Raw genomic sequence first — 44,061 nt, 5'->3', positions numbered from 1 at the left:
GGCGCCCCCCCCCTCCCCCCACCGCCCCCCCTCCCCCCCCCCCCCGCCGCTGCCCACCCCCCCCCCTTGGGGGGGCTGCGTGTGGTAGAACCGCCGGGGGCCGGGGGGGGGGGGGGGCGCCCGCCGGGGGCGCCCGGGTCCACACGGTCGCCGCGCCACCGACCGGCGTGCGTATGCCAACCAGAGGAGAAGGCGAACGCGCTCTGTCGCAGGACGCGAAGACGGGGCATCATCGGGATGCCGGCAGCGAACGGTCAGCAGCGTGGATTCGGGGCTGATCGACAAGGAACGGTCAGTGGCATTAGCCCGCCAACGAGGGTGGGGTTGCCGCCATCCACCGTTTCCGGGTCGTGAGGGCAGGACCAAGTCATCCCCGAAGCAGTGCTCCGTGATCCACCGGGGGGTCGTGATGGCATACGGTTGTTCACAGCTGTTTCATAAGCGAGGACCCATGAAACACAGCCCGCGGCCGACCCCGTCCAGGGCAAACGCCGTTTCATAGGTCGGTGCAAAAGGGTGGCCGTCTGAAACGCTCCCATGAAACGATCTCGGGGTGAGTGACGACGACTTTCTGCGCGTGGAGGCCTCCGACTGCCCGATGTCCTCCTGCGCCGCCCCGGCCGGGGCGCCCTGCCGCACCGGCAAGGGCAAGGTCGCTGTCCATTACCACACCGCCCGCTTCCGCCTCGTCCCCGCCTTGACCAAGGCGCTCAACGTCCCCACTCCGGCCATCCGTAAGCCGGGCACGCTCTGGGTCGAGCTGCCCCGCCCTGCCGAGGCCGGCGCGGAGCCGGCCGGGCATGTGCGGATCGGCTACGCCCGCGCCTCCACCGTCCGCCAATCCCTGGACACCCAGCTCGACGCGCTCCAGGCCGCCGGCGTCACCCGGATCTTCTCCGAGAAGATCTCTACCCGCGCCACCACCCGGCCCGAGCTCGACAAGGCCGTCGCCCTGGCCCGGGAACTTCGCTCGGCAGGGGTGGCGGTCACGCTCGCGGTGCACGAGCACAAGCGGCTCGGCCGCGGCCTCGACCTGGCCGCCCTGGCCGAGCGGCTGCGCGCCGCCGGCATCGGCCTGGAATTCCTCACCGGCGAGCTGCAGGGCTCCCACGACCCCGCAGGGGTGGTGTTCACCGTGCTCGCCGCCCTGTCGGGGATGGAACGCGAATACATCCGCGACCGCACCCTGGAAGGCCACGAATCCGCCCGCAGCCGAGGCAAGGCCATCGGCGGCGCCACCGTCACCGACGACGCCATGCTGTCCATGGCCCTGCACCTGCGCGAACAGAACCTCAGCCTGCGCGACATCGCCGCCCGCCTCGTGATCACCAAAGGCAAGAAGAGGGGCCAGCACCCCTCCCCTGCCACCGTCATGCGCATGTTCCGTGAGCACGACGAAGCTGTCCTCGTATCGATATCCGTCACAGGCTGACGCAGCATCAGTGGTCGCCAGAGCTGACCCAGATCCGCAAAGACACACAGTAGCCATAATCACGCAGAGCTATTTTGGGCTCATTGCACGAACCCGAGCGGAGGGCCTACACCGCGGGCTTCCAGTCCCCGGCCTCCGCCTACGGCCCGGAACTGACCCTGAGCGTGGCCGACACCCACATCACCGACCTGTGATGTACGACCCATGAAGGCCCGGGGCGCCCGCGGCAACCGGCAGACATCCTGCATGGCGCGCACCCCGGCCGAGCACGGACCGGCCGCCTCCACCAAGCGGGCCCGGCGATCGATGCCACTGTGGCGCCGGCGGCCCCGCCCGCGTTGCCGATCGCGACGCCGGCCATCACCAAAAAGTGTAACTACATGTGTTACATTAATGTCGATGGCCGGCCTCCCTGGAGGGGCTGCGGCCGGCCGGAGCCTGCGACCACAGTCGTAACAGCAACCGTTTGTGCAAGGAGGATGGGACATGGGACAGCTAGACGGGAAAATCGCCCTGGTCACGGGCGGTAGCGCCGGTATCGGCCTGGGGGTGGCCCAGCGCTTCGCGCGTGAAGGCGCCACCGTCTACATCACGGGGCGCCGCAAGTCGGAACTCGACGCCGCGGTGAAAACGATCGGCACAGGTGTCATCGGTGTGCAGAGTGACGTCTCCAGACTGGCGGATCTCGATGCGCTGTTCGCCACCATCAGGGAACGCAGCGGGCGACTCGACGTTCTGTTCGCCAACGCGGGCGTGGGCGCTCTCGTGGCGCTCGAGGAGGTCACCGAGGGGGAGTATGAGCGGACATTCGGCATCAACGTGAAGGGCATGCTCTTCACCATGCAGAAGGCCCTGCCGCTCCTGCCCGACGGCGCATCCGTCATCCTCGCGTCTTCTACCAACGCCTCCCAGGGAATTCCGGCGATGAGCGTCTACAGCGCCAGCAAGGCGGCTGCCCGCAACTTCGCCCGATCCTGGGCGGCAGAGTTGGCGGGCCGGCGAATCCGGGTCAACTCGATCAGCCCTGGCCCCATCGAGACTCCCGGACTCCTCGGCTTCGCCGGCGAAGACGCCGATGCCAGGCGTGAACTCAAGGACAACTTCTCCAGCTCCATCCCTCTGGGGCGCTTGGGGCACGTGGACGAAGTGGCTTCCGCCGCGGTCTTCCTCGCCTCCGACCAGAGCTCCTTCACTACGGGCGCCGAACTCTTCGTCGACGGCGGTCTCGCCCAGATCTGAGGGGTGTGCGACTCGACTGCCGAGTACGACCCCGTCCGTCGGTGGCGAGAGCTCGCAAGCTCCTGGCGGATACAAGAACGGTTACACTTCCAGGGTCAGTGGTGCGGGGGACGCCATCTGCCGCTGTGAAGCGAGGATCGGAGGAGGTGGACGGCTTGAGCGCGAACAGCCGCATGAGTCTGGCCGTGCATGTCCTGACCTGGCTGGCCTACGACCGCCGAGGGACCGATAAAGAGGTCGCGACGTCACAGCGCATCGCGAGCAGCGTGAATACGAATCCCGTCATCATCCGGCGCTGTCTCGGACAGCTGAAGGACGCCGGGCTGGTGACGGTCACCCATGGTAGAGGCGGCGGTTGGAACCTGGCTCGCGCCGCGGAGGACATCACTCTTCTGGACGTCTACCGCTCGCTTCCTGATGAGCCCGTTTTCGGCATGCACGCCTCGACTCCCGACGCGGAGTGTTACGTCGGTGCCGGTATCCAGTCCGCACTCTCCGACGTTTACCAGGAGGCGACCGAAGCCCTGTGCCGGTCCCTGCGCGAGACCACTCTCGCCGACGTGTTACGGATGACACTGGCATCGCAGGCCGTGACCGCTGGTACCCCGTGACCGGATCGTCGAATTCCCTTCGCGGGGCCGTAAGGCACCCCAGCCGATAAGTCGGAAGAGCGCACAGAACACGTCCATCAGCGCCCTGGCCGATCAGCCTGCCGCTCTGTAACCGATCCAAGCTCTCTGGCATCACCACCGGATTGGTGTTCACGCTGGTCGTGATCTCCCTGATGGTGTCGGGCTCGCGGGCCGGGCGAGGACGTGCACGGCCAGGCTCATGCGGCTGTTCGTGCTCGCACTGCCCGCGATCACGCCGGGTCCCTCCGTAGTGCGCTTCACCTCGCCTTGGGCTCAACAGAACCAGTCCTGCCATAACATGGTTTTGGCTGGCGTGAGGGAGGGTTTCAAGGTTCTGGCGAAGAGCTCGCCAAGGCCCTGGACCACCTACCGCTCACGGGTCAGCTTCTTCCACCCCCCGACCTGATCATCGGAACCGGCAAGCGCAAGGGACAGAACCCCGGCCTGGCCAGCATCTACCGGGCACTCACCGAGCACGAGAAGGCCCAGGCCTACCCCGAAGCCGTCGCCCAGGCCCGCGCAGACTTCGCCGACCTCCACAACGCCGGGTGACCTCGCGACGGACGCTACCACCGGACATCCTCGCCAACCTCGTGCGCACGGCGATCGAGGCCCACCGCGATCCCGTCATCCATCACCAAACACTCGCCCGCGAAGAAGCCAAGCGCCACGCGATCCGAGATCAGCTCAGCCAGCAGGCAATGCTCAATCGTCACCCAGAGTTACTTTGCCCCTGGTGACAGCGACCCGAGTGGGGCCCCTTCGAGGGTCGTGGTGGTCAGGCCGTAGCGGGCGGCGTGGTGGGGGCGTGCGGGGTAGCCGACGAGGTCGTTCCAGATATTTCCGTACGCCGAAGGTGCGCCGAGGCGCTGTTCCTGCTCCTGCGGGGTGATGTGGACGGCGGTGATCTCGCGGCCGAAGGCCTTGGAGAGGGTGTCGGCGATCTGGGTGTGGGTCAGCGCGTCGCCTGCGAGGTCGATCTCTGCCTGGTGGAACGTGGTGGGGTCGGCCACGGCGGCGGCGACGGCTGGTCCGAAGTCGTGCGCGCAGGTGAGCGCCAGCACGGTCTGCGGACTCGTGGCGGTGAACAGCTTGCCCTTAGCCAGGCCGGGGAACTGCGTGTCCCGCTTGGGCGGGAGGAAGTTGTCCATGTAGAACGCGGGCTTGAAGATCGTCCACCGGTCGATGCCCGACTGCCGGATCACCTCTTCTGCGGCCTCCTTCTCGTCCCAGTACGCCTTCATCACCGGGTCGGTCACCTCGACGTCCGGGTACCGGCTGCGCCACCCGGTCGCCGACACGGACGTGTGGATGATCTGGGCGACGCCGGCCCGCTCGGCCGCGCCGGCGATGTTGACCGCCTGGCGCCGCTCGGCGCCGGGATCGGCCGGGTCGACGCCCGCCATCTGCATGGAGAAGACCACGTCGTGCCCGGCGCTGGTGGCGTCCAGGGACGCGGTGTCGTCCATGTGCCCGGTCGCGAGGGCGACGCCCTGCCCGGCGAGCGCCCGGGCGGCGGCCGACGAGGGGTCGCGCACGAACGCGGTCACGGGGTGACCCGCGCGCAGGAGCGCCCGGACCGCGGCGCCGCCCTGCATCCCTCCTGCCCCGGTGACCAGTACTTTCGCCTTGTCATTAGGTGTCACAACACGTCCTGCTTTCGGTTGATCATGTTCTTCCGGCATGCGGGCACGAAAGCCCGCCAACTAGAGACTTGTCCGTATCGAGTCACGGCCGTACCTAGTTGACGATCTGCCAGAGCGCAGGCCGGTAGCCGGATGGGCAGACATGGCGCGATGGCGCGAAACCGAGTGGCTGGAAGGGCTTCAGACGGTGGCGGTGCCGCCGGCCAGGGGCAGCAGCACCTGGTCCACCAATCGGGCAATCCCCTCGACGCCGAGAAGCCCACCGAGCAGGTCCTCCTGCCAAGCCAGCACCCCGACGACTGCGGCGATCTCCAGCCTGCCCGGCGCCAGCAGGCGCTCCACCCTGTCCGCAGTGATCTCGCCGCGCTCTTGGGCGCGGTGCAGGCAGGCGGCGATTGCCTCGCGCTGCCCGGTGATGTACCGCTCACGCAGAGTTTCGGTGATCTGAGGGTGAGAGCCGGAGACGCCGGCCAGCACGGCCGAGAAGTGACGCCGCTGGGGCTGCAGGCACGCCGAACTGTGGGTCAGCGTGGCGATGAGGTCCTCGCGCAGCGTCCCGGCGGCTGTCACCCCGGCCGGGACAGCAGGGAGCATGAGGCTTTCCAGGGCGTCGGCGACCAGGTCCTCGCGCGAGGCCCAGCGACGGTAGACGGTGGCCTTGGCCACCCCCGCGCGCGCGGCCACCGCGCCCATGGTGAGATCCGCGTACCCGCTCTCGACGATCAGGTCCAAGACCGCTTCGATGATGCGGGCATTCCGCGTCTCATCGCGGGCAGGCCCGAAGGCCCCACTGGGACGCTGGCGCCCAGTAGGGCGGGTCTCGTCATATGCACGACGGTACTGCATCCACTTCCCCCGCCATCGGCCCCTTTCGCCCTGTCCACGGGAAGTCGCGGGACGGGCCACCAAGCAGTCGATGACCGAAGCCCTGCACGAGGGTTCGATCCCAGGTCCAGGGGTGGTGCAGCAGTAAATGATCTTGAACTCCAGGCCAATGTCTTTACAATGTAGATTTATAATCATATGTCCGAATGTACGGTGCATGTTGAGCACACCGCTCGCGCGACCCGCTGGAGTCCCTCGCCTCCCTGGATCCGGTGGCGGTCCGCTCCCTCGGGTGAAGGGTTCTCCAGGGGAAAGCCGCCGGGTGTCCGCCCCGCGGTGACGATGCGGCATCCGGTGGGGGCGGCGCAGAAGGTGTGGCGGCAGACCGGCCCCTCCCCCACCTCCGCGTGCGGCGGCAGGCCGTCGCCTACCCGGCGGACGAACTGGCCAAGGCGAACTGGCCAAGGCGGACGAGCTGGCAGGGCGGACAGCGGACGAGCCCGGCCGGCCGTGACGGCTCGACCGGGCTCGCCGGGTGGGAACGGATCAGGCGAGGTCGAACCGGTCAAGCTCCATGACCTTGGTCCAGGCCGCGACGAAGTCGGTCACGAACCTGCCGGAGGCGTCCTGGCTGGCGTAGACCTCCGCGAGGGCCCGAAGCTGGGAGTTGGAACCGAAGACGAGGTCGACCGCGGTGGCGGTCCACTTCACCTCGTCGGTGTTCACGTCGCGGATCTCGTACACGTGCTCCTCGGACTCCGACGCCTTCCACCGGGTGCCCGGGGAGAGCAGGTTGGCGAAGAAGTCGTTGGTGAGCGCGCCGGGCCGGTCGGTGAGGACGCCGTGCCGGGTGCCGCCGACGTTGGCCCCGAGAGAGCGAAGGCCGCCGACGAGGACGGTCATCTGGGGCGGGGTCAGGCCGAGCATGTAGGCACGGTCGACGAGCAGCACCTCCGGCGGGGTCTTCTCACCGGCGGACAGGTAGTTGCGGAACCCGTCGGCGCGGGGCTCGAGCACCCGGAAGGACTCGACGTCGGTCTGCTCCTGGGTGGCGTCGGTGCGCCCCGGGCGGAACGGCACCGTCACCGTCACACCGGCCTCGCGTGCCGCCTTCTCGACGGCGGCCGAACCTGCGAGCACGATCAGGTCGGCGAGCGAGATCTTCGCGCCGCCGGCCTCGTTGAACTCACGCCGGACGCCCTCGAGGGTGTCCAGGACCGTCGCGAGCTGCTCGGGCTGGTTGACCTCCCAGCTCCGCTGCGGCTCCAGCCGGATCCTGGCGCCGTTGGCGCCGCCGCGCTTGTCGGTGGACCGGAAACTCGCGGCGGAGGCCCAGGCGGTGGAGACCAGCTGGGCGGTCGTGAGACCGGACTCCAGGACCCTGGCCTTCAGGGAGGCGATGTCGGCCTCGCCCACCAGCTCGTGCTCGACGGCCGGCACCGGGTCCTGCCACAGCTGGGGCTCGGCGACCCACGGCCCGAGGAAGCGGCTGACCGGGCCCATGTCACGGTGCAGCAGCTTGTACCAGGCCTTGGCGAAGGCCAGCGCGAACTCGTCGGGGTTCTCCAGGAAGCGGCGGGAGATCTTCTCGTACGCCGGGTCGACGCGCAGCGACAGGTCTGTCGTGAGCATCGTCGGCCTGTGCTTCCTCGACGGGTCGTGGGCGTCGGGGATGATCGCCTCGGCGTCCTTCGCGACCCACTGCTTCGCACCGCCGGGGCTCGTGGTGAGCTCCCACTCGTACCCGAAGAGGATCTCGAAGAAGCGGTTGCTCCACTGCGTCGGCACGTCGGTCCACGTCACCTCGAGACCGCTGGTGATCGTGTCCGCGGCCTTGCCGGTGCCGTAGGTGCTCAGCCAGCCCAGCCCCTGCGACTCCAGCGGCGCGCCCTCGGGCTCCGGTCCCACGTGGTCGTCCGCGATCCCGGCGCCGTGGGTCTTGCCGAACGTGTGGCCGCCGGCGATGAGGGCGACGGTCTCCTCGTCGTTCATCGCCATCCGCCCGAAGGTCTCACGGATGAAGTACGCCGCCGCGGCCGGGTCCGCGTTGCCGCGGGGACCCTCGGGGTTGACGTAGATGAGACCCATCTCGGTCGCGCCGACGTCCGGCGACATCGAGTTGTCGGTGACGTAGCGCGCGTCGCCGAGCCAGGCGTCCTCCGGGCCCCAGAAGATCTCCTCCGGCTCCCAGATGTCCTCGCGGCCGAAACCGAAGCCGAAGGTCTTGAACCCCATGGACTCCAGGGCGACGTTGCCGGCGAGCACGAGCAGGTCGGCCCACGAGATCTTCTGGCCGTACTTCTGCTTGACCGGCCACAGCAGCCTGCGGGCCTTGTCGAGGTTGGCGTTGTCGGGCCAGCTGTTGAGCGGGGCGAAACGCTGGGAGCCGTCGCCGGCGCCGCCGCGGCCGTCGTGGATGCGGTAGGTGCCCGCGGCGTGCCAGCTCATCCGGATCATCAGGCCGCCGTAGTGGCCGAAGTCGGCCGGCCACCAGTCCTGTGAGGTGGTGAGCACCTCGGTGATGTCCTGCTTGAGGGCCTCGACGTCGAGCTGCTCCAGCTCCTTGGCGTAGCTGAAGTCCTCCGCCAGCGGGTTGCTCTTGGAGGAGTGCGAGCGCAGTACCGAAAGATCGAGCTGGTTGGGCCACCAGTCCCGGTTCGTGTGCGGACGACCGCCGGTCTTCGGGGTCGGCGAGTCGATGGCCGGGTTCTCGCTCTCGCTGCCCTGCGCGGTCACGGAGTCGTGCGCGATCGGACAGCCGCCTGCTTCACCCCCGCTCTTGGCGCCGGTGACGATCGCGTCGTGGTTCTCGGTCATGGAAATCCTTCCGGATCAGCTGGCGGTGGAACAGTTGGAGCACACGCCCCAGTAGATGATCTCGGCCTCGTCGATCGCGAAGCCGTGATCGTTGGACGCGGTCAGGCAGGGCGCCTCACCGATCGCACAGTCGACGTCGGCGACGACGCCGCACGATCGGCACACGATGTGGTGGTGATTGTCGCCGACCCGCCCCTCGAACAGGGCCGGGCTGCCCGGCGGCTCTATACGGCGGACGAGCCCCGCGGTGGTGAGCGCGTGGAGGCCTTCGTACACGGCTTGAAGAGAGATCTGGCCGATACGGTCACGTACTCCCGAGGTGAGTGCCTCGACGTCGAGATGGTCACCGTTCCGGACGGTTTCGAGCAGTGCGACACGGGCCGCCGTCACCCGTAGGCCGGCACCTCGCAGCTCCTCGGCGGTGGTCGGGGGCTGGGATGCGGTCATGACTCCAACATACCCTCATGAACATGAGGAATTTAAGATATTGACTGATTCAAGTCTTGGCGGGCCCTCCCCCGCCGCCCGGGAGCACACGCGTGTACGCGTCCGTGATCAATCCGCTCCGGGGAGGTGTCTCAGGCGGGTTCCTCGTTCTCCAACGGCGAGATCTCGATCCGTGGCCGGTGGTGTCGTTGTCAGGAGCAGCCCACCAGGAACCGGGCAGGAGGCGCCGGACGCGGACTCCATCCGACAGGACTGCGTGGTCCGGCCGGGTGCGCGCCCTGGCGGATGACACGCAAACGACCGCGCCGTCCCGTCCCGCGCCGCCGCGTGCTGGAAGATCGGCCGCCCTCCGGTCAGGTCGCGAAAGGTCGGGACCGTCCGGCAGGGAAGAATTTTGGTCTCGGCGGCCGTTCGCCCCCGGAGGCGACGGGTAGGCGCATGTCATGTCGGACAACCACGAGGGCGCCGAGCGGCCGCCCCAGGAGCAGTCATATCCGGGAAGCAGCAAGGCGATGGACCCGGAGCCGCAGGACGAGATGCGCGCGTACGCCGGCCGCGGCCTGCTGGCGGGCAGGAAGGCGCTGATCACCGGGGGCGACTCCGGGATCGGCCGGGCGGTCGCGGTGGCGTTCGCCAAGGAGGGCGCGGATGTGGCCGTGGCCTACCTGAACGAGCACGAGGACGCCGGGCACACCAGGGAACTCGTCGAGAAGGAGGGCAGGCGATGCGTGCTGCTCCCCGGTGACCTGGCCACTCCCGGCCACTGCCGCGAGGTCGTCGCGACCGCCGCCGACAGCTTGGGAGGGCTCGACCTGCTGGTCAACAACGTCGCCACCCAGTCGCCGGTGGACTCCCTGGAAGAACTCGGCGACGAGCAGTGGGAGCGGACCTTCGCGGTCAACATCGGCAGCTACTTCTGGGTGACCAAGGCCGCGCTGGCGCACCTCCCGCGGGGGGCGGCGATCATCAACACCTCGTCGATCAACGGGCTTCGCGGCAACAAGACGCTCATCGACTACTCGGCGACCAAGGGCGCGATCCTCGCCTTCACCTACTCGCTGGCGCAGACGCTGCTGGAGCGGGGCATCCGGGTGAACGCGGTGGCCCCGGGACCGGTGTGGACGCCGCTGATCCCGGCGACCCTCCCCGCGGAGAAGGTGGAGAAGTTCGGGCAGCAGGCGCCGATGAAGCGCGCCGCGCAACCCGACGAGATCGCCCCCTCCTACGTCTTCTTCGCCGCCGAGCAGCTCTCCTCGTACTACACCGGGGAGGTCCTCGCGCCGGTCGGCGGCGAGACGATGCCCGGCTGAGACGGATCTCCGGCGACGGCCCCGCTCACCCGGCCGGGCCGGAGTGTCCGAGGATCGGCTCCCCGGCCAGGCCGGAGGCGACCTCGACGGCGATCTCGATCGCGCGGGCCGCCAGCGGGGAGTGGGTGCGGCCGGCCCGCCAGTACAGGCGGACCTCGCGCGGGGGGATGGCCGGGCGCAGCTCGTGGACGCGGAGCCGGTCGTCGGACCCGGCTCCGGCGGCGCGGACGGCGAGCCACGGCAGCACCGCCGACCCCATCCCGGCTCGCACCATCGACAGCAGCGTCTCGTTGCCCGCCGTACGGAAGACGATCCTCGGGTTCGCGCCGGCGCGGGTGAACGCCTCCTCCACCCTGGGCTGGTCGCAGGTCGACGGCCAGGCCACCAGCGGCGCTCCGTCGAGCCGCTCCAGCGGGACGGAACGCCCGGGGAAGGTGTCACGCCCGGCCACCAGCAGGTACGGGTCGTCGAGCAGCTTGACGTGCTCGACGTCGCCGTCAAGGGAGCCGTCGAGGGGGCCGTCGTAGAACAGCAGGTCGAGGTCGCCGATCCGAGGCGCCTCCGGCTCCTCCTCGGAGAGCCGGATGTCGCAGCCGGGGTGCTCGTCGCGCAGCCGGCGCACGACGACCGGCAGGATCACCGCGGACACGCTCTGGAAGGTGCCGATGTCGATCCGGCCGTCACCGGCCCTGAACCGGTCCACGGCCTCGGCCAGGGCCGCCGCCTTCGCCAGCAGCTCGCGCCCGTACTCCAGGACGACGGCGCCGAGCGGTGTGATCCGTACCGGTCTGGGACCGCCCGGCCGATCGAAGACCGGACCGCCGACGGACCTCTCCAACGCGGCGATCTGCTGGCTCACGGTCGACTGGGTGTAGCCGAGGCGGGCCGCCGCCCGGCCGAACGAGCCCTCCTCGACGACGGCGGCCATCGCGGCCAGGTGCCTCAGTTCGAGATCGGTCACGGGTTCCAGCGTACGCTCATCCATCGCTCTCGACGATCGACTTGATCGGAGACAATCGCTTTTCCCGATGGCTTCCGGCTCCTAGCGTGGGCGGTGCGGTGGTGACCACCGTCGCACCGGCGAAAGCCCGAAGCCCCGTCCTGCTCGCCGGGGGCACCGACCAAGGGAGGATTAGATGAGCACGTTCGTGTTGATCCACGGCGGAGGGGACACCGGATGGTCCTGGCACCTGGTGGAGGCCGCGCTACGGGCGCGCGGGCACGAGGCGCTGGCTCCCGACCTTCCGGGTGACGACGAGTCGAAGACCCTGACGGACTACGCCGACGCCGTGGTCGAGGCCGTCGGCGACAGGCGGGACCTGGTCGTCGTGGGCCACTCGTTCGGCGCGTTCACCGCCCCGCTGGTCGCCGATCGGCTGCCCGTGGACGTGCTGGTCCTCCTGGCCGGCATGATCCCGTCACCGGGCGAGTCTCCGGACGAGTGGTGGGCCGACACCGGCTACCGGAGCGCGGTGGAGGAGCAGGCCGGGCGCGACGGCGGCCTGACCGGCAACCCGGATCCGTTCGTGAGCTTCTACCACGACGTGCCCCGGGAGCTGGCCGTGGAGGCGATGGGCAGGGAGCGCGCCCATCCGTCCAAGGCCGCGTCGGCCGCTCCGTGGCCGTTGGACGCGTGGCCGGACGTGCCGACGAGGTTCGTGCTCTGCGACGAGGACCGTTTCTTCCCGCCCGCCTTCTTCCGCCGGCTGGTGCCCGAGCGCCTGGGTGTCGTCCCCGACGAGATCGCGGGCGGCCACTGCGTCGCGCTCGGCCGCCCCGGAGAGGTGGCGGACATCCTGGCGGGCTACGCCTCCGCCGCGAAGGGCGGGCCCGGCGGCCGGCCCGCCCGGCGTCTCTGATGCTTCTCAGCTCCCGGACCCGGTGCCCGGTGGGCCGCTCGGCGTGCACGGCGTTTCCGATGTTCCTCAGCTCCCGGGCCCGCCGCCCGGCCGGTCTCGGTTTCCGGGCCCGCCGCCCGGCCGGTCCGCCGGAGCGGCCTTCCGCGTGGCGACGAGGTAGGTGACCGCGGCCGTGAAGGCGAGCAGGGCGGTCCAGTCGTTGAGGCGCAGGCCGAGGATGTGATGGGTGGGATCGATGCGGAGCCACTCGATCCAGGCCCGACCGGCGGCGTAGGCGGCGGCGTAGAGCGCGAACGTCCGGCCGCGGCCGAGCCGGAAGCGCCGCTCGGCCCAGATGACGAACCCGGCCACGCCCAGGTTCCACAGCGACTCGTACAGGAAGGTCGGATGGTAGGTGGCGACGGATTCCATACCGGGCGGCCGGTGGGCGGGGTCGATCTCCAGCGCCCAGGGCAGGGTCGTCGGCCTGCCGTACAGCTCCTGGTTGAACCAATTGCCCCAGCGGGCGATCGCCTGCCCGAGCGCGATCCCGGGCGCGACGGCGTCGGCGAAGTCGCGCAGCGCGACGCCGCTCCGGCGGCAGGCCAGCCACGCGCCCACCGCGCCGCCCGCGACGGCGCCCCAGATGCTGATCCCGCCCTCCCAGATGGCGAACGCGCGCAGCGGGTCCTCGCCCGGGCCGAAGTACTGCTGCCAGTCGGTGGCCAGGTGGTAGAGCCGGGCACCGACGATGCCGAACGGCACGGCCCAGGTGGCGATGTCCCCGACCACGCCGGGATCGCCGCCGCGGGCGGCCCAGCGGCGCCGGGTCACCCAGATGCCGGCGAGGACGGCGAGCAGCATCAGCAGGGAGTAGGCGCGGATCGGGAGCGGGCCGAGGTGCCAGACGGCTTGGGTCGGGCTGGGGATGGCGGTCACGCCGTCGAGTCTGGTTCCGGTCCGGTCGCGCCCGCATCGAGCGGAATACTGATCATGTGATCAGTCGACCGGTTGATGCCGAACGGGCGGGTGGTTGATTATCGTCGGCGGTGTGGAGTCCTGGGAGCGGTCGCAGCGCCGGTGGCAGCACGCCTTCTTCGCCTCATGGCTGGTGCTGACCTCGGCCGGCCCCCTGGGGGAGGTGGGCCGGGTGCTCCCGTTCGTGCTGGTGGCCGGGCTGGCCGCCTGGTACGCGGTGTGGTTCGTGCTGCGCACGCCACCCGCGGACGGCGTGCCCGCGCCGTACACGCTCGGCGGCGGGTTGCTCTGGCTGGGGCTGTTCGCCGTCGACTCCTCCTTCCTGGTGGTCGTGCTGAGCGTGCTCGTGCCGTACTGCATGGACGCCGTGCGGGTCGGGCTGGTCGCGGTGGTGTCGTGCGCCGGGGGCTGGCTGTGGCACCGTTTCCACGCGACCGGGTCGATCACCTGGAGCGAGGTCGTCATCGCCGCGCTGATCGCGATCAGCGCGGCCACCGCGGTCGGATACTTCGGCTCGGTGTCGCGGCAGAGTGCCGAGCGCAAGCGGCTCCTCGACCGGCTGCAGGTCGAGCAGGAGGCGCGGGCGGCGGCCGAGCGGCAGGCGGGCGTGGCGGCCGAGCGGCAGCGGCTGGCCCGCGACATCCACGACAGCCTGACCCAGGGGTTCGCCAGCGTGGCGATGTTGCTGGAGGCGGCCCAGGCGACCCTGCCGGACAACAAGCACCTGACCCAGGCGCTGCGGGCGGCGCGGGAGAACCTGGCCGAGAGCCGCCGGGTGGTGGGGGCGCTGCGCCCCGGCCGGCTCGACGAGTGCGGCCTGCCGGAGGCCCTGCGGTGGCTGTCCGGCCGGCTGTCGGACGAGACCGGCATCCAGGCGCACACCGTGATCACCGGCAAGCTCCGGCCGCTCGAGGCCCAGGTCCAGGCGGAGCTGCTGCGCGTGGCGCAGGAGGCGGTCGCCAACGCCCGCCGCCATGCCCGCGCCGAGCGGGTCACGCTGACCCTGTCGTACATGGAGGACCTGGTCGTGCTCGACGTCCACGACGACGGCGACGGTTTCGATCCGGGACGGGCCGCCTCCGGGCACGGCCTCTCGATCATGCGAGAGAGGATGGAGCAGCTCGGCGGCACGCTGCTCGTGGAAAGCGCCCCGGGCGCGGGCGCCACGGTGGCGGCCGGCCTTCCGGTGGCGGCACTGAGCGGGGCGCGATGACCGTCCGGGTCCTGATCGCCGACGACCACCCGGTGGTCCGCGACGGCATCCGGGCGATGCTGGGCACCCAGGACGACCTGGAGGTGGTCGGCGAGGCGGTCTCCGGCACCGACGCGGTGCGGCTGGCGCGCGACCTGCGGCCCGACGTCACCCTGATGGACCTGCAGCTGCCCGGGATCGACGGCGCGACGGCGATCGGCCGGATCCGCGACCACGACCCGGACGCCAGGGTGATCGTCCTGACCACCTACGACACCGACGGTGACATCTCACGCGCCATCGACGCGGGAGCCATCGGCTACCTGCTCAAGGACACCGGCCGTGAGCGGCTGTTCGACGCGATCCGGGCGGCGGCGCGAGGGGAGAGCGCCCTGTCGCCGGCGATCGCGACCCGGGTGTTGTCGTGGGCGCGGGCCGACGCCCCCGACGCCCTCAGCGGCCGGGAGGTCGAGGTCCTCGGCGCGGTCGCCACGGGGATGAGCAACAAGGCCATCGCCGCCCACCTGTGCATCAGCGAGGCCACGGTCAAGACCCACCTGCTGCACGTCTTCGCCAAGCTCGGCGTGGACGACCGCACCGCCGCGGTGACGGTCGCCGCCTCCCGCGGCATCATCCGGCTGGGCGGTTAGGGCCCGTTTCGGAATTGGCCGTGCCCGGCAACCCCGGCTGCCGTACCTGCCGCCGCTCATCGGTCAGATCCCCACGCACGCGGCGGTCATCTCGACGAGAAGTGACGTAAAGATCAACTTATGAAACAGGCTCTACGCGACGGCCGGTGGCGGACCCATGTCCGCGTGGTGGGCGAAGCCGTGATCCATGCCGAGGCCGGTGCCCGGCTGATCGGAGCCCGTGCCGAGGGCGAGGTCCGTTTCCGGCAGGTCGCCGGAGTTCTGCCCGCCGAAGTCCGTACCCGGCAGGTGGCCGTGGGGCGTGCCGTCGCCGGCGTGGTGGCCGGTGCCGCCGATGTGGGGGTCGCCGAAGTCCGTGCCTGGCAGCGTTCCCGCCGAGGGCCCCTTCGACGGGAACGCGTCGTCGCTCGCTTCGGGCCGGAGGCCTTCGTGGTGCTCGGCCGAGACCGTTGGCTTGTGCGCGGGGGTGGTCTGGGAGTCACTGGAACCCGGCCCCCCGTGTGACTCCAGGACGCGGGGTGCCGACGATTGTGAGTTGTCGATCCCGCTCTGCGACTGGGTCCGGTCCAGCTCGCTCTGCGCGATTCCCGGTCGTTGCGCCGCATCGGCGGGTGCGCCGCCGTCCAGGCCGGGTTGCGCGTGGTGCGCCCTGGCCTGCCAGATCTCGGGAGCACCCGCGTCGAAGAGGATCGGCTGCTCGGGGGTGCCGTCGGCGGTCGGTGTGTGTGACGCGGACGCCGCGGGCGCGGATGTGTGCGGTGCGGAGGCCGCGGGCGCGGCGTGCTGTGCGGGCTCCTGCGGAAGGCCGGCTTCGTGCGCTGCTTCGGGCCGCGGCGCCACGTCCGCCTTGTGGGGGGCGTGGGAGGCCGAGTGTTCCGTCAGGGTGAAGGGCGGGGAGTAGTGGTCGGCCGCTTGGTGGTCGGCCAGGGTCTGCGACGCGGCGTGCGGCGCGTGCTCCTGCCCCTGCGGCATCTTGCCGGGATGCTCGGCCGGCTGGTGTTCGGTCGCCGTGTGCTTGTCAGAGCCCGAAGCCATCGTCGCCACTCCGTTCTGGTCTGAGGTGGGAGGCCGGACGTCAGGTCCACGGCCCTCGGATCGGCAGGCGTTCGGAGGGGATTCGGGATTCGAGGTAACGGCCGACCTTCTTGACCAGCGCCGGAGTTCCGACGCCGGACATCTCAATCCGGGTGACGGACGACGCCCCGTTGTCGTTGTAGCGGATCCCCAGTGATGCGGTGTGCGTGAAGTAGCTACTGAGGGTGCGGAGATAGCTGGGTGACTCAACAATCTGGTAATACCAAATGAATTGGACGGTACGCCGGATAAGTCCTCTCTTTATCTCGACACCGTATTCGTAGACGTCCGATCCATTGATCCAGGAATTCAGGAGAGCGCCGGGAATTCCGATGATCACGATGATCAGGACGAAGGTCGTGCCGCAGACGGAGAGCAGCGTGTCCGGGGACGGCAGGGCCAGCGCGTCCCCGACGTTGTCGAAGATCTGCACCGGCGGGCGGAGGTATCCGGTGACGATCCCGCCCACGGCGACGAGCAGCGCCGCCACCCCCGCGACCCGAGGCGCCCCGAACAGGATGGCGGCGACGACGAAGAGCGGCACGCCGGGCAGGTCGCCGGCCAGCGCGGCCACCAGCAGGACCGCGGCCACCACGGCCATGAGCGCCTTGCCGAGCATCGCGGGGGCGAGGTGCCTGGCCTGGAGCCGGAGCACGTCCTTCAGCTCGCCGCGGTCGGCGGCGTGGCGGCTGTCCACCCGGGCACGCAGCGACAGCGGGACCTCCTCACCCGAGGGGAAGGTGTGGCCCAGGTCCGTGAAGCCGCCGGGCGCGGTGCCCGAAGGTGCCTGCTCACACTGACGCAGCCTCGCGCGCGCGTCCGAGAACTCGGCGAACTCCAGGACCCGCCGGTAGGCATCCGCGGCTCCGGCCCGGTCGCCCGCCGCCTGCAGGATGCGGCCCAGGCGGTAGGCCGCCTCGTGATGCTCGGGCACGGCGGCCAGCACACGGCGCAGGTGGGAGACGGCGTCGGCGGCGCGTCCCAGATCGGTCAGGCACACGACGAGCGCGTAACGCGCGGCGGTGTGGTCCGGGTCGCGATGAAGAATGCCCTCCAGGAGCGTCAGCGCCTCCTGCGACAGCCCCTTGCGACGTAATTCGCTCGCTTGCTCGTAGGCTGTCCGGACATCCTGATCGGACTTTTCCGACGGCTTCAAAAAAGGGTCCGTGTCCGCAGTATCTGCTTCTCGCACGCCTCATTTTCGACCTGCGTGACCCGCTTTGCCAAGCGATGATTCCAAACGGTGACCAGCCAAATTCACGAGGTGAATTATCAGTATATTTCATGATAATTGAGGGCCCTTGCGCCAGGCCGAGACGGTCGACCGGCGACAGAGGCTCCCCGGGCCAACGCAGGCCACAGCGACGGCGCGATGGCGACAGTGAGACCGAAGCCTCCGGCCCGAGCCAAGTAGCGGCCCATGCCGCCGGCGTGGGGAATCCATCCGCGCCGTCGCCGCCGGCGTCGGGGCGACGGGTGCCCCCGGCCGCCGACATGCGGGACTTCCTCGCCCGTCCCTGGAGCCGGTGACCGATGACCGAGCCGCACGCGGCCTCCGTGACGCCGCGGCGGAGGGAGGAGACGAGATCGGGATCCTCGCGGTGACCGGTGACCGGTGGCCGGTGGTCGGCGGTCGTGACCGGTTTCGGGATGGGGCCGCTTCCCCGGGCCTCGGATTTCCTTGGAAAAGCGGCCTTTCCGGGGGCGGTCGATAGGATGATCCAGTGATATTCACGAAATTCGGACACGCCTGTGTGCGCGTGCAGGACGGCGATCGGCGGCTGGTGATCGATCCGGGCACCTTCTCCGGGGCGGAGACCGCATTGTCCGGCGCCACGGCCGTGCTCGTCTCGCACGAACACGCCGACCACATCGACGTCAAGGCGCTCAAGGCGGCCCGGGCGGGCAACCCCGCGCTCACCGTCCACACCCATGCGGCGCTGGCCGCGGAGCTCGGCGACGGAGCGATCGCGGTCGCCGCGGGCGAGACCTTCACCGCCGCCGGCTTCACCGTGAAGGCCGTCGGCGGCGAACACGCCGAGGTCATCGACGGCCGGCCCGGCTGCCCGAACCTCGGCTTCATCGTGGACGGCCTCTACCACCCCGGAGACTCCTTCTTCGTGCCCTCCGAGGAGGTCGACACCCTGCTGGTCCCGGCGTCCGGGCCCTGGGTGAAGATCGGGGAGGCCATCACCTTCGTCCGGGGCGTCCGGCCCGCCCGGGCGTTCCCGATCCACGACATCCACCTCAGCGAGATCGGCCTGGAGTACTTCGACGCGTACCTGGAGGAGGAGACCGACTACGCCCGCCTCCAGGCGGGCGCGTCCGTCGATCTCTAGGCCGCCCGTTCCGGGTGGCCGGCCGGGGCGCGCGGGTCACGTGGCCGGGGCGTTCGACGGTGACATGAGAGGCGACGCCGGCGAGACGGGATCGGGGGATGCCGTCTCGCCGGGCTCGTGCGCGCGGCCGGGCGGGCCCGGCGATCACACGGTCGGCTCGTGCCTCTCACTCCTTGTGGGCGGCGCCTTCGTGGACGCCGTCAGGGGGCGGCGTTGAGCAGGTCGAGCGCGCTGTGCTGGCAGCTGTGGTTGGTGGGGACGAACGGGCCGGCCCAGTGGCTGCCGTAACTGTCGAGGCTGTCGCGGTTGTTGGCGTGGGCGGTGTCGGCGTTGCGTCGTAGGCGGCCACCCAGGCCAGGCCCCACCAGCCGGTGTCGTCGAGATACTCGTAAGAGGAGACGACCGGCGTCTGTCAACGTTGTCTTCGCGATTGCCAGAGACGGCTGTCACCGCCCTCGGCGGCGACGCCGGGGCCGGCGAGAGCTTCCCTCCCCGGCCGCCCCCGCTCCCCCGGCGGCTCGCGGGGGATCGCGGGGGATCGCGGGGGATCGCCGGGGGCACGGAGGGCGGGCGACCCCACGCTCTCCCGCGAAACAAAGAACTACATTTGACCAGGACATGGTCGTCACGCCCGCGGCGGTGGGCGGCGTGGATCGCGGACGGGCGCGCACCCCCGGCGGGAGGACTTCGGTGGGCAGACAGGACAGGCCGCGAAGGCCCACGGTCTCCGACGTGGCGGCCACGGCCGGGGTCAGCGTGAAAACGGTCTCCCGGGTCATCAACAACGTGCCGACGGTGCGGCCCGAGCTGGTCGAGCAGGTGCTCGCCGCGATCGGCGAGCTCGGGTTCCGGCGCAACGACATGGCCAGTTCGCTGCGCTCCGGCCGCCGGACCGCGACGATCGGGTTGATCATCGAGGATCTGGCCAACCCCTTCTACTCGGGGATCGCGGCGGCGGTGGCCAAGGTCGCGCGCTCCCACGACACCCACCTGATCACGGTCAGCTCGGAGGAGGATCCCCGGCTGGAGCAGCGGCAGTTCCTGGAGCTGTGCCAGCGCCGGGTGGACGGGCTGATCATCGTGCCCGCCGGATCGGACCACTCCTACACCCGGCCCGAGATGGAGATGGGCATGCAGGTGGTCTTCCTGGACCGGCCGCCGTCCGGCATCCTGGCCGACAGCGTGGTGATCGACAACGCGAGGGGGGCCCGGGCCGGCGTCGAGACGCTGCTGGCGGCCGGGCACAGCCGGATCGGCGTCATCACCGACTCCTCGGCCATCTACACCGCGCGCGAACGCCTGGCCGGGGTGCGGACGGCGCTCACCGGAGCGGGCATCCCCTACGACGACTCCCTGGTCCGGGTCGGGGTGACGCATCCCGGGGAGGCCGTCCGCGTGGTCGCGAACATGCTCGACGGCGCCGACCCGCCCACCGCGTTCTTCACCGGCAACAACCGGATCACGGTCGGCGCGATCCACGAGCTCTGCCGCCGCGGCCACGACGCCATGCTGGTGGGTTTCGACGACTTCGAGCTGTCGGCGCTCATGCCCCGCCCGCTGACCCTGATCGCCTACGACGTCCGGGAACTGGGCCGCACCGCCGCCGCCCGGCTCTTCGACCGGATAGGCGGGGACGACTCCTGGCCGTCGGAGACCGTGATCGGCACCAGGCTCGTCCGGCGCGGCGTGAAGCCGTCGAAGCCCTGAGAGGGGATCCGCGACGACGGCGGGGCGGCAGGCGGAATTCGTCGGCCGGACCGGCCACCGGGAGACGGACGCGGAGCGGCTCGCGCTTCTCGGTGCGCGGATTTCGTTGTCGCAACCTTTCGGCGATCGTGACACCTCCCGGCCTTCGTGGCACCGTTCCCGGACTTTGTGCACTGTCCGAAATAAGGCTGTGATCTGCGCAAAAGAAGGGAAATTGACACAATCTGTTGACAGTGATTGACCATCAGCTGATTATCCGGTCAACTCGCTATTCGAGACAACGATGTCCCCCCACGGCGAATGATCGATTCCCGTGCATCGTCGTCGCTCCCCGCAGGAGGCGCACAGTGCGTGCCCTACTCGTGCTCACCCTCATCCTGGCCTTCCTCGGCGTACCGGCCCCCGCCACCGCCGCACACGGCCCCGCGAGGCTCGCGATCAGCGACCCCGCCCAGTACGTCAACGCGTTCGTCGGCACCAGACCCGGCGGCCCGGACTTCGGGCACGGCGGCGGCGCCGGCAACACCTTCCCCGGCGCCGACGCCCCCTTCGGCATGCTGCAGTGGAGCCCGGACACGGTGACCTACCAGCACGGCGGATACCACTACGACGACAACCGGATCAGGGGCTTCAGCCTGACCCACCTGTCCGGCCCGGGGTGCGGGGACTTCGGCAACATCCCGTTCATGCCCGCGCTCGGCTCCTCCCCGGTGGCCAACTCGACCTTCAGCCACGCCAACGAGTCCGCGTCGCCCGGCTACTACTCGGTGACGTTCGACAACGGCCTGCGGACCGAGCTGACCACCACCCCCCGCTCCGGGGTGGGCAGGTTCACCTACCCGGCGGGGCAGCGGGCCTCGCTCTCGGTGGACGCCGCGAAGGCGTTCAACGCGGCCAGCGGGTCGCTCACCATCGGCACCGACACGATCTCCGGGTACACCGACGGCGGCGGTTTCTGCGGTACGGGAAACCGCTACCGGCTGTACTTCCACGCCGCGTTCGACCGCCCCTTCGCCACCGCGGGCGTGGCCGGGGCGGACGGCGAGGTCGACGAGAGCAGGCGCACGATCGAGGGCGAGAGCGCCGGCGTGACTCCCCCGGCGCCGAAGACCGCGAGGCAGCAGGGGAAGGCGCGCGCCGTCACCGCCGAGCGCGAGGACGTCCGGGCACTCGCCGCCTCGGCGTTCGTCTCCTTCGACACCGCCGCCCAGCGAACGGTCACGGTCCGGGTCGGCATCTCCTTCGTCAGCCTCGACGGCGCCAGGGCCAACCTCGCCGCCGAGCAGGGGTCGCGGGGATTCGACGAGATCAGGACCGGCACCAGGGCGGCGTGGAACGACCTGCTCGGCCGCGTCTCGGTGACCGGCGGGACCGACACCCAGCGGCGCACCCTGTACACCTCGCTCTACCACTCGCTGCTGCACCCCAACGTGTTCAGCGACGCCGACGGCCGCTACATCGGTTTCGACAAACAGATCCACACCGTGCCGGCGGGCCGCGCGCAGTACGCCAACTACTCCGGGTGGGACGTCTACCGCTCCCAGATCGCGCTGATCGCGCTGATCGCGCCGAAGGAGGCGGCCGACATCGCGCAGTCCGCGATCAACCAGGGAGCGCACGCCGGCTACTTCGACCGCTGGACCGTCGCCAACGGCGGCACCGGGGTGATGAACGGCGACCCGCTGGCGATCATCATCTCGACCGCGCACGCCTTCGGGGCGACCGGCTTCGACAGCGCCGACGGGCTGCGCCGGATCGTGGCCGGCACCAGGGACGTGCGCCAGCGGCCGGGCTGGCTGCAGTACGACACCTACGGCTACGTGCCGACCGGGCTCGGCGACGTGTGGGGCTCGGCGTCGACCACGCTGGAGTACACCAGCGCGGACTTCGCGATCTCCCAGCTCGCCAGGAGGATCGGTGACAACGCGACCGCCGAGACGTTCCTGCGGCGGGCACAGAACTGGCGCAGCCTCTTCAACTCCGGCAGCAGGTACATCCAGCCCCGCAACACCGACACCACCTTCCCCGCGTTCAACCCGGTCCAGCACAACGAGTACGTCGAGGGCAACGCCGCGCAGTACACCTGGATGGTGCCCTACAACCACCGCGGCCTGTTCGACGCGATGGGGGGCAACGCCGCCGTCCTGTCCAGGCTGGACACCTTCTTCACCGAGCTGAACGGCGGGCCGGACAAGCCGTACGCCTACCTGGGCAACGAGCCGACCCTGAACACCCCGTGGGCGTACGCCTACGCCGGCGCCCCGCACAAGACGCAGGACGTCGTGCGCCGCGCGCTGACGACGATCTTCAAGCCGACCCCGGACGGGCTGGTCGGCAACGACGACCTCGGCCAGATGTCGTCGTGGGCGGTCTGGGCCGCGCTGGGCATGTACCCGCAGGCACCCGGCAGGGCCGACCTGGTGCTCGCCAGCCCGCAGTTCCCCGAGACCGTCATCACCAGGGGCAACGGCAAGACCATCACCGTCACCGCGCCGAACGCCTCCGACAGCGCCAAGTACGTGCAGAGCCTGCGGGTCAACGGGCAGGCCTCGACCCGGGCGTGGCTGCCGGAGTCGTTCGTCGCCGCCGGCGGCACGCTCGACTTCACCCTGGGCACGGCGGCGAACACCGGCTGGGGCAACGCCGCGGGCGACGCGCCGCCGTCCTACGACGTCGGCCCGGTGCCGTCGCGGTCCGGGGCGGTCTCGGGGCTGTCGTCGAAGTGCCTAGACGCCGACCCGGCCACCGGGGCCAACGGCGCCCAGGTCCGGTTGTGGGACTGCAACGCATCGCCCGCGCAGCAGTGGACCCTCGCCTCCGACGGGACGGTCCGCGCGCTGGGCCGCTGCCTCGACGTCTCGCAGAGCGCCCGGGCGAACGGGTCGAAGGTCCAGCTGTGGGACTGCAACGGCACCGGCGCCCAGCAGTGGTGGCCGAAGCCCGGCGGGGCACTGGTGAACCCTCCGTCCGGACGCTGCCTCGACGTGCCGGGCTCCAACCCGGCCAACGGGATCCAGCTGCAGATCCACGACTGCAACGCCTCGGGTGCCCAGGTGTGGCGCCTGCCGTGACGTGACGGGCCGTCCGTGACGTCACGGACGGCCCGGCCCGGCCCGCCGTGCCGGTGGGCCGGGCCGTCCGGAACCCTTCGCGCCCCGTGGCCCCGCGGCCCCGTGGCCCCGGAGCCCGTAGCGGATCGCCTCATGGGCGCTTCACGTTCACCTCCGGATCACTTCAGGATGACGGGGAGCTCGGCGAGGCCGCGTACCACCATGCCCTCGTTGCGCGCCGGGTTCTCCTCGGCCAGCCGCATGTCGAGGCGCGCCAGCGCGCCCACCGCCACCTGGGCGGTCACCCTCGCCAGCGGGGCGCCGATGCAGTAGTGGATGCCGTGGCCGAAACCGAGGTTGCGCGCCCCGGAGCGCCGGGTCAGGTCCAGCTCGTCCGGGTTCTCGTACACCCTGGGGTCGCGGGAGGCGCCGCCGAGCACGAGCAGCAGGGTCTCCCCCGCCTTGACCCGGGTGTCGCCGACCTGAGTGTCCTCCAGCACCAGCCGGGAGATCATCTGGGTCGGCCCGTCGAAGCGGAGCAGCTCCTCCACCGCCCCGGCGACCTCCCCCGGGTTGGCGCGCAGCCAGGCGAGCTGGGCGGGGTTGCGCAGCAGCGCGAGCACGCCGTTGCCGATGAGGTGCACGGTGAGCGCGTACCCCGCGCTGATCAGCAGGGTGCAGGTGGTGACCAGCTCGCTCTCGGTGAGCTTGTCGCCCTCCTGCTCCGCGGCGACCAGCGCGCTGATGAGGTCGTCGGCGGGCTCGGCGCGCCGCTGGGCGGCCAGTCCCGCGAAGTAGCGGTTGAACCGCTCCCGGCCGCCCTGGCGCTGGCCCACCTGGTCGCGGGTGAGCACGAAGTCCGGGTCGAGGCCGCGCCCGATCGCGGTGGACCAGGCGCGGAACTCCTCCAGGTTGTCGGCCGGTACGCCCATCAGCTCGGCGAGCAGGATGCTGGGCAGCGGGTGGGCGACCGCCTTCATGAGGTCGACGGGGCCGGTCGTCCCGGCCTCGCGGGCCTCGGCGACCAGCTCGGCGACCAGTTGCTCGGCCCTGGGCCGCAGCCCCTCCACCACCTTGGCGGTGAACGCCTTGCTCACCAGGCCGCGCAGCCGGGTGTGGTCGGGCGGGTCCATGAAGGCGAACTGCCGTACCGGGTTGCCCTCGGCGTCCTTGGCGAAGTGGTCGGCCACGAGGTGGCCGTCGCCCCAGCCGTTGCGGGGGTCGGCGAGCGCCTCGGTGACCTCGGCGTGCCCGGTCACGACCACGGTTCCCGCGGGGGTGCGCACCACGGGCCCCTTCTCCGCGATCCGCCGGTAGATGGGGTACGGGTCGTCGCGGAAGGCCGGGTCGAACGGGTTGAAGGGCAGCATCTGCGAGATGATGTACTGCCCGGCCTGCTGCGGCAGGGACGAGGGCGGCAGCTCCGGCGCGGCGGGCGCGGGCACGTCCCTGACGCCGTCGTAGGCCACCGGCATCCGCAGGATCACGGTGTGCTTGTTGTCCTTGGCCCACTCCACGGGGCCGGTGAGCCGGATCCGCTCCACCCGGTCGAGCAGCGCCTCCAGGACGAGCCGGACGTCGAGCCGTCCCATCTGCTCGCCCATGCAGCTGTGCCCGCCGAAGCCGAAGGCCAGGTGCGGGTTGTGCGCGCGGCGGATGTCGAAGGTGAACGGGTCGTCGAACACGGTCTCGTCCCGGTTGGCCGACGCCCACCAGAAGGTCACCTTGTCCCCGGCCTTGATCTTCGCGCCGCGGAACTCCACGTCGCGGGTGGCCGTCCGCCGGTTGTACGGCGTGGGCGAGGCCCACCGCAGGATCTCCTCGATGGCCCCGGGCAGCAGGGAGCGGTCGGCGCGCAGCGCGTCCCACTGCTCGGGGTGCTCGGCGAGGGCGAGCAGGCCCAGCGCGATCGCGTTGCGGGGCGGCTCGGTTCCCGCGCCCAGCGTGAGGTTGAAGAACACCTCCCGCTCGTACGTGCCCAGCGGCGGCTGGCCCGAATCGGCCGGGATCTCCGCCCGGCCCACGGCCGACATCAGGTCGGCCTCCGGGGCCGCCTGCTTGCCCTTGAGCACGCCCGTGCCGTACTGGTAGAGCGCCAGCCTGGCCATCTGCGAGCGCTCGTTGTCCTCGCCCGCCTCGCGGTCGTCGAAGCCGGTGCTGACGTCCACCCAGCCCAGCAGCGCGTCCCAGTCCTGGCGGGGCGCGCCGAGCAGCCGCAGCGCCGACTTGATCGCGAACTGCCCGGCGATGTCGCCGATCAGCTCGCCCTCGCCCTTGGCCACCGCGTCGGCCACCACGGAGTCGGCCAGGGCGCGCAGGTCGGGTTCGACGGCCGCCAGCGTGTCGCCCGTCGCGCCCGGCTGGACCTGGTCCCTGATCAGCTGGTGGCGCGGGTCGTCCATCATGTTGAGCAGCGTCCCGGCGTGCACCCCGGGGGCGAGGTCGTCGATGTGCGTGCCGCCGCCGGTGCGGCCGCCGCCGCCCTGGGAGGAGAAGACCGGGTCGTGCGCGGCGGCGACCATGTCCTCGTAGCGGCTCAGCACCCAGAAACCATCGCCGTCGGCGGTCTTGCCGGGCGGGTGGAACAGGATGCCCTCCTCCTGGCGCAACCTCGTGAAGACGTCGTGCGGGAAGCCCTCGGCGTATCTGCTCCGGTCCGACAGGTCGAAGCCGCCGAGGACCGGGGGGAACTCTTCGGATGACATGACTAGCGCTCCAGGGTGGGGGTGGGGAGGATCTGCTTCAGTGCGCGGACGAGCGGGGGGAAGTCGGTCTCCCGTCCGGCCGCGGCGACGTAGCCGTCGGGCCGCAGCAGGACGAACCCGCTGCCCGCGGTGGTGCGGTGGCGGTGCGTGACCAGGGTGGGCTCCTCCTCGGCGAGCCCGCGCCCGCGGCGGCTCATCGTGCCGTCCGCCGGGCCCATGCTGACGAGCTGGAAGCGCCCGATCGGGTCGGGGTCGGGTTCGAGGGGCCAGGCGGGGCTGCGGGTGCCCGGTGCGGGCAGGCCCCTGGGCGTCCTCTGGCCCGCCAGGCCGAGGGCGTCGGGGTAGCGCACCTGCCACCCGGCGAGCATGGGGACCAGCTGCCTGGCCAGCACGCCGGTGCGGTGGGCCAGGCTCATGAGCGTGTTGCGCACCAGGAGGGCCACCGGCCCGAGCACCGCGTTGCGGGTCATCCTGCCGGTGGCCGCGACGGTCTGCTCGGCCGCCGCGTGCCGCTCGGCGTCGTAGCTGTCCAGGATGGCCGGGGCGTACCTGCCCTCGATCACGCCGGCCAGCTTCCAGGCCAGGTTGCGCACGTCGGCGAAACCGAGGTTGAGCCCCTGCCCGCCGGTCGGGGTGTGCACGTGCGCGGCGTCGCCCACCAGGAAGCAGCGTCCGGCGCGGAAGGTGTTGGCGACGCGCTCGCTGCTGGTGAAGACGGAGGCGAGCGTCACCTCCGTGAAGCGCAGCCCGCCGGGCCCGCGCTCGTCCAGCATGCGCCGCGCCGTCTCGGGCGTGGCTTCGGTGCCGCCGTCCAGGGTGCCGGAGATGCGGGCCTTGCCGCCGGGCAGCGGCGCGATGAGCATCACGCCCGTACGGCCCAGGTAGTAGTTGACCGAATCGGTGTCGAAGGCGCCCTCCAGCGGGCCCTCGGCGATCAGGAACGAGGTGGGGACCTGCTCCCCGGGGAAGACGATGCCGAGCTTCTCGCGGACCGTGCTGTGGTGGCCGTCGGCGCCGACGAGCCAGTCCGCCGTCAGGACGACCTCTGTGCCGTCGGCCCGGTGCGCGGTGACCGTGACGGAGTCGGGGCCGGTGACCAGGCCGGTCACCCGCAGGCCGCGTTCCACCGTGCCGCCGAGTCTGCGCAGCTCCTCCTCCAGCAGCTCGCCGGTGTCCTGCTGGGGCAGCACCAGCGGCGCGTGGTGCGAGTCCAGCGGCAGCCGCAGCACGGTGCCCGGCGCGGTGTGGTAGCTGAGCGCCTGGACGTTCAGCCCCCGCTTGTCCGCCTCGGCGCGCAGCCCAAGCCCGTCGAAGAGCTCCAGGGAGTACGGCCACAGCAGCACCGCCCGCGACCCCCTGGCGCCCTCCTCCTCGGCGTCCACCACCGTCACCGCGACGCCGCGGCGGGTCAGCTCGACCGCCGTCATGAGACCGCAGGGCCCGGCCCCGACGATCAGCACCTTGCTCGTGTTCATCTCTCTCGCACCTCTGGCACCGTGGGGAGGCCCGCCAGCAGATGCCGGGCGAGCGCTCTGGGGGTCGGATGTTCGAAAACCAGGGCCACCCGCAACGGCAGCCCGGTGGCCCGGCTCAGCCGGTTCCTGAGCTCCATCGCCGTCAGCGAGTCGAGCCCGAGGTCGGGAAGGGGATGGTCCGCGCCGATCGTGGCGGGGGCGTCCAGCCGGAACACGGCGGCGGCGTGGGCGCGTACCAGGTCCAGCAGGACCTCCTCGCGCCCGTCGCGGCCGAGCCCGGCGAGCCGCCCGGCCAGGGCGGCCTGCTCGGCGGCCTCGTCCGTGAGGTCCGCTCCGGGCGGGTCCGTCCCGAGCGCGCGGGCGGTGTACCCGGCCGACAACCAGTAGCGCCGCGACTCGAAGGGGTAGGTCGGCAGGCCCACCCGGCGGGCCGGGGCCAGCACCCGCGTCCAGTCGACCCGCGCGCCGTGGACGTGGGCCCGCGCGGCGGAACGCAGGAAGTCGTCGGCTCCCGCCTGGTCGCGCCGCAGGGTGGGCACCACCGCCACCTCGGCGCCCGCCGCCTCCGCGCTCTCCTGGACCCCGACCGACAGCACCGGGTGGGGGCCGCACTCCACGAACAGGGTGTGCCCGTCCCCGAGCAGCGCCCCGACCGCGTCGGCGAAGCGGACCTGTTCGCGCAGGTTGCGGTACCAGTACGCGGCGTCCAGGCCGGTGGTGTCGGCGGGCCGCCCGGTGACGGTCGAGTAGAAGGGCACCTCGGACGCCTTGGGCACGATCGGCGCCAGGTCGGCCAGCAACCGGGAGCGGACGGCCTCGACCTGCGGCGAGTGCGAGGCGTAGGCGACCCGGACCGTCCTGGCGCGCACCCCGTCGGCCTCGCAACCGGCCAGCAGCCCGGCCAGCGCGTCGGTGTCCCCGGCGACGACGACGGAGGCGGGGCCGTTCACCGCGGCGAGCGAGAGCCGGCCGTCCCAGGGGGCCAGCCGTCCGGCCGCCCGCTCGGCGGGGAGCGCGACGGACAGCATGCCGTACCCGCCGGTGAGCCCGGCCAGCGCCGCCGACCGCAGCGCGACGACCCTGGCCGCGTCGTCGAGGGACAGCGCGCCCGCGACGGTGGCGGCGGCGATCTCGCCCTGCGAGTGGCCGGTCACCGCGGCCGGGCGTACGCCCAGCGACCGCCACAGGCCCGCCAGCGAGACCATCACGGCCCACAGCGCGGGCTGGACGACGTCGTCCCGGTCCAGGCCGGGCGCGCCCTCCTCACCCCGGAGCACGCCGGTCAGGGACCAGTCCACGTACGGGGCGAGCGCCTCGGCGCAGCGGGCGATCTCCTCGGCGAACACCGGGGACGCGCGCAGCAGCTCGGCGCCCATGCCCGGCCACTGCGCGCCCTGCCCGGGGAAGACGAACGCCACCCGGGCGCCGTCCGGCGGCGCCACGCCCTCGATGACGTCGGCGGAGGGCCGCCGCCCGGCCAGCGCGTCCAGCGCGCGGCCGAACCGCTCCCGTCCCGTGGCGACGAGGACGGCCCGGTGCTCGAAGGAGGCGCGGGTGGTGGCCAGCGACCAGGCCACGTCCGCCACCGTCGCGTCCACCGGGTTCGTCGTATCCGCCGTGCCTGTTGGTTCCACCGTGTCCGGCTCGTCCGGCTCGTCCGGCTCGTCCGGCTCGCTGTGGTTGGGGAGATCCGTCAGGTGCGCGCGGAGGCGGGCGGCCTGGGCGCGCAGCGCGGTGGCGCTGCGCGCCGACAGCACCCAGGGCACCGGGCCGCCGTACGCCCGCTCGGTCCCGGGGGCGGCGCCGTCGGGGGACGCCGGGGTGACCGGGCGCGGAACGGTGGCGGGTGCGGATACAGGTGCGGGTGCGGGTGCGGTGAGCGGAGGGGCGGCGGGGGTGTCCGCGGGGGGTTCTTCGAGGATGGTGTGGGCGTTGGTGCCGCTCACGCCGAAGGAGGAGATCCCGGCGCGGCGCGGTTCGTCGCCCCGGGGCCAGGGGCGCGACCCGGTGAGCAGGGCGACGGCCCCGGAGGACCAGTCCGCCTGCGGCGTGGGCTCGTCGACGTGCAGCGTGCGCGGCAGGACGCCGTGCCGCATCGCCATCACCATCTTGATCACCCCCGCGACACCGGCCGCGCCCGCGCTGTGGCCGATGTTGGACTTGATCGAGCCGAGCCACAGGGGCCGGTCCGCGGGACGGTTCTCGCCGTAGACGCTCAGCAGCGCCTGGGCCTCGATCGGGTCCCCCAGCGGGGTCCCCGTGCCGTGCGCCTCCACGGCGTCCACCTGGCCCGCCGCGAGCCCCGCACCCGCCAGCGCGGCGCGGATCACCCGTTGCTGGGAGGGGCCGTTGGGCGCGGTCAGGCCGTTGGAGGCGCCGTCCTGGTTGACCGCGCTGCCCCTGATCACGGCCAGCACCTGGTGACCGTTGCGACGCGCGTCCGAGAGCCGTTCCAGCAGCAGGACACCCACCCCCTCGGCCCAGCCGGTACCGTCGGCGGCCGCGGCGAAGGACTTGCAACGCCCGTCCGGGGCCAGCCCGCGCTGACGGCTGAACTCCACGAACCCCGCGGGGATGGACATCACCGCCACGCCGCCCGCGACGGCGAGCGGGCACTCGCCCAGCCTCAGCGACTGGCAGGCGAGGTGCAGGGCCACCAGGGACGCCGAGCACGCGGTGTCCACGGTGACCGCGGGCCCCTCCCAGCCGAAGCTGTAGGACAGCCGGCCCGACAGCACGCTGGCCGCCACGCCGGTCATCTGGTAGCCCACGACGTCCTCGGCCGCCGACTGGAGCAACGCGCCGTAGTCCTGGCCGCTGGAGCCGATGAAGACGCCGGTGTGGCCGCCGCGCAGCGTGCCCGGGTCGATGCCGGCGCGTTCGAGCAGTTCCCAGGAGGTCTCCAGGAGCAGCCGCTGCTGGGGGTCCATGGCCAGCGCCTCGCGCGGGGAGATGCCGAAGAACGCGGCGTCGAAGTCTCCCGCCGTGTCCAGGAACCCGCCCTCGCGGACGTACGACGTGCCCGGGTGGTCGGGATCGGGGTGGTAGAGCGCCTCCATGTCCCAGCCCCGGTCGGCGGGGAAGGGCCCCACGGCGTCCACCTCGCCCGCGACGAGCTCCCACAGGTCCTCCGGGGAGCGTACGCCGCCGGGATAGCGGCAGCTCGCCGCGACGATCGCGATGGGCTCGTGCCGCCGCTGTTCCAGCTCGTGCAGCCGCCGGCGGGTCTCGTGCAGCTCGACCGTGGCGCGCTTGAGGTATTCGCGCAGCTTGTCCTCGTTCACAGCCCGGGTCCTCCCTCGCCGAATTCCGCGTCCAGCAGCCCGAAGAGCTCGTCGTCCGAAGCCTCCTCGACCAGCTCGGCCATGCTCCGCGGCCCGGTGTCGGCCGGTTCGCGGGTCAGTTCCGCGACCAGCGTCCGAAGCCGTGCCGTGATGCGCAGCCGCTCCGGGTCGGCCGTGTCGAGCGCGCCGAGCGTGGCGGCCAGGGAGTCGAGCCCGGCGTCGATCGACGGCCCGGCCTCGGGGTCCAGCCTGCTGTCGAGATAGGCGGCCAGCGCCTCCGCGTTCGGATGGTCGAAGGCCACGGTCGCGGGCAGTCTCAGGCCGGTGGCCGCGGCCAGCCGGTTGCGCAGGCCGACGGCCGCCAGCGAGTCGAAGCCGAGGTCGAGGAAGGGCCTCGCCGGAGGGACCGCGTCAGGGGAGTCGTGGCCGAGCGCCGTCGCCGCCTCGGCCCGGACGACGCGCAGCAGCCGCTGCCGCCGCTCCCCCTCGGACAGGCCCGCGAGCCGTGTCACCAGCTCGGGAACCCGCCCGTCGCCGGGCTCTCCCGCGGTCTCGCCCAGCGCCAGCCGTACCTCGGGGAGGTCGGAGATCAGCGGGCGGGCCCGCAGTGCGGTGAACACCGGGGCGAAACGCGCCCAGTCGACGTCGGCGACCGTGACGGTGGCCCGGTCCTCCCCGACGGCCTGCCACAGCGCGGCCAGGGCGGCCTCGGTCGCCATGGCGGACACCCCCCGGCGGCGGAGCTGGTCACGCCGCTCGGCGTCCGCCTGCCCCGGCTCCTCCCAGAGCCCCCAGGCGACCGAGGTGGCGGTCAGGCCGAGCGCCCTCCGGCGCGCGGCGAGCGCGTCCAGGGAGGCGTCGGCCGCGGCGTAGGCGCCCTGGCCCGCGCCTCCCCACACGCCCGCGACGGAGGAGAACAGCACGAAGGCGTCGAGGTCCCGGCCGCGGAGCGCGTCGTGCAGGTTCACGGCGCCCGCCGCCTTCTCCCCGAGCGCTCCGGCGAGAGCCGGTACGTCGAGGTCGGCGAGCGCGGCAACGCCCGGCACGCCCGCGGCGTGGAACACGGCGGTGAGGCCGGGCACCGTGCCGAGCAGTTCCTCCACCGCGCGCCGGTCGGCCAGATCGCACCCGACGACCGAGACCCGCCCCGCGCCCAGCTCTTCCAGCTCGGCCACCAGCCGGTCCACGGTCCCGCCCTCGGGGGCATCGGCGAGATGTGTCAGCAGCAGGTGTTCGGCGCCCTCGGACGCCAGGCGGCGGGCGACGGCCGCGCCGAGACCGTCGGTGCCGCCGGTGACGAGGACGGTCCCCGCAGGACGGAAGTCCCTCCGCCGCACCGGCGCGCCCGCGCGGACGAGGCGGCGGACCAGCGGGCCCGCCGGGCGGATGGCGACCTGGTCCTCAGTGCCGCCGTCGGCGCTCCCTGACGGGTTCTCCCTCGCGCCCTCTCCCAGTGAGCCCGCCAGCGCGTGGATCAGGTGGCCGGCCTCCCGGTGGCCGAGCGACTCGGGAAGGTCGACCAGGCCGCCCCAGAGCCGCGGGTACTCCAGCGCGACCGCGAGGCCGAGTCCCCATGTCTGCGACTGGGCGAGGGATCCCGTTCCGCTGGACACCCCGGCGTTGGAGTCAGCGCCGGTCCCGCCCACGTCGATGGCGCCGCGGGTGGCGAGCCACAGGGGGGCCGTCACCCCGGCCGCGTCGAGCGCCTTGACCAGGTCGAGCGTGCGGACCAGCCCGCGGGGGACGACCGGGTGGGACGGATGCGGCTCCTCGTCGAGCGCGAGCAGGGACAACACCCCGCTGATCGTCCCGGTGTCCGCGGGCAGGCGGGGGGCGTCCGCGGAGATCCGCACCACCTCGGCCCCATGCCGTCGTACGGCGGCCTCGCAGGCGTCGGCCAGCGGCTCGTCCTCGGGGGCGGCGAGCAGCCAGGTGCCGCTCAGCACCGGTGTGCCGGTCCCGCTCACCGGCCGCCACTCGACCCGGTACCGCCACGCCCCGGCCCGCTCGGCGGGAGGCGTCCGGGGTGGTTCGAGCCAGTAGCGCTGCCGCTGGAAGGCGTAGGTCGGCAGATCCACCCGCCTGCCGCGCCCGCCGAGCACGGCCGCCCAGTCCGGCAGGGCGCCCCGCGTGTAGGCCGTCGCGACGGCGGTGTACAGGGCCGTCACCTCGGGCCGTTCTCCGCGCAGCGCCGGGACGAACAGGCTGTCGTCCACGGAGTCCTGGCCCATCGCCGACAGCACACCGTCAGGGCCCAGCTCGACGAACGTCCGCACCCCGTGGGAGTGCAGATAGGCCAGGCCGTCGGCGAAGCGCACCGCCTCACGCACGTGCCGCACCCAGTACTCGGCGGAGAAGTCCGTGACGGGTTCACCGGTCAGGTTGGAGATGACCGGGATCGAGGGGGGACGGTAGGTCACGGCCTCGGCGATTCGGCGGAAGTCCTCCAGCATCGGCTCCATCAAGGGGGAATGGAAGGCATGACTGACCCGCAGGCGACGGGTCTTACGGCCCTGCGCGGTGAAATAAGCGGATATTTCCGCCACTGCGGCCTCGTCGCCGGAGACGACGACGGCCTGCGGGCCGTTGACCGCTGCTATTGAGACGCTGCCGTGCAGAAGGGGTAGTACTTCTGCTTCGGTGGCCTGCAACGCGACCATGGCTCCGCCCGCGGGAAGGGCCTGCATCAACCGGCCCCGCGCCACCACCAAACGGGCCGCGTCCCGCAACGACATCACCCCGGCCACATGAGCCGCCGCCAGCTCCCCCACCGAGTGCCCCAGCAGGAGGTCCGGCCGCACCCCCCACGACTCCAGCAACCGGAACAACGCCACCTCAAGGGCGAACAACGCGATCTGAGCGTTCTGCGTCTGATCCAGTAGGCCGTCTTGCGAGGAGAACACCGTCTCCTTCAACGAACCCTCGACGTGACCGTCGATCTCGTCGAAAGCGGCCGCGAAGACGGGGAAGGTTTCATACAGCTCCCGGCCCATCCCTGCCCGCTGAGCACCCTGACCGGTGAACAAGAATCCCAGCCCACCCGGACCGGTCGTCCCGGAGACCACCTGAGCCGAAACATCCCCCGCAGCCAGCTGCGCCAGCCGACCCACCAGCTCGTCCCGATCCCGGCCGACCACCACGGCCCGGTGCTCCAACACCGCACGGCCTGCAGTCAGCGAATGCGCCACATCCACGGCCGACACCGCCGAAGCCTTCATATGAGCGCCCAGCCGCTCGGCCTGCGCACGCAACGCCGATTCACTTCTGGCCGACAACGGCCACACCACCACCCCATCCTCCTGAACAGGGGTGATCTCTTCCGCGACGGCAGGTGCCTCCTCCACGATCACGTGCGCGTTCGTGCCGCTGATCCCGAACGAGGACACCCCCGCCCGCCTCGGACGCCCCGCCCCCGGCCACGGCACAGGTGAGGTCAGCAGCGACACCGCGCCCGAGGACCAGTCCACATGCGGCGAGGGCTCATCCACGTGCAACGTCGAGGGCAGCACCTCGTGCCGCATCGCCATCACCGACTTGATCACGCCCGCGACCCCGGAGGCGGCCTGGGTGTGCCCGATGTTCGACTTCACCGATCCGAGCCAGAGCGGCCGGTCGCGGTCCCGGCCGTAGGTGGCGAGCAGCGATTGGGCCTCGATCGGGTCTCCCAGCGGCGTGCCGGTCCCGTGCGCCTCGACCATGTCGATGTCACCGGGCGTGAGGCCCGCGTCGGCCAGCGCGCGGTGGATCACCCGTTGCTGGGAGGGGCCGTTGGGCGCGGTCAGGCCGTTGGAGGCGCCGTCCTGGTTGACCGCGCTGCCCCTGATCACGGCCAGCACCTGGTGACCGTTGCGACGCGCGTCCGAGAGCCGTTCCAGCAGCAGGACCCCCACCCCCTCGGCCCAGCCGGTACCGTCGGCGGCCGCGGCGAAGGACTTGCAACGCCCGTCGGGAGCCAGCCCGCGCTGACGGCTGAACTCCACGAACGTGCCCGGCGTGGCGAGGACGGTCACACCACCCGCCACCGCGAGCGAGCACTCGCCGTGCCGCAGCGCGCGGCTGGCCAGGTGCAACGCCACCAGCGAGGAGGAGCACGCCGTGTCGATGGTGACCGCGGGCCCCTCCAGGCCGAAGGTGTAGGCGAGCCGCCCGGAGGCGACGCTGCCCGCGGTGCCGGTCCCGAGATAACCCTCCAGCTCACCGGGGACGGCGGGCAGCAGGGTCCCGTAGTCGTGGTACATCATCCCGGCGAAGACGCCCGTGTCGCTGCCGCGCAACGACAGCGGGTCGATGCCCGCCCGTTCGAAGAGCTCCCACGTGGTCTCCAGCAGCAACCGCTGCTGCGGATCCATCGCCAGCGCCTCGCGCGGGCCGATCCCGAACAGTTCGGCGTCGAACCGGTCGGCGTCGTAGAGGAACCCGCCCTCTCGCGTGTAGCTGGTCCCCGGCGTGTCCGGGTCGGGGTCGTACAGCGCGTCGAGGTCCCAGCCCCGGTCGGCGGGGAACAGCGAGATCGCGTCGCCACCGGAGGCCAGCAGCTCCCAGAGATCCTCGGGGGACCGTACGCCGCCGGGATAGCGGCAGCTCATGGCGACGATCGCGATCGGCTCGTCCACGGCGGACGCCCGTACGGCGGGAACGGAGGCGGCGGGCGTACCGGCCAGTTCGGCCGTCACGAAGGCGGCCAGCGCGGCGGGGGTGGGATGGTCGAAGACCAGCGTGGCGGGCAGCCGCATGCCGGTGGCGGTGTTCAGCCGGTTGCGCAGCTCGACGGCGGTGAGCGAGTCGAGGCCCAGCTCGGAGAACTTGCTCCCCGGAGGTACGGCGTCCGGCGTGGGGTGGCCGAGCACGGCGGCCACCAGGGAACGAACGGCTTCGAGGGCGATCCTCGCGCGCTCCCCCTCCTCCGCCGCCTCCAGCCGCCGGGCCAGCGTGGTCTCGCCCGTCGTACGCCGGGGACGGGCCCGGACCAGGCCGCTCAGCAGGGCGGGGACGTCACCGTCGCGGAGCGCGGCGGTGTCCAGCCGTACGGGTGCCAGGAGGGCCTCGTCTGTTGTGAGAGCGGCGTCGAACAGCGCCAGCCCCTCGTCGGCGCTCAGCGTCGCCCGTCCGGCCGCGGCGGGCCCGGCGCCCATGCCGTGTTCCCACAGTCCCCAGGCCAGGGAGGTCGCGGGCAGCCCCTCGGCCCTGCGACGCGCGGCGAGACCGTCGAGGAAGGCGTTCGCCGCCGCGTAGTTGCCCTGCCCCGCGGTACCGAAGGTCGCCGAGGCCGAGGAGAACAGCACGAACGCCGCCAGCGGCATCTGCCGGGTCAGCTCGTGCAGATGCCAGGCCGCGTCCGCCTTCGGCCCGAGCACCCGGTCGAAACGCTCGGGGGTGAGCGAGGTGACGACCCCGTCGTCGAGAACGCCCGCCGCGTGCACCACACCGGTCAGCGGCCGGTCCAAACCCTCCAGCAGCCCACGTAACGCCTCCCGATCACCCACATCGCAGGCCGCGACGGTGACCCGGGCCCCCAGCGCCACCAGCTCACCCTCCAGCTCGGCGGCTCCATCGGCGTCGCGGCCACTCCTGCTCACCAGCAGCAGGTCCTGCGCGCCGTGCTCGGTGACCAGGTGACGGGCCACCAGACCACCCAACGCCCCCGTACCACCGGTGACCAGTACCGTGCCGTCGAGCTTCCAAGGGGACGGGAGCACGCGTGCCCGGACCAGCCTCGGCGCGTACAGGACGCCTCCGCGCACCGCCACCCCCGGCTCCCCCACCGGCAGCTCATCCGGGACCTCACCCTCCTGCGTCACGTCCACCACCGCGAACAACCCCGGGAACTCCGCCTGCACCGACCGCATCAGCCCCCACACCGCCGACGCCACCGGATCCACCCCCTCACCCGGACCCACCGCCACCCCGCCACACGTCACCACCACCAACCGCGACGAGCCCGAACGCACGTCCTCGACCCACCCCCGCACCACCCCCAGCACCTCGTCCAGCACACCCCGCACCGCCGACGGCACGTCCCCCTCACCGCCCGCACCGACCCGCACCACCACCCCCGGCGACGCCACCTCACCGCCCACCACCGGCACCCACTCCACCCGGAACAACGAGTCGGGGGTCTCGCGCAGCCGTTCGGGCGCGAACGGGCGCAGGGCGAGCCTGCCGATCGTGGCCACCGGCTCGCCCGTGTCACCGGCCAGGACGAGGGACACGGCGTCCGCGCCGTCCGGGGTCATCAGCACGCGCAACGACCGCGCTCCCGTACGGTGCAGCCGTACCCCGTCGAAGGCGAACGGCAGCCTGCCCTGTTCGGTGCCCGGCAGCAGGCCCAGCCCGGCCGCGTGCAGGGCGGCGTCGAGGAGCGCCGGGTGGATGCCGAAGCCCGCCACGTCCAGTTCCTCGGGCAGTGCCACCTCGGCGTAGAGCCGGTCGCCGTCCCTCCAGGCGGCCCTCAGCCCCCGGAAAGCGGGACCGTAGTCGAGCCCGGCGGCGGCCATGTCGTCGTACAGCCCGTCCACCTCGACCTCGGCGGCTCCCGGCGGGGGCCATGCCGTCAACTCGGCGGGTTCCACCGGGATGGCCGGGGCCAGCGTACCGGTCGCGTGCCGGGTCCACGGGAGGTCCTCCGGCGCGCCCTCCTCACGGGAGAACACGCCCAGGGGTCGCCGTCCCGTCCCGTCCGGCGCGCCCACCGACACCTGCAACAGCCGCGTCCGCGCCTCCGGCAGGAGCAACGGCACCTCCACGACCAGCTCGTCGAGCGTGTCGCAGCCGACCTGGTCCCCCGCGTGCAGGGAGAGTTCCGCCAGGGCGGTGGCGGGGACCACGGTGAGACCGGCCACGAGGTGATCGGCGAACCAGGGCTGTGCCTGGGTGGAGAGCCGTCCGGTCATCACCACGCCGTCGCCCTCGGCCAGCGGCGTCGTCACGTCCAGCAGCGGATGCCCGGCCGACGGCGCCGACCTCGACGACAGCCAGTAGTGCCGGTGCTCGAAGGGGTAGGTCGGCAGGTCGACCAGCTTCCCGCCGCTGCCCGCCTGGTACGCCTTCCAGTCGACCTTCGCACCGGCCACGAACGCCCTCGCCAGCGCCGTCACCAGGGTTTCGGCCTCCGGCCTGTCCTTGCGCAACACCGGAAGGAACACCCCCTCCTCACCAAGCGCCGACAACACACCATCGGGGCCCAGCTCGACGAACGTCCGCACCCCGTGGGAGTGCAGGTAGGCCAGGCCGTCGGCGAACCGCACCGCTTCACGGACGTGTCGCACCCAGTAGTCGGCGGAGAAGTCCGTGACGGGTTCGCCGGTCAGGTTGGAGATGACCGGGATCGAGGGGGGACGGTAGGTCACGGCCTCGGCGACCCGGTGGAAGTCCTCCAGCATCGGCTCCATCAAGGGGGAATGGAAGGCATGACTGACCCTCAGGCGACGGGTCTTACGACCCTGAGCGGTGAAATAAGCGGATATTTCCGTCACCGCGGCCTCGTCGCCGGAGACGACGACGGCCTGCGGGCCGTTGACCGCCGCCACCGAGACCATGCCGGAAAGGAGAGGCAGCACTTCTGCCTCGGTGGCCTGCAACGCCACCATCGCCCCACCCGCAGGGAGCGCCTGCATCAACCGGCCCCGCGCCACCACCAGACCGGCCGCATCCCGCAACGACATCACCCCGGCCACATGAGCCGCCGCCAACTCCCCCACCGAATGCCCCAACAGGAGATCCGGCCGCACCCCCCACGACTCCAGCAACCGGAACAACGCCACCTCAATCGCGAACAACGCGATCTGAGCGTTCTGCGTCCAATCCAGTAGGCCGTCTTGCGAGGAGAACACCATCTCCTTCAACGACCCCTCGACGTAACCGTCGATCTCGTCGAAAGCCGCCGCGAACACCGGGAACGCCTCATACAGCTCCCGGCCCATCCCTGCCCGCTGAGCACCCTGACCCGTGAACAAGAACCCCAACCCACCCGGACCTGCCACCCCGGTCAACACATCCCCCGCGGCCAGCCGACCCACCAGCTCGTCCCGATCCCGGCCCACCACCACCGCCCGGTGCTCCAACACCGCACGACCCGCAGCCAACGAATGCGCCACATCCACAGCCGACACCGCCGAAGCCCTCACATGAGCACCCAACCGCTCGGCCTGCACCCGCAACGCCGACCCACTCCTGGCCGACAACGGCCACACCACCACCCCACCCTCCTGAACAAGGGTGATCTCCTCCGCGACGGTGGGCGCCTCCTCCACGATCACGTGCGCGTTCGTGCCGCTGATCCCGAACGAGGACACCCCCGCCCGCCTTGGACGGTCTATCTCCGGCCACGACACGGGTGAGGTCAGCAGCGACACCGATCCGGAGGACCAGTCCACGTGCGGCGACGGCTCATCCACATGCAACGTGGGCGGCAACACCCCATGCCGCATCGCCATCACCATCTTGATCACACCGGCCACCCCAGCGGCCGCCTGCGTATGACCGATGTTCGACTTCACCGACCCCAGCCACAGCGGCCGATCCCGACCCCGGCCATAGGTGGCCAGCAACGCCTGCGCCTCGATCGGATCACCCAACCGCGTCCCCGTCCCATGCCCCTCCACCACATCCACACCCGAGGCCGCCACCCCCGCATCCGCCAACGCCTGACCGATCACCCGCTGCTGAGAAGGACCATTCGGCGCCGTCAACCCGTTCGACGCCCCGTCCTGATTCACCGCCGAACCCCGCACCACCGCCAACACCCGACGACCGTTCGCCCGAGCATCCGACAGCCGCTCCACGACCAGCACCCCCACACCCTCACCCCACCCCGTACCATCCGCAGCACCCGCGAACGACTTACACCGCCCATCGGCCGCCAACCCCCGCTGACGGCTGAACTCCACGAACATGCCGGGAGAGGCCATCACCGTCACGCCGCCGACGAGTGCCATCGAGCACTCTCCCTGCCGCAGCGCCCGCATCGCCCAGTGCAACGCCACCAGCGACGACGAACACGCCGTGTCCACCGTCACCGCCGCCCCCTCCAGGCCGAACGTGTAGGCGAGACGTCCAGACATCACGCTCGTCGCGCCGCCGGTCAGCAGGTAGCCGTCCGATCCCTTTTCCGCCTGGTCGTAGCGGGGGCCGTACTCCTGGTACATGCCGCCGACGAAGACCCCGGTGTCGGTGCCACGCAGGGACGAGGGGTCGATCCCGGCTCGCTCGAACGCCTCCCAAGAGGTCTCCAGCAACAACCGCTGCTGCGGATCCATCGCCAGCGCCTCACGCGGAGAGATCCCGAAGAACCCCGCGTCGAACTCCCCCGCCTCATGCAAAAAGGCCCCCGACCGCGCGTACGACGTACCCGCACGGTCGGGGTCGTCGTCGAAGAGGGAGTCCAGGCTCCAGCCCCGGCCGGTGGGGAACTCCGACACCGCGTCCCGGCCCGAGGACACCAGCTCCCACAGTTCCTCCGGAGAGGTGACCCCGCCGGGGAGGCGGCAGGCCATGCCGACGATGACGATCGGGTCGTCGTCCACCGGACCGGCCGGGGCCGCAGCCGCGGCCGGGGCCGCAGCCGCGGTCGGGGCCGAGGTCGTGCCCAGCAGTTCCTGGCGGAGGAAGGCGGCCAGGCCGGCCGGGGTCGGGTAGTCGAAGACCAGCGTGGCGGGCAGCCTCGTACCGACGGCGGCGCCCAGCCGGTTGCGGAACTCCACCGCCGTCAGGGAGTCGAACCCGAGGTCCTTGAACCCGCTGTCGACGCCGACCGCCTCCGGGGAGGAATGGCCGAGCACCGCCGCGACGTGTTTGCGTACCACGTCGAGGAGGGCACGCCCGCGCTCCGGTTCGGCCATGGCGGCCAGGGTCGCGGCGAACGTGGTGCCCGGGTCCGCCCGCCTCGCCACCCTGCGCGCGGGAGCCCTCACCAGGCCGCGCAGCATCGCGGGGACGTCGTCGGCGCGGTTCCGCAGGGCGTTCAGGTTCAGCTTCGTCGGTACCAGGACCGGCTCGTCCACGGTCAGGGCGACATCGAGGAGTCTCAGCGCCTCCGCCGAGGACAGCGCGCCGAACCCCGCCCGGCCCATCCGCGCCAGATCACCCTCACCCAGCCCACCCGTGATCCCGCTGCGCTCCTCCCACAACCCCCACCCCAGCGAAACCCCCGCCAGCCCCTCGGCCCTGCGAAGCGCGGCGAGACCGTCCAGGAACGCGTTCGCCGCCGCGTAGTTGCCCTGACCCGCGCTCCCCAGCGTCCCCGACGCCGAGGAGAACAGCACGAAGAACGACAGGTCCAGATCCCGCGTCAGCTCGTGCATGTACCACGCGGAATCGGCCTTCGCCCGCAGCACCCCGTCCAATCGCTCCGGCGACAGGGAGCCCACGACGCCGTCGTCGACGACGCCCGCGGCGTGCACCACTCCCACCAGGTCGGCGCCGATCCCTTCCACAACCGCCCGCAGTTGTTCCCTGTCGCCCACGTCGCAGGCGGCCACTCCGACCTCGGCCCCCAGTCCCCGCAACTCCGCCACCAGCTCCGGCACGCCCGCCGCCCGCTCACCGCTCCGGCTCGCCAGCACCAGGCGGCGCATCCCGTACGCCTCCACCAGATGACGCGCCACCACGGCGCCGAGCGCCCCCGTCCCGCCGGTGACCAGCACGGTGCCGTCGGGGTCGACCGGCCTGGGCAGGGTGAGGACGACCTTGCCGACATGCCGTGCCCGGCTGACGAGGCGGAAGGCGTCGGGTGCCCGCCGCACGTCCCAGGTGTCGATCGGGGGGAGCCTCAGCGCGCCGTCCGCGAAGAGGGCGAGCACGGCGGTGAACATGCGCCGGACCAGTTCAGGCTCCGCGCGCATGAGGTCGAACGGCAGGTAGCCGGCCGCGATGTCACCGGGGTCGCGGAGGTCGGTCTTGCCCATCTCCAGGAACCGGCCGCCGCGCGGGAGCAGCCGCGCCGAGGCGTCCACGAAGTCTCCGGCGAGGGAGTTCAGCACGACGTCGACGCCTCTGCCGCCGGTCGCCTCCAGGAACCGCGGTTCGAAGTCGAGGGTGCGCGAGGAGGCGATGTGCGCGTCGTCGAAGCCCAGCCCGCGCAGGACGTCGTGCTTGGCGGGGCTCGCCGTGGCGAACACCTCCGCGCCGAGGTGCCGGGCGAGCTGGACGGCGGCCGTGCCCACCCCGCCCGTGGCGGCGTGCACGAGCACGGCCTCGCCGCGCCGCAGACCGGCGAGTTCGACCAGGCCGTAGTACGCGGTCAGGTAGGCGATCGGCACCGAGGCCGCCTGCTCGAACGACCAGCCGTCCGGGATGCGCGCGACGACCCGGTGGTCGGCGACCGCACTCGGGCCGAACGCCCCGCCGAACAGGCCGAACACCCGGTCACCCGGTGCCGTACCGGTGACTCCGGGGCCGATCTCAGTGACGACGCCCGCGCCTTCGCCGCCGAGCGGCACGTCGTCCGGGTACATGCCGAGCGCGAGGAGCACGTCGCGGAAGTTGAGCCCGGCGGCCCGCACCTGGACGCGCACCTGCCCGTGTGCGAGCGGTTCGCTGTCGTGGGCGGCGAGCACCAGGTTGTCGATGCTGCCGCGGGGCGAGACGTCCAGCCGCCAGTTCCCCTCCCCGGCGGGCGGCAGCAGCCCGTCGTACGAGGCCAGGGTGGCCAGGCGGGGCATGTATACCTCGCCGTCCCGGATAGCGAGCTGCGGCTCGCCGGTCGCCACGGCCCGCGCCAGCGCGCCGGGGTCGTCGGTGTCCGTGTCGACCAGGACGATCCGGCCGGGATGCTCCGCCTGAGCGCTGCGGATCAGCCCCCACACCGCGGCGCCCACCGGCCCGCCGGGCATGACGGCCCCCCGGGTGACGACAACGAGCGGCTCCGGGTCGTCGTGCCCCAGCCATTCCTGTACGGCGGCGAGGGCCTGACCGGTGGCGGCGCGGGTCGCCGCGAGGAGGTCGACCCCGGAGCCGCCGTCGACCGTCACGGCCCATTCGGTGTCGACCGTCACGCCGCCGACCGTCACGGTCCCGCTGTCGTCGATCGTCGCGGCCCAATCGGTGTCGATCGCCACGATCCGGCCGGCCGGGCCGGTCCGCGTGCCGTCACCCGTCGCCGGAACCGCCTGCCAGTCGAGCCGGTACAGGGAGTCGTGGCCGGTGGAGGACAGGCCGGACGCCGTCGCGCCGACGGGCCGCATGACCAGCGTCCTGACCGAGGCCACCGGCGCTCCGGTGCCGTCGGCCATCTCCATCGACAGCGCGCCGTCTCCGGTGGGCGTCAGGCGTACGCGCAGGGCCGAGGCACCGGAGGCATGCAGGCGCACCCCCTCCCAGGAGAACGGCAGCCGGGTCTCGACGGTGTCGTCGTGCACCGCCGCGAGGGCGTGCAGGGCGGCGTCGAGCAACGCGGGGTGCAGACCGTAACGGCCGGCCTCCGCGTCCTCCGCCAGGTCCACTTCCGCGTAGACGGTCTCCCCGGCCTGCCAGGCGGCCCGCAGCCTCCGGAAGGCGGCGCCGTAGACCAGCCCCCTGTCCGCGAGCGACTCGTAGCAGCCGTCCAGGTTCACCGGCCGCGCCCCCGGTGGCGGCCACACACCGAGATCGGCGACCGGACCGGAGTCGCTGGAGTCGCTGGAGTCGCTGGAGTCGCTGGAGTCGCTGGAGTCGCTGGAGTCGCTGGAGGAGAGTACGCCGCCAGCATGGTGCGTCCAGTGGTCCTCGCCCGCGGGTGATCCATACACGCCGACCGTGCGACGTCCCTCCTCGTCCGAGGCACCGACGAGGATCTGCACCTGCACACCGGTGGAGGCGGCGAGGGTGAGCGGGGCGTGCAGGGTCAGCTCGTCGAGCCGGTCGCATCCGACGTGATCGCCCGCCCGGATGGCGAGCTCGACGAACGCGGCACCGGGAAGGATCGCCGTACCGGCCACGGCATGGTCGGCGAGCCAGGGCTGCGCCTGGGTGGAGAGCCGTCCGGTCAGCAGGAAACCGTCCCCGTCGGCCAGCGACACCGCCGCCCCCAGCAACGGATGATCCGCCGACCCCAGACCCGCCCCCGCCAGATCGGCCGACCCCGACGGCAGCAACCAGAAACGCTCACGCTCGAAGGGGTAGGTCGGCAGGTCGACCAGCTTCCCGCCGCTGCCCGCCTGGTACGCCTTCCAGTCGACCTTCGCACCGGCCACGAACGCCCTCGCCAGCGCCGTCACCAGGGTTTCGGCCTCCGGTCTGTCCTTGCGCAACACCGGGAGGAACACCCCCTCCTCACCCAGCGCCGACAACACACCATCGGGGCCCAGCTCGACGAACGTCTCCACCCCTTCAGCCCGCAGATAGGCCAGGCCGTCGGCGAACCGCACCGCCTCACGCACGTGCCGCACCCAGTAATCGGCGGAGAAGTCCGTGACGGGTTCACCGGTCAGGTTGGAGACCACCGGGAT

The 44,061-nt window shown here is 71.8% G+C and carries 24 protein-coding genes; 10 read left to right on the top strand and 14 right to left on the bottom strand.

Translation table 11 applies throughout. The features are described 5' to 3' along the window. Window positions 1-553: 553 nt before the first annotated feature. The 3 genes from ACFYWM_RS38055 to ACFYWM_RS38045 all read left to right on the top strand — a co-directional run bounded on the left by ACFYWM_RS38055 (window position 554) and on the right by ACFYWM_RS38045 (window position 3,282). Window positions 554-1,432 (top strand): recombinase family protein, encoded by an 879-nt coding sequence (locus tag ACFYWM_RS38055; RefSeq protein WP_389924523.1) that lies wholly within the window; start codon window positions 554-556, stop codon window positions 1,430-1,432. A 486-nt stretch (window positions 1,433-1,918) separates the two neighbouring features. After that, complete coding sequence (locus tag ACFYWM_RS38050; RefSeq protein ID WP_389924520.1) at window positions 1,919-2,671, top strand: glucose 1-dehydrogenase; 753 nt, start codon at window positions 1,919-1,921, stop codon at window positions 2,669-2,671. A gap of 146 nt (window positions 2,672-2,817) precedes the next feature. Beyond that, window positions 2,818-3,282: an Rrf2 family transcriptional regulator gene (locus ACFYWM_RS38045; protein WP_389924517.1), complete on the top strand. Its 465-nt coding sequence runs from the start codon at window positions 2,818-2,820 to the stop codon at window positions 3,280-3,282. A 587-nt stretch (window positions 3,283-3,869) separates the two neighbouring features. Here ACFYWM_RS38045 and ACFYWM_RS38040 read toward each other — a convergent pair. From ACFYWM_RS38040 to ACFYWM_RS38020, 5 genes are all read right to left on the bottom strand, one after another. Continuing rightward, a complete protein-coding gene (locus tag ACFYWM_RS38040; RefSeq protein ID WP_389924515.1) occupies window positions 3,870-4,019 on the bottom strand; it encodes a hypothetical protein in 150 nt (49 codons plus the stop codon). Between the two features lie 6 nt (window positions 4,020-4,025). Beyond that, window positions 4,026-4,949, bottom strand: coding sequence for an NmrA family NAD(P)-binding protein (locus ACFYWM_RS38035; protein WP_389924513.1), 924 nt, complete (start codon window positions 4,947-4,949; stop codon window positions 4,026-4,028). Between the two features lie 180 nt (window positions 4,950-5,129). Continuing rightward, window positions 5,130-5,795 (bottom strand): TetR/AcrR family transcriptional regulator, encoded by a 666-nt coding sequence (locus ACFYWM_RS38030; RefSeq protein ID WP_389924511.1) that lies wholly within the window; start codon window positions 5,793-5,795, stop codon window positions 5,130-5,132. Between the two features lie 525 nt (window positions 5,796-6,320). Continuing rightward, a complete protein-coding gene (gene katG, locus ACFYWM_RS38025; protein WP_389924508.1) occupies window positions 6,321-8,591 on the bottom strand; it encodes a catalase/peroxidase HPI in 2,271 nt (756 codons plus the stop codon). Between the two features lie 15 nt (window positions 8,592-8,606). Beyond that, on the bottom strand, window positions 8,607-9,038 hold the full coding sequence (locus tag ACFYWM_RS38020) for a Fur family transcriptional regulator (RefSeq protein WP_389924505.1): 432 nt from the start codon (window positions 9,036-9,038) through the stop codon (window positions 8,607-8,609). A gap of 443 nt (window positions 9,039-9,481) precedes the next feature. Here ACFYWM_RS38020 and ACFYWM_RS38015 point away from each other — a divergent pair, with 443 nt between their 5' ends. Next, on the top strand, window positions 9,482-10,348 hold the full coding sequence (locus ACFYWM_RS38015) for an SDR family oxidoreductase (protein ID WP_389924502.1): 867 nt from the start codon (window positions 9,482-9,484) through the stop codon (window positions 10,346-10,348). Window positions 10,349-10,373: 25 nt separating this feature from the next. Here ACFYWM_RS38015 and ACFYWM_RS38010 read toward each other — a convergent pair whose 3' ends face one another. After that, the gene (locus ACFYWM_RS38010; protein ID WP_389924499.1) at window positions 10,374-11,309 is read right to left on the bottom strand and encodes a LysR family transcriptional regulator; all 936 of its coding nucleotides are present in this window, start codon (window positions 11,307-11,309) and stop codon (window positions 10,374-10,376) included. Window positions 11,310-11,484: 175 nt separating this feature from the next. Here ACFYWM_RS38010 and ACFYWM_RS38005 point away from each other — a divergent pair, with 175 nt between their 5' ends. Next, on the top strand, window positions 11,485-12,207 hold the full coding sequence (locus tag ACFYWM_RS38005) for an alpha/beta hydrolase (protein ID WP_389924496.1): 723 nt from the start codon (window positions 11,485-11,487) through the stop codon (window positions 12,205-12,207). A gap of 66 nt (window positions 12,208-12,273) precedes the next feature. Here the strand turns inward: ACFYWM_RS38005 and lgt are convergent, their stop codons facing one another. Next, entirely contained in the window at window positions 12,274-13,125 is an 852-nt protein-coding gene (gene lgt, locus ACFYWM_RS38000) for a prolipoprotein diacylglyceryl transferase (protein ID WP_389924493.1), read from the bottom strand. 112 nt (window positions 13,126-13,237) lie between these two features. Here lgt and ACFYWM_RS37995 point away from each other — a divergent pair, with 112 nt between their 5' ends. Continuing rightward, window positions 13,238-14,377, top strand: coding sequence for a sensor histidine kinase (locus ACFYWM_RS37995; RefSeq protein ID WP_389924490.1), 1,140 nt, complete (start codon window positions 13,238-13,240; stop codon window positions 14,375-14,377). Continuing rightward, window positions 14,374-15,006 carry a response regulator gene (locus ACFYWM_RS37990; protein WP_389924487.1) on the top strand — a complete coding sequence of 211 codons (633 nt, stop codon included), beginning with the start codon at window positions 14,374-14,376 and terminating at the stop codon, window positions 15,004-15,006. Before ACFYWM_RS37995 ends, ACFYWM_RS37990 begins: the two co-directional genes overlap by 4 nt. Window positions 15,007-15,138: 132 nt before the next feature. Here ACFYWM_RS37990 and ACFYWM_RS37985 read toward each other — a convergent pair whose 3' ends face one another. Continuing rightward, the gene (locus tag ACFYWM_RS37985) at window positions 15,139-16,041 is read right to left on the bottom strand and encodes a hypothetical protein (protein WP_389924484.1); all 903 of its coding nucleotides are present in this window, start codon (window positions 16,039-16,041) and stop codon (window positions 15,139-15,141) included. A 40-nt stretch (window positions 16,042-16,081) separates the two neighbouring features. Continuing rightward, window positions 16,082-17,272, bottom strand: coding sequence for a tetratricopeptide repeat protein (locus ACFYWM_RS37980; RefSeq protein WP_389924481.1), 1,191 nt, complete (start codon window positions 17,270-17,272; stop codon window positions 16,082-16,084). A 532-nt stretch (window positions 17,273-17,804) separates the two neighbouring features. On the opposite strand from ACFYWM_RS37980, the gene ACFYWM_RS37975 reads away from it, so the two are divergent. Continuing rightward, window positions 17,805-18,419 (top strand): MBL fold metallo-hydrolase, encoded by a 615-nt coding sequence (locus ACFYWM_RS37975; protein WP_389924478.1) that lies wholly within the window; start codon window positions 17,805-17,807, stop codon window positions 18,417-18,419. Window positions 18,420-18,619: 200 nt separating this feature from the next. Here the strand turns inward: ACFYWM_RS37975 and ACFYWM_RS37970 are convergent, their stop codons facing one another. Continuing rightward, window positions 18,620-18,784, bottom strand: a complete 165-nt coding sequence (locus tag ACFYWM_RS37970) for a hypothetical protein (protein WP_389924475.1) — start codon at window positions 18,782-18,784, stop codon at window positions 18,620-18,622. 325 nt (window positions 18,785-19,109) lie between these two features. Here ACFYWM_RS37970 and ACFYWM_RS37965 point away from each other — a divergent pair, with 325 nt between their 5' ends. Both ACFYWM_RS37965 and ACFYWM_RS37960 read left to right on the top strand, forming a co-directional pair. Beyond that, complete coding sequence (locus ACFYWM_RS37965) at window positions 19,110-20,126, top strand: LacI family DNA-binding transcriptional regulator (RefSeq protein ID WP_389924472.1); 1,017 nt, start codon at window positions 19,110-19,112, stop codon at window positions 20,124-20,126. 347 nt (window positions 20,127-20,473) lie between these two features. Further along, a complete protein-coding gene (locus tag ACFYWM_RS37960) occupies window positions 20,474-23,197 on the top strand; it encodes a lectin (protein ID WP_389924469.1) in 2,724 nt (907 codons plus the stop codon). Between the two features lie 158 nt (window positions 23,198-23,355). On the opposite strand, the gene ACFYWM_RS37955 is transcribed toward ACFYWM_RS37960, so the two are convergent. From ACFYWM_RS37955 to ACFYWM_RS37940, 4 genes are read right to left on the bottom strand one after another with little or no spacing between them, the layout of a single operon-like run. Next, entirely contained in the window at window positions 23,356-25,881 is a 2,526-nt protein-coding gene (locus ACFYWM_RS37955; RefSeq protein WP_389924466.1) for a cytochrome P450, read from the bottom strand. Window positions 25,882-25,883: 2 nt separating this feature from the next. After that, the gene (locus ACFYWM_RS37950) at window positions 25,884-27,356 is read right to left on the bottom strand and encodes an FAD-dependent oxidoreductase (protein WP_389924464.1); all 1,473 of its coding nucleotides are present in this window, start codon (window positions 27,354-27,356) and stop codon (window positions 25,884-25,886) included. After that, the gene (locus ACFYWM_RS37945; RefSeq protein WP_389924461.1) at window positions 27,353-30,640 is read right to left on the bottom strand and encodes a type I polyketide synthase; all 3,288 of its coding nucleotides are present in this window, start codon (window positions 30,638-30,640) and stop codon (window positions 27,353-27,355) included. Before ACFYWM_RS37945 ends, ACFYWM_RS37950 begins: the two co-directional genes overlap by 4 nt. Continuing rightward, window positions 30,637-43,992: an SDR family NAD(P)-dependent oxidoreductase gene (locus ACFYWM_RS37940; RefSeq protein ID WP_389924458.1), complete on the bottom strand. Its 13,356-nt coding sequence runs from the start codon at window positions 43,990-43,992 to the stop codon at window positions 30,637-30,639. The genes ACFYWM_RS37945 and ACFYWM_RS37940 overlap by 4 nt, the downstream gene beginning before the upstream one ends. Window positions 43,993-44,061: the final 69 nt, after the last annotated feature.

This window comes from Streptosporangium sp. NPDC002721, assembly GCF_042888905.1.
Taxonomy (GTDB): Bacteria; Actinomycetota; Actinomycetes; order Streptosporangiales; family Streptosporangiaceae; genus Streptosporangium.
Note: the sequence above shows the minus strand (reverse complement) of the source record. Positions and strands in the feature narration are given on the sequence as shown.

Bases quoted from the DNA above. Each gene is read 5' to 3' on its own strand.
- ACFYWM_RS37985 (WP_389924484.1), bottom strand. From the start codon at position 16,041: ATGGCTTCGGGCTCTGACAAGCACACGGCGACCGAACACCAGCCGGCC.
- ACFYWM_RS38015 (WP_389924502.1), top strand. From the start codon at position 9,482: ATGTCGGACAACCACGAGGGCGCCGAGCGGCCGCCCCAGGAGCAGTCA.
- ACFYWM_RS37990 (WP_389924487.1), top strand. From the start codon at position 14,374: ATGACCGTCCGGGTCCTGATCGCCGACGACCACCCGGTGGTCCGCGAC.
- ACFYWM_RS38030 (WP_389924511.1), bottom strand. From the start codon at position 5,795: ATGCAGTACCGTCGTGCATATGACGAGACCCGCCCTACTGGGCGCCAG.
- ACFYWM_RS37950 (WP_389924464.1), bottom strand. From the start codon at position 27,356: ATGAACACGAGCAAGGTGCTGATCGTCGGGGCCGGGCCCTGCGGTCTC.
- ACFYWM_RS38050 (WP_389924520.1), top strand. From the start codon at position 1,919: ATGGGACAGCTAGACGGGAAAATCGCCCTGGTCACGGGCGGTAGCGCC.
- katG (WP_389924508.1), bottom strand. From the start codon at position 8,591: ATGACCGAGAACCACGACGCGATCGTCACCGGCGCCAAGAGCGGGGGT.
- ACFYWM_RS37955 (WP_389924466.1), bottom strand. From the start codon at position 25,881: ATGTCATCCGAAGAGTTCCCCCCGGTCCTCGGCGGCTTCGACCTGTCG.
- ACFYWM_RS38020 (WP_389924505.1), bottom strand. From the start codon at position 9,038: ATGACCGCATCCCAGCCCCCGACCACCGCCGAGGAGCTGCGAGGTGCC.
- ACFYWM_RS38005 (WP_389924496.1), top strand. From the start codon at position 11,485: ATGAGCACGTTCGTGTTGATCCACGGCGGAGGGGACACCGGATGGTCC.